The organism is Microcoleus sp. POL10_C6 (assembly GCF_036701585.1).
Lineage (GTDB): Bacteria > Cyanobacteriota > Cyanobacteriia > Cyanobacteriales > Microcoleaceae > Microcoleus.
The window spans coordinates 1-47748 of record NZ_JAUBRB010000056.1; the positions used below are offsets into that span (position 1 = coordinate 1).

Sequence of the window (47748 nt, forward strand, 5' to 3'; positions counted from 1 at the left end):
TAAGTTAGGAGTTGGGATTCAATTAAATCTCAGCAAAACTTTTCATTATATCATAAAATTATTTTGCAAGAGATCTAATGCCTACCTAAATAGTGACGCTTGTTTTTTTATAATAGCAAGCGATTGCTTTTAGCTGTCATTTTCTGCAAGCAGTTCGGTGGCTTTTTGCTGCTTAAATATAAGCGAATAATGGCAAAAATAAATCATAAAAAGCTTGCCAAAATACTTGACAGCAAGAAATTAGCAAAGTAAGTTAGTTATCAATAAACTAAAAATTGTTGCGACAGAAAGTCAAAGACATGAGTGATGGCTTTGAACTTTCTCGATTCAGCTATTTTGCAGTAATTTAGTAGAGCAATATTCATTAATCTGACTAGACTGATTGCAGGTTAACAAGCTTATTTTATCTCCCAGGTGGATTACTAAATTACCACACATGAAAACCCACAAGTAAATCACAGGAAAACCACAAATGGCAACCTATTCAACTATTTTTAATCAGCAATTTGGCTCGTCAAATGAGCCGATTAATGCACTTTTTGAATTCGATCAGGACTTCACGGGCGATGGCTCTAACGATATTCAAGTCACGCTCAGCTTAAACCCAGGCGCTAATTCTGGCACTGAGGATATGCTCGGTGTTGCCTTCCATGTTGCAAACAATGCCGTCAGTGGCTTGCAGATTGGGGATATCGTTCGGTCTGAGCAAAGTAATACTCAAACCCTGAGCACTTTCAACCCCACAGTTGTTATTGGTGCCAATCAGGTAAGCGATAGTGGACCCCTCAATCCTGGCTTTAATACCAGTGGGAGCGGTTCGGCTGAACCCTACGATCTGGGCATCAAATTCAGCGAGCAAGGATCGGGAGAAGGGATCGTCCAGACAGCGACCTTTGTGATCAGCAAACCAGGTGCACCTCTTGACAAGTCGCTGGTCGAGAACACCAACTGGTGGGTGCGCTTGCAGTCCACTAATGGCGGTGGGGACAGTGCCAAAACGGGCGGCGTTATCGGCACGATTACTGGTGGACCAACTCCAAATCCAAGCATCTTCATCGACAAAGTAACCAACGGCGCGGACGGCGTTAACATTCTCGTAAATCAGCCGATTACCTGGACTTACACAGTCAGCAACACCGGCAACGTCCCACTCTCAGGCGTCAGCCTCACCGATGACAAAGAGGGAATCATCACCAACTTCAGTGGCGACGCGAACACCAACACCCTGCTGGATACAAACGAAGTTTGGACTTACACGAAAACCGGCACTGCCCAGGCTGGCAACTACAGCAACACTGGTAACGTTACCGGGACCTACAACGGCACACCTGTAACCGCTTCTGACCCCAGCAGCTACTTCGGTGCGGCTCCTGCGTTCACCATCGAAAAGCTGACTAACGGCTACGATGGCAAGGATATTTTGACAGGTCAGCCGATTACCTGGACTTACAAAGTCACCAACACCGGCAACATTGACCTGACCAACCTGCAGGTCAAAGATGACAACGGCACCCCCGCTAACACCAGTGACGACTTTGTAGTTGGCAGTATTGCCAGCCTGCCCGTGGGTAGCAACCAAACCTTGCAGAAAGCAAGTACCGCCATCACAGGCGCCTATGCTAACATCGGCACGGCAAGCAATACCTACACCGATGGTTCGGGCAATAGCACCCCCCTCAGCGCCACCGACCCCAGCAACTACTTCGGTGCCAATCCTGCCTTGACAATTAACAAACTGACCAACGGCTTCGATGGCAAGGCAATTTTGGCAGGTCAGCCAATAACCTGGACTTACGAAGTCACCAACACCGGCAACGTTAACCTGACCAACGTCGAAGTCAAAGATGACAACGGCACCCCGCTTAACACCAGTGACGACTTTGTAGTTGGCACCATTGCCAGCCTCGCCTCCGGTCAGAGCACCACTGTCCAGAAAACAAGTACCGCCGTTGCCGGCCCCTACGCTAACATCGGGACGGCAAGCAATACCTACACTGATGGTGTGGGCAATCACACAAACGTCAGCGCCACCGACCCCAGCAACTACTTCGGCGCTCGCCCCAGCATTAACATCGAGAAAGTAACGGACAACTCTTCTGTGCAAGGGGATGCCCTGTTAATTCAGCAAGGTAGTCCAGTGACGTGGATTTATACTGTCACCAACACCGGCAACGTCCCTCTCTCTAATGTCCAGGTGACAGATGACAAAGGTGTGGTTCCTATTTACAGCAGTGGTGACACCAACCAAGACGGCAAGCTCGACCTCACAGAAAGCTGGGTTTACAATGCTAGCGGCACTGCCATCTTGGGCGGCTATCAAAATATCGGTACGACCACAGGTTCCTACACCGACGGCTTGAACAACCCCGCAACCCCGACAGCATCCGATCCTAGCTCCTACACAGGCGTGCGGTCTCTGGGAGCGCGGACACCAGGCTTCTGGCAGCGTTGGACTGATGTGTGGGATGGCAATGCCAGCAACGATTCCTCCTTTGCCGGCAAGTCAGATTTCCCAACCAGCGACATCCTGCTCTCACCTTACTCCGCGGCTACAGTAGATCCAGTCACAGGACAGACTGCCTTGGGCATTCTGGTTGGTGACTATAACCGGAATGGAAAGACGGATGCAGGTGAAAATACCGTGTTCTACACCCTTCAGGAAGCTCAGACCATTGTTAACGCTAACCAGAAAGTCCAGCAGGACGTTCGCTACACGATCGATCGCTCCTTGGTTGCCTCTTGGCTGAATTTCCTCGCCGTCAACCCCGCGCCGACTGGAGATATGAACCAAGCGATTACTTGGTTGCAAACATACACTCCCGACGAAAACGGCGATGGCAAGGGAGATGGGAATCTCTCCTTGCAGGCATCAACCTTCCGAGTCCCTGCGAGTTCCCCAGCTTGGGCAAACGCAACTAACACCTACAACGGATTGCCTACTGGCGAAGCGATCAACGGCAAGCTCGATTACTACAACAACACCGGAAAGTTCGGGACTCAGCCTATCTAGTGTTGGCATAACCTAAGTTGCTAGTTAACGCTAGTTGCTAGTTATCACCGCTACTGGCTCTTAAAGGGAAAGGGAAAGGGAAATAGCTTTTCCCTTTTTCTCTTTTTCCCATTTCAACTTTCAAACGCATCTGGCCAGCGAACAATTAAGCTTGGCGGCCCACATTTTACCCACTGCGATTTTTAGGAAAGGAAAATACCGTTCATGCCTATGGTGCAATTCAGAAAACTTGCGTGTGTTTAGCTAGAGAAAATCAGGAACTAGCAGCGGCAATACTTGATAATTTTGCCCTTGCTGGCAATATTGAAGATGTGCCAACAAATGCTCGAAGAACTGTGCAGCGTGTTAGGACACAGATTGATACCCTCTCTCACATTTTAGGAAGCGAAATGATGCACGCTGCACAAGCTATTGACTTAAGATGGCAAAAAAATCCTAAGTTGAAATTATAGATAGTCACTAAAAAATCTTTTAACAGTACAGACAGGTTGTTCCTTTCATGAAAAGCGATCGGGTGTTAACCTATGATACTTAAAAGTCATATTCATTTTTGAAAATCTATCAAAAACAGGTAGAATTATGTTTTTACAATTGTCGAAAACTTACTCGCTTTTGGCTAGCTTAAGAACCATCTTTTATTGGCGTATAAGATTATGAATGCGGTAGCAAAATAGAACTGGCTAGTCCCTAATTATTTCAACTTATATTCCTCCTCATCTGGAGCAGATAACTTCCTCGGAGAGACGCATGCAACAGGTTAAGTGTGCACCACCAAGATTAATAAAAAAGATATTAAATCCCCTAAATCGCTGGCGTAAGTTCCGTAATGGCTCACTAGGTAATCTCAAAGGGGGCCACTGGACAATTCAATCCAAGCTGCAAGGGTTGCTCCTAGGAGTTAGCCTCGGTTCTGTAGTGGTAGTTAGTGGGATTGGCTGGGGGGGTGACAACCCGCCTGAAACTCTGATGGAGTAAAGATTTAGTCAACTTATGCTAAAAAAAGATAGGTAGAAAGCGGGTTTCTCGCCACCGATGCGTCAGCCCTGAAACTGTCGGAAACGTTGATCTAAGCTAAATTATAAAAAATCCACCACTCTTCAATCCTAAAACCCGATGTCCCTCACCGAACAAATCCTCTCCCAACTGCCAGGAGACGCCCTCGGAGGCCTGCGAAAGGTCGATCGACTCTGGGAAAACCTCAAACAAAACACCGCACCAGCACCCCAAGCAGTAAAACACAGCCAACAACCCCTCGAAACCCTCGACTTCGACATAGTTATCGGCGGCGGAACCCTAGGAATATTAATCGGTACAGCCCTAGCCGTGCGGGGTTGGCGAGTAGCCTTGCTCGAACGCGGCACCCTGCGAGGCCGCGAGCAAGAATGGAACATTTCTCGCAAAGAATTAGACGCATTCTTAGAACTAAATTTGCTCTCTGTTGAAGAGATAGAAAAGGCCATAGCCACCGAATACAACCCAGCCCGCATCAGCTTTGCCAACACCCCAGACATTTGGGTGCGCGACGTACTCAACATCGGGATCGACCCAGTTTACCTCCTAGAAACCTTGAAACAGCGATTTCTCCAAGCCGGAGGCAAGCTATTTGAAAATACACCATTTAAAACAGCCACCATTCACCCCAATGGAGTCCTTGTAGAATCGGCAAATACCGATACACAACCTGCTACACATTTATTTAAAACCCGATTATTATTAGACGCAATGGGACATTTTTCCCCCATTGTCCGCCAAGCAAGACAAGGCAAAAAACCCGACGCCGTATGTTTAGTAGTCGGCAGTTGCGCTCAAGGATACCCCAAAAACGACACGGGCGATATATTTGCATCCTTCACGCCAATGCAAAATCAGTGCCAATATTTTTGGGAAGCATTTCCAGCGAGAGACGGCCGCACCACCTACTTATTTACCTACATAGACGCCGACACAGAAAGATTCAGTTTAGAAACATTATTTGAAGAGTATTTGCGCTTGCTTCCCCAGTATCAAAACGTCGAACTCGAACAGTTAAAATTCCAAAGAGCACTTTACGGATTCTTCCCCTGCTATCGTCAAAGTCCTCTAAAAACGCCTTGGGATCGCATACTCCCAGTCGGAGACAGCAGCGGTAGCCAATCTCCCCTCAGCTTCGGCGGTTTCGGCTCAATGGTGCGCCACCTCAAACGCTTGACTCTAGGAATTGACGAAGCTTTGACAAGCGACAGTCTCAGCAAAAATGCCCTGGCACTTTTGCAACCCTACCAGCCGAATCTATCAGTTACCTGGTTGTTTCAGCGTTCGATGAGTGCTGCGATGAATCAAAAAATAGACCCTAATCAAATCAATCAACTTTTGGCTGCCGTATTTCAGGTAATGGAAGAGTTGGGAGAACCGGTACTCAAACCGTTTCTTCAGGATATCGTGCTGTTTCCGGCTTTGTCACAAACCCTGTTTAAAACAGCAATTAGCCATCCCGGATTAGTTCTGAAAATTATCCCGCAGGTAGGAATAGCTAATTTGCTTGATTGGATGGTTCATTATGTAAATTTAGGAATTTATACGGGATTGCAGCCTTTGGGGAAAGCCGTAGAACCCCAGGTGAAAAATTTAGCGCCGGAGCAGCAATACTATTTTCACCGATTAGTTGAAGCCTGGCAATATGGCGCTGGAGGCGATTATTAATCGAACAGGCTCTCTGGCTTGTTCCACAAGAAAATTACTCGTTACCAGGCTGGAGCCTAGGAACCAGTTAACTGATATATTAGTTGTGAGTTATGAAGGAGCTATAACTGCTAAAGCTTCGGGAATCACTCGGAATTTTGCAGGGGTGTGAGTTGTGATTTCACCATCAGTATTAATCGGACGGGGTTTGCTAGTATTAACCTCAAATTCTTGAGCGTGCAAGGCGCGAACGTTAGGCCAACTGGTATGATTTCCTTGCCTCATAGCTGGCAGCAAAGCAATGATTTCCCACCAGTTTTTTGTTTCCAAACTGTACAAATCCAGTCGCTTGTCGTCGATTGTGGCATCCTCGGCAACTGTCATGCCACCGCCGTAGTAGCGGCCGTTGCCAATGGCAATTTGAATAGTTTTAACATTAAAAGATTGGTTTTTGATCTTAATTTGTGCTCGGAACGGTCGCGCTGAAAAAATTGTCTGCAAAGCAGTAAAAGCATAAGCTAACACTCCCCAACGCTGCTTTACGTCTTTAGTCAGCCGCTGGGTAATTTCCACGCTTAGTCCCAAACTGGCAACATTAAAAAAATATTGGCTGTTAACCCAACCCAAGTCTATTAGCCGAACTTTACCGCTGGCAATTACTTGACAAGCTGCTGATAAATCTGTAGGAATCCCCAGAGTGCGGGCTAGGTCGTTAGCTGTTCCCATCGGCAAAATACCCAGGGGTAACTTGGTGTCTATCAAACCTTCTATGGCGGCGTTGAGAGTGCCGTCGCCACCGCCAATTATTACTAATTCGACTCGATTTTGGTAGTGGCGAATAGTGTCGGAAAGTTCGTGGGCGTGGTCGGTAGATTCTACCATTAACTCAAAACCCAGTGTTTCTAATTCTACAGTGGCTTGAGATAATAGCTTTTGCCCTTTTCGGGAGTGCTGGTTTACTAAAAGTAGAGCTTTCTTCATTTGTTAATTTTTAATTAGGAATATTGCGTATTTTAAATTACAAAAAGTATAGCTTGATGCCTTAACTACATCAAATTAATGCTTTACTTCCATTTTACCAGTTATGATGGATTGACAAAAATGTTAAAAAATGGATAATTGTAGCAAAAGATTCGTACAAAGTAGTTCCCTCCCGCTCTGACCTAGCAGCAAAAAACCTCGCTTCTCGATCGAACTTAATTTAAAATCATGTATAATATTTTACAAAAAGCGCAAGTCGCTGCCGATCGCCAAAACTGGCCGGGGTTAGTCGAATGCTTGCAGCAAGTGACAGCCAAAGCCGGCAAGCCGCAGGAACAACACATTTTAGAGCAAGCTGTCAGTTTAGCAATAGAAGCCTTAGAATGGGGCGATTTTCAAGACCGCTGGGAAATTGCTAAAGTATTGCCCAATCTGGGAAATGGCGCGATCGCACCTTTAATTGCCGTACTCGAAGACGAAGACGCAGACACAGAGCCCCGATGGTTCGCCGCCCGCATTCTCGGAAAGTTTGATCGCCCGGAAGTGATTCAAGCTTTAGTAGAATTGGTCAAAAATTCCGACGAAGAATTGAGCCAAATCGCCGCCGAAACCCTAGGAAATTTCGGCCCGACAGCCATAGAATCCCTCGCAACTCTTTTACTCCAAGAAGACTCGCGACAGTTTGCCACAGCAGCACTCGCCCAAATTCGGCGCACCGAAACCATCCCACCGCTGTTGAGCGTAGTCGGAGACTCTCAAGTTGCGGTGCGGGCGCACGCAATCGAGGCCCTGAGCAGCTTTCACGATTCCCGCATTCCGCCGGTACTGGTAGCAGCACTCAAAGATCCGGCGACAGCAGTCAGAAAAGAAGCCGTGCGAGCTCTCGGTGTGCGCGCCTATTTAGATGCAGAATTCGATTTAGTTAACTTGCTCAAACCTTTGCTTTCGGACATCCGATTAGAAGTTTGTCAGCAAGCGGCGATCGCGATCGGGCGAGTAAAAACCGATGCTGCAGCGGCTGCTTTATTTGAATTGTTGCGATCGCCAATAACTCCGGTTGAATTGCAAATCGAAACAGTGCGCGCCCTAAGCTGGATGGAAACTGCAACCGCTTTAGCATATTTGCATCAGACATTAAGGGCGCAATTTACTAACATAAATTCTACTGTTTATCAAGAGATAGTCACTGTCTTAGGGCGCGGAGAAAAGCCGGAATTAAAAGCTGCTGCTGCTGAAATTCTGATTGATTTGCTGAAAACAGGTCATCCGGCCGTGCAGGAGGCCGTCAGCAAAAAATCTTTAGCTTTAGGTTTAGGAAAATTAGGAGACATGAGAGGGCTAGATGCTCTGATTCCAATGTTGGGCGACGCAGACAACAGCGTCAGGCTGCACTGCACGGCTGCGCTCAAACAGCTAAATGCGATCGAGGCCAGGCAGAAATTAGAAAGCTTAGTTAAGCAAGACAATCTCGAACCGAGATTGAAACAAGGAATTGCGATCGCCCTGCAAGAATGGCAAGAAAATTAATCAAAAGATAGAATACCCAAATCCCCAACTTTTTGAAAAAGTCGGGGATCTCATAGCGATCGCATCTTTCTTGTTCCTGACCTCCGTTACATCCGTTAGAGAATCTGTTGCCGAACTTCCTTCGGCTAGATCAGCGATTTTCTTTGTGAATTTGGGCGATCGCACTTGTCACCCGCTCTAAATCTTCATCAGTTAAATTAGATCCAGAAGGCAAACAAAGCCCGTACTCAAATAACTCTTCAGCCACGGCACCGCCAAAACATTCGCAATCAGCAAATACTGGCTGTAAATGTAAAGGTTTCCAAACCGGACGCGCTTCTATTTTCTCTTGAGCAAGTGCTAGGCGAACTTGTTCTCTATCTGCACCGAAAGCGGCTGGATCTATCGTCAAACAAGTCAGCCAGCGAGTAGCTTTTCCAAAAGCAGCTTCCGGCATAAATTCAATTCCAGGCAAGTTTCCTAAAGCTTGTTTGTAAAAATCAAAATTGCGTCGTCTAGCTTCAACTCGCTCATCCAGAACCCGTAATTGACCGCGACCAATTCCCGCCAAAACATTGCTGAGACGATAATTGTAGCCAATTTCTGAATGTTGGTAATGAGGAGCAGGGTCACGGGCTTGTGTCGCCAAGAAACGAGCTTTTTCTACAAGTTTTTGGTCGTCGGAAACTAACATTCCGCCGCCGGAAGTGGTGATAATTTTATTGCCGTTGAATGAGAAAATGCCGATTTTACCAAAGCTTCCAGGCGATCTATTTTTATAGGTAGCCCCTAGAGATTCGGCCGCATCTTCTATTAGCGGAATTTCATAAGCATTGCAAGCTTCTAGAATTGGGTCGATATCGCAACTTTGACCGTAGAGGTGTACGATTACAACAGCTTTGGGTAATTTACCAATTTTTGCTCGTTTGTCAAGTGCTTCTCGGAACAAATCGGGGTTGAGATTCCAAGAAGTGCGATCGCTATCGATAAAAACTGGTTTTGCGCCAAGATAAGTAATCGGGCTAGCAGTTGCAATAAAAGTCAGAGTCGAGCAAAAAACCTCATCTCCCGAACCAACACCAATTAATTGTAAAGCCAAATGCAAAGCCGCGGTTCCGGAACTAACAGCCGCTGCGTGTTTAGCGCCAACTACCTCGCAGAATTCTTGCTCGAAAGCGTCTACATGGGGGCCAACGGGGGCGATCCAGTTGGTGTCAAAGGCTTCTTTGACGAACTCTTGTTCGAGGGAACCCATGTGAGGTGTTGAAAGGAGAATTTGTTTTATCATTACTTTTCCTATTGCTGAACAGTAACAAGCCGATCGCACTTTGAACTTTTTATATTTCCTTCAACCCTGAGCCAACTTTCATTAGGCTTCTCTCCGTTGGCCCAAGCTATTAACGCTGCCGGAATATTTGCCCCTGCCATCTGGGAAAATGGGTATCCACCACCAAAACGCGGGTTTAATTCTAACACGCACAAACCTTTTTGTCCCACCATTACATCGCAGTCCAGGTTACCGATATGACCCAATGTTTGGCCAATTTTCGCACCCAACTGTTTAATTTCTTCATTCTCGACCGTCACAGCCCGATCGGTTTCTCCGGCTCGCATGGTCAGCTTGCGCTTGACAAAAGTCGTAATATATGATCCTTCTAAGTTATTGATAATATCCAGACCGTGTTCTTGTCCGATTACTCGCTCTTGAATTAAGATACACCGATCGGGATCGGACGAACTTACTTCTGCTAAGAAGGATCTCATCAGCGATTTTTTAACAAAGCGATAAGCTAATTCTAATTCTTCATCATCTTCAGGATATTCAATCCCAATTGATGCACTACCCCAGCGGGGTTTAACTACTAAAGGAAAAGATATTTTTCCTTGCTGAATTGCTTCGCGTGCTTCCGGGAGGGAAAGATAGGTTTGTGGGGCAGCAATGCCTAGTTTTTGTAAGAATTGAAAGGTCGCAAACTTGTCAAAACAAATATCGATAGCTTCTGGAGAAGAAACAACTGGAATCGTTCCTATTGCGAGAAAGCGATCGCGTTGTTTTGCTAGGTAAGGTAATTCTAGATCGTTCAGCGGTATCAGCAAGCGCACCTGCTTTTCCTGACAGATATCCAGCAACTTCTCGAAGTATTCGCTATGATTTATCGGCGGCAACAAAAAACTTTCATCAGCTTCTTGTAATGTCGGTGCTTCCAAAGTAGCATCACCAGCAAATACTTTTCCTCCATTACCTAGTGCTTCTTGGAAGAATTTCAACAGATAGTTGCGGCGTCCCGCACAAGTCAAGATTACATTCATATTTTTGATGGTTGGTGAACAGCCGATTCAATATTGAACTTGCAGTGTCCCGTACAAGTCAATAGTACATTTATGTTTTTGCTTCTTATATCACATAAGTAGAGAACACATCCTGAGAAGTTTCTCGCCGTCTGATTAGTGTATACTCGTTCTGGATAGAGTCATAGCTAATTATGGGCGGATTCGGGCGAATAAATGGTGGTTTGAAGACTACAGTATAAGCACCCATATTCTCAAAAACTGCATAATCTCCAATACCTATTTCGCCGGAATAGTCCTTGTATAAACAATCATGTTCCATACAAGTATATCCAACTATATCTACTTGTCCTGCAAGTTTTCTTTGCTCGGCATTTTCATCGTTTCCGTAAACTCGCAAGGACAGATTTTTATCAGTCCCCGTTGGTTTCACGTTGTGGACACTACCAACCACTAGGGCAATTTGACGCGACCGCACAGTTTTTATTCCCACAACTTTTGCGACAAAATTCAATACATCGGAGACAATAGCTACACCCGGTTCAATAATCAATTCCGGCCCAGAGTTATCGCGATATTTGCTTTTTAATTGGGGCGCAACTGCTTCGGCATATTCGTGATATTTGGGAATATAGCCATCAAATTGACTCTTTAAATCCTCAGTCATTTTGCCGTAGAAACCGCCACCTATATCGATAAAATTCGGTTGTTTATTCTTGAAATAATAATCGGTTAATTCTAGAATTCTCTGAGTACGACGCCCGTAGGATTCAGTGCTTCTTGCCGCAGTGGAAATGTGGCAGTGCAATCCATCGACAGAACAATTATTTAATGCTGTCAATCTTTTGAAAGCACGATCGAGTTCGCCTCCTGCTACATCAAACCCAAATCGAGATATGCGAGTGGTGTCAATCTCGAAATTACATCTCAATCCGACCGCTATTTTTTGTTCTGGTAATCTTTCGGCCAAAGCTTCGACCATTTCTACTTCTTCTAAGCAGTCCAAATTGACTATGGAACCAGCCAAAATAGCTTTTTCCAGGTCTTCTTGTTGCTTCAGTGGGCCATTGAAAATGATTCTAGTTGGCGGTACGCCGATCGCGATCGCTAAATCATACTCCATTTGGGAAACAACTTCGGCATATCCTCCCATAGAATGCACGGTTTGGCATAGCTTGGGAATGTAATTAGTTTTGTAAGAATAACCTAGGTTGGTATTGGGATAAATTGAGCTAAAACCCTGAAGAAATTCTTTATAGTTATTTTCAAAGTGTCTAATATCCAAAATGAAAAAAGAATCGCCATATTCTTTTTCTAACTTATGAAGTGTTTGCCAAGAGAGTGCCATTTTTCCATCCTTATACTGCTAAACATTGAGCGGACAACGACGCGCTTTTACTTTTGTCGGAGGCGTCAGATGCACTTCAAATTCTCCCACCAGTTTATATTGTATAACGCACCCTACTAATTATTGTCAATTATTTCCCGTGAAATCTTCAACTGTGGCATGATTAGCTTGGCTGATACCTTCTTTTTTAACTACTTTCCATACCGTCAGGAAAAGTATTTTCAGGTCAAGCCACAAACTCCAATTATCCACATACCAAACATCAAGTTTGAATTTTTGTTGCCAAGAAATGGTATTGCGCCCGTTAATTTGTGCCCACCCTGTAATTCCCGGCATCACGTCATGCCGGCGTGCTTGTTCGGGACTGTAGCGCTCTAGGTATTCTACCATTAAAGGACGCGGCCCCACAAAACTCATATCACCCTTAAGAACGTTCCAAAGTTGGGGTAGTTCATCTAAACTGGTTTTCCGCAGAAATTGACCGATCGCTGTCAGGCGTTCTTCATCACTTAAAAGATTGCCATTCGAGTCGCGATCGCTCGTCATCGTGCGAAACTTGTAGAATTGAAAAACTTCGCCGTTTTGGCCCGGCCGCGGTTGCGTAAAGACAATTGGGCTACCCATGCGAATGTAAATGGCGATCGCCACTATTAGTATCGCGGGAGAGAAAACCAAAAGGGCGATCCCGGCTACTAATCTATCTAATATTGATTTCAATAACCTACTAATCTTTTTGAGGTTATTTTCTTGCTTAAAAGAGGAATTCATCCACAACGCTCCTGGCTAAAATGACCTTTTCCTGCTAGTTAAATCAATTCAACGATTTTTTTGATTCTACCGATGTCGTTCAATATCTCCTGAGTATTATTGTATCTTTTTTTGGGATCGTGTTCTATTGCTTTCTCGATTATATTGGCAAACTCGTCTGAAACTCCCTTCGCATATTTACGCCAGTTTATTTTTTCTGTCTTCTCATTGTACATCGCCTTATCTCTTGGAAACTTACCCGTTAATAGAAATACAAAGCTTTTCCCCAAGGCAAAAATATCTGTCTGGGGCGTGCAATAATGTCTATTTTGTTCTGGGGCCGTATATCCATCTGTTTCATCGCCCTTACCCAATAAAAGCATAGCGCTATAAATCGTAATAGCATAAGTCTTATAGAACAAATTTATGCGGATAGCTGCGCCAAAATCAATCAACACGAACTGTCCGTTATCCTTCCGCATAATATTGTGTGGCTTGATATCCCGATGCAAATATTTTTGCTCGTGAACCACTTTTAAAATACTTGTAATTTTTTCCAACCATTCTAAACCCTGTTCGGCCGAAATTGGTTGATTTTTTTCCACCCACTCTTCTAAATTACAACCATCTATCTTTTCCATTACTATGCAGTGCAATCGTTCTCCTTCATTCAGTTCATATTGAAAATAGCTGTCACATTTAGGAATACCCGGATGATCGAAATGACTTAATACCTTTACTTCTTGCCGGAACAATTGGATAGCTCTCCTATCTTTACCATGAATCTGATTGAGAACTTTTAAAATTTTTGTTTTTCCTCGGTCTTCTACTTCGTAAACGTTACCAAATCCCCGATTGATTCGGATTATGCTTGTGACCCTATAGCGATTTTGTAACATTAAGTCACTGCCACAATTAGGACATTTTCGCCCTGCGTATTCCACTGGTTGATGTGAAGCAATGCAATTTGGATTGATACAAATAATCATTGTTAGTTGGCTAATGTCCTGATAGTTTTCACTTTGAGTTTCCTCAAACCTCCTGATATAAAGCTTCGTATTGCTTGAGGATTTCTGGGACGCTATAAGCTATCATCTTTTCCCGCGCCTGCTTACCCATCTGTTTGGCATCTTCTGGATTATCCAAAATCCATTCCATTGCTTTGGCCATTCCCTTGACATCTCCTAATTTAACTAACAAGCCATTTCCCTCTACTAATAAATCGCGGGTGCCGCGAATCTCTGTACCAATAACAGGAACTTCCATGCACAAAGATTCCATCACACAATTAGGAAGACCTTCTTGGTCGGAAGCAATCAGAGTAGCTACAGAGGCACGCATCAAAACGGGAATATCTCGTCGCAATCCCAAAAAATGCACTTGCTTTTGAATTCCCAACTCGGATGCGAGTTGCTGCATTTCCTGTAAAATTCGGCCATGGCCGGCAAAAGCTAAGTGAACTTGAGGCCGTTCTAGTTGAGCTAATGCCTTTAAAATATCCCAAGGACGCTTGCGAGGAATAAATTCAGCCACTGATAAAAACACAGAGTTTTCCGGTGCCAATCCCAACTCTTGACGTACTCGCATTATCTCAGCTTCAGAAATAGCATGGGGATTAAAGCGATCAATATTTAATCCAGTTCCGGGAATGTAATGGACTCGTTCGGCAGCAATCAAACCATAACGTTTTGCCGCTGCTTCATCTTGCCGATTAACCACTACTAGATAGTCCGTCCAAGGCCCTGCAATCTTTTCCAGTCCCAAGAATATCGCATTTTTATGCGGTGCCCCTCCTTCGTAGAAGTGAAAACCTTGGGCTGTGTAGATTACTTTTACTTTTCCCTGCTTTCTCCAATTATTGAGAGCGTAGCGGGTAACAAAAGCAGCTACAGGCGTAGAAACATTTACTAAGTCGTATTGCTCTTGCAAAAATGCCTGCCGAACTTGTGCGGGAGCAGTAATCAAATTTTTGGGCTCCAGGGGATTGCGCGACCATTCAACATCCCAAACGCGATCGAACAATTGTGAGTATTCTTTGCTAGTGGAAAGTTCTTTCGCCATTGCATCTACCTGCCAGCCTTGCCCGCGCAAATGCTTGGTCAAAGGCAGAAAAAAGTCAAGGGTTTCCGGGATAGTAGTAACAATTAAAAGTTTCTTCATATTTTTTGTTTCTCTTTCAACCATCCTTCTGTTTGCTCTCGCACGTAGCGATAAAATATGAGCCGCTGCTGGCGGAGAACTTCATCGGTATACTCTTTGGCTTTCTCCAAGTTACGGGCAGACATCCGCGCCATGCGATCGGGATCTGTTACTACCTCCCGAATTTTACTCGCTAAGGCTGCTACATCACCGGGCGACACCATATCTTCATCAGGCAGTAATTCGGGAATGCCACCGACGGTAGAGCCAATACAAGGCAAAGCTCTTGCCATTGCTTCTACCATTGCTCTGGGCAAGCCTTCTTGGTATGAGGGGAGAATGAAAAGGTGGGCGCGATCAAGCTGGGCGCGTACTGCATCCCCAGATGGCAACTGACCGAGGAAAGAAACTCGCTTTCCCAAGCCCAATGCTTTGGCTTCTTCTTCCAGTTCTGCTCTGTATTGGCCATCGCCAACCATAATTAATTCAATATTGAGCCCCTCCTGCATACAGATTGCCACAGCTTCAATCAAAATATTGGGAGCTTTATATAGTTGGGCTAAGGAACCTACAAACAGGAGCGTAAAAATTCCTGTTTCCCCGCGCAGGGGACGGGGTGCAGCCACGAGCGAATCTTCTAAAATTTCTACATCCGATACACCAATCGATAAATTGGGGCAAGGATATCGTTTTTGTAAAGCTTCTTTGGTCACATAGGCAGCAGCACAGGCTTCTTGACATTCCCGCCGCAAACCTCTGGGAAACCACCAACGAAAAATAGGGCGCAAGGGATGCTTGATAGAACCGGGCGCAAACACATCATAAGGGTCTGCCACAATTTCCACACCGTAAGGATGTCTTTCTTTACACAACATCGGTTGGATGCAGGAAGCAATTTGGGAACTCAGCCTTAAAATCACCGCATCATCTGGGCTAACAGCATTTCTGGCCGCCTGTTTGACTTCTCGCGCCTTGCGGAGATACTGCCAAGGGCCGATGTAGTATGGAATGGGGGCAAAGGAAACTCCCTCGCCGTCTGCGCGTTGCCAATCTGAAGGCACGCTGGGTACATCGCGGGTACGGGCTACTACGCTGACGCGATCGAATACTTCTAAGTAGCGCGTCCAGAAGCTATAGGGAAAGGTTGTTTGCGTCCACACTTTTCCATCGGGCGTGCGATCGAACCGATATTCAAGACTTACAACAACTTTCATCAATCGACAGCCCCGAAACTTAAATTACTAGAAACCTACCAGTCCTAGTCGCTCGACCAGAACCACAAAATTTATTTATATATATAAAAATTTAATTTTGTATTGTCAATTTCTTTTTCCTTATCCCAAATTTTTGGCAAAGCCATTTATAATTTAATTTATAACCTGACATCTCTCTTTGGGGATATATTTATAATTTCTTAACAGTTTTTCAACAAAGCTTCATGTTATCTTCATTTTTGTTTACGTATCGCACTTGCGATCGCTCCTACTGGAAACAAAGGCTATGGGATATAGAATCTCAAAAATCGTCCTAATTAAAACCTTGTTGCTTACGCTAGGATTAGGATTTATAGTAATTTTATCCTTTAGCATTTTAAATAAAGTTAACACTCAACGAAAACCGGATGTAACTGCGGAAAATTGGCAGCAGTCTATCCCAACTGGCAGTGAGATAGCGCGGGCTGCATCTGCAGGAGCGTCCCAATTAACAAGTAATCCTGATTTACAGCAATCGTCTCTCAATGTTAGAGTTACTCCCCCGATTCAATCTACCAGGTTGGCAAAACCTGTTACTGTTTCTGTAAAAGACTTTGGAGCTATTGGCAACGGCATTGCAGATGACACCCGCGCTATTCAAAAAGCAATTGATGCCGTGAATGAGTCAGGAGGAGGAGTGGTATTTTTCCCCAGCGGTACTTATAAAGTTACCATTAATCCGGGCGCATCACAAGCTATTAAGATTCGGCCTAAGTTGACTCTTAGAGGAGCAGGATATAAAAACACTACGCTCGTGTTAGGCGAGCACCAAGGTAATTATAACTCAATTTTAGCGGGAGAAAAACCACAGACCGACATTTCTGATTTTGAGATGTACGATCTGACAATTGATGCTAATTCAACCAACAATCCAATACGGACTCAATCTGATATTCCAGCAGAGGGAAAACCTAGATACGCTCTCCAAATATTTGCCGGAAGAAGGATTCGTATAGAACGCTGTAGATTTACAAATCAAAACAACCTCAATACTATTACCCTTAACAGTAATGAAGAATTGGTATCAGATGCAATCATTAATAACAACATATTTGAAAGGATTGGTGGAGGTAACATAGATTACGATCATTCAACCATCTACACTTATGGTAAACGAATTGAGATATCCAATAACTATTTTTCTAGCCGAAATGGAGCGGGTACTAATGGCGCAAGAACAGCAATAGAAATACATGGAGATGACCATCTTCTAAAAGCCAATGTAATTGATGGATTCACCAACGGAATTAATATTACAGGTTATGCCCGCAGTTCCAATAATCAGATAGTAGCTGATAATGTCATTAAAGAAGCGTACACTGGCATTACAATTTGGTCATACTTTCACAGGGGTAATACGGTGAATCCCGGTCTTGCTAATTGCATAATTGCCAACAACCAAATTACCTTGAATATCAAAGATTGGCGTAAATTATGGGGCGATACTAGCAGTGCGGGTATTTGGTTAGAGCCAAAATCCGATGCGCCGATAGAAAATTTTAACATCCTTAATAACGAAATAACATTTACAAATTACGCCGATAGAGGTACAGTTAAAGATAATCTCGCTAATGGCATAAATCTATGGAGATATTCATCTCCCAATGTTGCAACTAAAAATATTCGGATTTTAGGGAACAAAATTAAAAATTCTATGGCTGCTGGCATTTATATATCGATGCCAATCGAAAAAGGTGAAATATCGCAAAACACGATTCTCAATCCCGGACAAAGCAAGGGTTCTTTTCACGATGACTACAGAGCGGCTATGATTGTGGACGGAAAATTCAATGATGTTAAGATTAATGAAAATTTGCTGGTTGATAATCAGCGAATAAACACCATGAAAGGCGGCATTATTTGGTTTGGTGATTGTGAAGCAAAATGTGAAGTACGAGGCAATTCTTTAAATATAGCTAGTGGTGCTGTGCTGGAAATTTTTCGATCTAAATCTCCCAGATCGCGTATTTTAGATCGAGTTTCAGGAACGCTACACGATCGAGTGAAAAGTATTCCTTTATACTAATTGTTTAGTAAGATTTAAGCAGGAGTAGTAATGACCGAGATATCTGTATTAAAAAAAATAACACTAAGAAAGGTGACAGGCATTCTTCGTGGCTCTCTCCTGAAGTTGTTTGCTCGCTCCTGCGGTTTTCCAGTCACTATAGAGCATGAAGTGCGATTTCTCGATTCAAGAAGTATAGATATTGGCAAGCGGGTAATGATTCGTTGGCATACTCAAATTCATGAAAATGTTAAGATTGGAAACAACGTTTTTATTGGAAAATACTGCGATATAGGAAAGAACGTAGTCATAGAAGATGCTGTTACTTTAGCAGATCATGTAACTATTCTTGGTAATACACATCATTATAATGACCCCGAGAACAGAGCAGGAGAAATTTACTCTCCAGGTACAAAGATTATTGGTAAAGGTGCTTGGATAGGACAGAGCGCAATTGTTCTCCCCCAGGTTAGATATATAGGACGGGGATCGGTAATAGGAGCGGGTGCTATTGTAACCAAAGATGTTCAGGATCATACTATAGTAGGCGGAAATCCTGCAAAAGTAATTAGAGTCCTATCCGCTTCGCCAGAAAAGGGATAGTGAAGGTGGCTGTTCGGATGAAAATATCTTATATTCTGATGCTAAAACTGGTTCCTTAAATTTCGAGCAATTCTTCGGAGAGCTTATTTTATAAGTTTTTTGGAGCGTGACGAGCTTAACAAATAAACCGCCATGTAAGGAAATAACGAATACCATACCAAAGAGCGGACTTGAAGAGCAGATTCACAACGGGCATAGAATAGGAAAGAGGAAGTAAAGCTGGCAACCATTGCCATTTTACCTGGATCACCAGTTCTAGTGGCCCATAAAACAAGCTTTGTGAAAAGAAAACCAATTATTGCCAAGGTGATTGGCGCTCCAAACCAACCAAAATTAAGATAAGCTTCAGCAATAAAAGAGTACCCCAAACCACCGCCACGGGCGGCAAATTCTGGGTTGACTGCCCAGGTCAACCAACGACCGGGATAACCTCTAGCTACGCTAGGATGGAGTTTCCAAAACAAATTGGGTACTAAGGTGAGCAAGGCATAAAAGTATTCTGCTCCCATTTGAAATGCCCTGACCTTCGGAACTAATTCGATGGTATATGCAACTGTATTCATGGAACCACCCATTTCCGATAAAATTGCTACAACAGGGTTATTAATAGACGAAAATGTCTCTACTAGTGCATCAACAGATAACCGATCTGCACCCGAAGAATTTCTACTAGCTCCAACCAAAGGCAAAACAATAAATACTAGGAAACCACTTAAACTAAATAAAAGGGTTTTAGGTAGGGGTCTAATACATTGATGCCAGAGCCATGCAAAGGCAAGCAGTGGCATCATTGCTGTATTTCTTTGACCTAAGAAAAAATACATCATGGCGTACATCATTATTACCAAGCCAGCTACTATTTTGCCCTTAGTGTTATCCTTACTTCCCGCTAGTATAAACAAAGCTGCTGGCACTAAAAAACCAGCTACAATCGCAGGCGCAGCATCAACGCTTGTAGCCTCCTCTTTTTGATATAGGGCAAAATAACCACCCGATAAAACAGTAGTAAGAGATTCTTTTAGTATTAAAAGAGAAGGCAGGAAAGATATGGAAAGCAAAGCCCATCCCACTTGATAAACTTCTTTTATTTCTGAAAAATTTGTGTTTTTCTGAGAGTCAGGAGTTTGAGAGATTACTTTTGCTTTGGCTGCGCCAATTAAAGCACCTAAGTGGAAGAATGCTAACCCAAGATCAACAAGAAATATCGTTTCTAATAAAGTATCTGAGGTAAAGTCGCCGTCCAAAAGTTGATTTGAATTGCAATTAAATATTTCTAAAAGTATTTGTCCCCCATTAAATATTAAAGCGGAGGTGAAAAATAAAATATAAGGACTGAATAAACTTTTTGTAACAGCAGACCAAGACCAAAAACACCAAATGGTTAGGAAAAGTAAAAAACAGCATAAAGGATAAATCATCGGCTCGGATTCATAATTTAGCTGTATATATAAAAGGCCGGAAGTAACCAAAGCCGTACACACCAAAATATGTGCAACAAGAATGAGTAGGCTATTTTCATCTACTCTTATAGGTTTTCTCGTATTCATAGGTGTAGATTTTGGTAAGTGAATTGACATTAAAAGTAATATTAAATTCGCTGTTTTCTAAGATAGCTAAACTATCAGCTTGGCTAATCCTTAAGACAGCATTTCTCACCGATAAAATTGTCTTAGCCCAAACTGAGGCTGGTTGGGATAGGCTGATTCTTTGTATTAACGGCTTAACCCGATCGACCTCCTCTGTAATCACATCCGACAAAATAAAGGGCAGTCCAGCAGCTTGAGCTTCTATGCCAACCACTGGTAATCCTTCATGTAGTGATGGCAAAAGGAATACATTCATCGCGCCTAACATCAATCGGGGTACGTTAGACTGAACACCTGCAAAAATAACCCGCTCGGCTAAACCCATCTGCTTGACTTTCTGCTCTACTGCCGATCGCAAAGGCCCTTCTCCCACGAGCAAGAGGCGCATCTTGGGTTCTTCCTTAGCCACCTCGGCAGCAATCTCCACCAGAAACTCATGGTTTTTTTGTTCGTCAAATCTGCCCACATGACCGATCGTGAAGGTATCCGCAGGGATACCGAATTCTGCGCGAACAGCCGCCCGATCCACAACATGGTTAAATGTTGTCAAGTCGATGCCACAGTAAAAAATCCGCCAACGCGGGTCCCGCTCCCAAGCAGGGCCAAATAGGTTGGCGCTTGCCTTGCCACTGCATCCCAGACCTGCTGTGGCATAACGGGCAATCCACCATTTCGTTAAACCTACATACAGACGCCGATACAATCCTGCCTTCGCTTCCAGCGCCGAGGTATCGTTATGGCTGTGGGCAATGCAGATAAGTACACCCGCCTGCCTTGCCGTGCGGAGAACTAAGCCAGTGAAGTGATGAACGTGGCTGTGGACAATATCATAAGGTCCATACTGGCGTAATATCTTTTTCAAGTCAGCGCCATATATCCAAGGTTTGGAAGTATGGGGACAGGGAATAATGCGACTGCCAAGGGCCCGAATTTCGTCATCGTAAGCACCCGGTTCTGTTGTATGGACTAGAAAGTCCATTTGAAAGCGAGCGCGATCGATGTTTCGCAAAACGTGCATCAGCCAAGTTTCAATCCCCCCTCGGTTCATGCCACCTACAACATGGAGTATTCGGATGGAAGGCTTATCAAATAACATCTTCTGCTGATTTTTTCCTAATGTTTTGTGATTTTGTTGATTGCATGAATAAGCACTGCCAAGCAACTGACAATTTGGATAACAGATCCCAAGATCAGCGATATCGCTGCCCCCCGCAGTCCCTGAGTGGGAATTAACCACAGACAAATTAGGGCTGAACTAGCTGTCACCACCATAAACAAAGGCATTTGGACACGGAAGTACCGCGCTGCGGTTATACCGTAGCCCAGAAAGTATGATACGTAATTAATCCCCGCTGCTACCATCAGCAACACGAACACATCCACTTGCTGAGCATACTCAGGATCATAGAGAAGGGTGAGGATCGGTCGCCCAGCTACCACCGCCACCACCACACCTGCACTACCCAGCCCGAGCGCAATTCCCACTAACTTGAGGAGCAACGTGCGGAAACTTTTACTATTGCCTGCTGCGTAGTATTTCGCAAGTCGGGGACTGACTGACTGTGCCAGGGCACTAATCACCATTTGACCTGCCACTATTAGATAGGACAAGGCGCTGAAAATGCCCAGTTGATGTGCGCCTAAATAATGCTCGATAAAATAGCGAGGAATATTAATGTTTAGGGAGATCAGCATCATTACGAAACCTAGCGGCACAGATAGCCATAGCAACTTGGTTAAGGTTTTGAGATGCCAGCGCCGTAGCAACTTATTTTTTGGTTGGGATATGGGGTTTTCATCTGTATTTGGCAACTGTTGAGGGGAATTCGAGAGTTTGTCCTCCTCCCCTTGTCTTTCCGTCTCGATTTCATCCGCAGGCGGGGCATTGAGCAAAAATATACCGCTGGGGATGTCGTAGCTGACCAAAACGAAAGCCCAGGCAATCGCCAATCCCACCGAGCCTACGAAGACGCTGCCTGTCAGGTATACTCCGGCACCTAACATTAACAGGGACAGGGTGCCTCTGAGCATCAAGGACAGGGAAATGCGATCCATTCGTTCGTGGTGTTGGAGCAGTCCGTAAAATATATCGCTGATCGACTCGAATGCTTTGGCGAAAGCGAGCGCGACGACAACCAGCAATATATCCCAGCTATATCCAGAACTGATGGTAATTACGAAGATGATTAGAAATGCAAGCGCAGTGCCGATCAGCCGCAGACTCAGATAATCGCTAAACAAATACTCTTTTCTGGCATCGGTTGCCTGGATCGATCGCAGTTGCAGATTTGTCAGCATGAATACAGGTGCTGTCACGGCAAGACCCAAGGTAAATTTACCCACCATTTCAGGACTGCCCAATTTAGCAAGCACCACCAACATCCCCCACTGGGAAGCCGCATAAACGAGATTGCCAGTGAAAGTCCAGGAAAAATTCCGGCGTAATGTTAGTGGTTTCAACTGTTGCATTAGTAACTAATTACCTGCTTGCTAATTGGTGAATTCCCAATCGTGTATTTTCCATTTCAAAGTTATTCACAAATGCCCCATTAACTTTTAACAGCCATAGCCCCCATCAATTTTTCTACCTTATAGCCTTCTACAGGCTTAGAGAAAAAGTATCCCTGTCCGTAGACGCACTTCATAGATTTTAGCTGAGCTATTTGCCAGCTTGTTTCTACTCCTGTGGCAATCATGCCCATACCTAACTCTTGAGTTATGGCAATAATTTTGTTAAAAATTTCTAAGTTGGGGTTGCTAGCATCAAGCCCGCTGACTAGAGAGCAATCTAGCTTCAAACTGTCAAATTTCCCATACTTCAGCCGCGTCAATTGGTAGAGCTGAGTTAATGATACATCACTAAGACCACAGTGGTCGATTTGTACTTGCACACCTAAAGTTTTAAGTTTGAGAAAAACAGACCCAGCCAACTCGGAATTTTCCGTCACAACATATTCAGGAATTTCTAACCTCAAACTCGGAGCATCAAGATTTGTTTCTTTCAACATTTTGGCAATCGTCTCTATTAAGTCAGCTTGGAAAAACTGTTTGCTAGTCAGATTCACGCTAACTGTTAAAGGAGCGTTAAGACGAAATTGCGACTGCCAAATCCGCATCTGGCTGCAAGCTTGCCGCAGTACCCACTCCCCAATAGGAACAATCAAGCCGGTTTCTTCTGCCGCTGGTAGGAATTCGTCTGGCCAAAGCAAACCTCGATTCGGGTGCTGCCAGCGCAACAGCGCTTCAAAACTACTAATCTTATTAGTTTCCAGGCAGACGATCGGCTGATAGTAAATCCGAAACTCCTCATTGGCAAGAGCCACCCGCAAATCATTCTCTAACTGCACAGATGCTGCACTGCTAATCTTTGCTGGAGCGGTTGTTTCTGTGGCTGTATTTGCGGGCAAATTGGCTGTTGAATATCCGGGTACGTACTCAGGCACTAACTGCTGTAACATTGAGACTATTAAATTGGTATCATTGCGATCGCCCGCTTGACAAAGGGCTTCTACTTCCTGGTCAATATTTTCTTTCACTAGGCGGCAGGCATTGCCAAGACTGAGAATTTTTTCGTGTTTAGTGCGGTTGTATTTCTCGCCCGGAATAAACAGTTCTTCAAACAATTTTTCTCCCGGTCGCAGCCCTGTAAACGCGATTTCTATGTCTTTGCCCACTTCATATCCTGAGAGCCGAATCAAATCCTTTGCCAAATCAACAATTCTGACTGGTTCTCCCATCTCCAGCATGAAAACTTCCCCGCCATTGCCGATCACTGCTGCCTGCAAAACCAGTTGAACTGCTTCGGGAATTGTCATGAAATAGCGAGTGATATCTGGATGGGTAATTGTGATCGGCCCGCCCTCAGCAATTTGTCGTTTGAAAGTAGGTACGACGCTACCGCGGCTGCCAAGAACATTACCGAAACGAACCACTACAAAGGGGTTTTGGCTTTTTTGGGCTGCTTGCAGCACCAGCATTTCGGCAACTCTTTTGCTAGCTCCCATAATGCTAGTTGGATTCACCGCTTTGTCGGTGGAAATCATCACAAATTGTTCCACATTGTATTTCAATGCCAGATCCAGCAGATTTTTCGTCCCCCGAACATTGTTAGTAATCGCTTCCGGCGGGTTTAATTCCATCATGGGTACGTGTTTGTGAGCTGCCGCATGAAAAATGATGTCTGGTCTCACTGTTAGAAAAACGTACTCTAAGCGATCACGAAAGCGAATATCGGCCATAAAGGCTGTCACGCGAGTAATATCTGTTTGGGTTTTGCTTGTCTTTTTGAGTTCTGACAGGACTTTTCCTAATTCTTGTTGAATGTTGAATACAGAATTTTCTCCGTGTCCGACGATGATAATTTCCGCAGGCTCGCACTTTAATATTTGGCGACAAAGTTCGCTGCCGATGGAGCCGCCCGCACCGGTAATTAGAACTTTCTTGCCTCCAATCAATCCCAAGACTTTCTGGGTATCGGTTTGGATGGGGGCGCGGCGGAGCAAGTCCTCAATCTGTACTTCTCTGAGGCTACCTAAACTGACGCGACCTGTGATGATTTCATTGAGGCCGGGGAGGGTGCTGGTTGGAATTCCAATTGACTGGCAAATTTCTACGATTTCCCTAATCTCTTTTCCCGGAGCTGAGGGGATGGCAATCATGACTTTGCCGATATTTAGCGATCGAACTACTTCCGGAATGTTACAGCGATTGCCGACTACAGTCAGTCTGCCAATCTGCTTGGAGATTTTTTTGGGGTCGTCGTCAATGAAAGCGATTGGATCGAGCCCTACCTCTGGGCTCCTCTGCATCGTTTGCATTAGAGATGTGCCTGCACTGCCCGCACCGACTATCAGGACCCGATCGCGTTGCTGAACTTTCCACGGTTTTTGGTACCATCTTTCGAGGGATGGAATGCTGAAACGAAGGGCTGCAACTAACAAAAAGCTGATGATAGCGTCTAGTAGCGGCAGCGATCGTGGCAGATTTGCGATCGGCGAATTATTTAGCTGGTAAAGTTGTTGGAACAAGATAATTTCCACTGCTAGGGATATACCTATCAGCATCGTTATTTGTGCCATTTCTTCCAGACCCGCATACTGCCAGTAACGCTTGTACAAGCCCCCCGCATAAAATACTGTAAGCTTGACTGCTAAAAATAATACTGTAACTACCGCTAGGCTCTGTAAGTAGGGAGCCAGATTCAATATACCATCTAAACGAATTGCCAAGGCCAGTAACGGTGCGATCACCAAACAAATTGCATCGATTACCAAAAAATGACGGGTTCTTAATCCCACCAACACTTTGCTAATTTTTTTTATGATCATATTCCTCCGACGCTATGCAGACAACAACTTTACCGTAACTAGATCGAGTACCTCATTCTGAGGTATTTTTTTATACCACCCTGTCCCCTGAAATTAATCAACCTTTTAATCGTAGGGCCTCACTCAAGTGACATTATTAAGGATTGATTATCAAGAATCTTTCCCTTCTCTTAATTTCCTTTTTAAGAGTATTTTTTTGAGATGAAATTATTAGATGCCGCGTTATTACTGCGTTTATCTTCTCCTACTACTGGTTCCATAGCCCATAAGTTTACAATTATTTACTTATTTATAACCAAAATATATTTCTTTAGGGGGATGGCTAACAACATTTGTGTTAAAACCATAACAGTAATTGACTTAAGTGATACAGTGGATATCCTCAATAATGAGTTTAAAAGCCTAGGGCGTGTTTTCTTGCCTCGTTGGATCCTCGAAAATAGGCGAGCTCCGGCAAGGAGTCTTGACGAACCCTTGGAGACTTAAGTACCGAACAGTGGGAGAAGTTAAAACCGCTACCTCCACCGCTCCAACCCAAAACGGGTAAGCCTGCGTCATAACCACTGACAGGTTGTGAATGGCATCGTCTGGATACTTAGAACCCGGTCTGCGTGCCAAGACCTGCCAGAAGGTTATAGCAAGTGGGTGCATCGTGGGAACACGGTTTTATCGGTGGCACAAAGCCGATATTTGGAAACAAGTCTTAGAATGCCTACAAGCCCATGCTGACAAACTCCGAAAGCTAGACTGTCCGGTTCATTACGTCGATTGAACCGTGATTCGTGCCCGCCAACCCTCGGCTATGGTGGAAAAAAGAAGGCGAATCACAGGAAAAACTAGGCCGTTCTCGTGGTGGTTTTAGTACCAAAATACAGATACGTTAAAGTGAGGGTAAAGGTAAACCTATAACTTTTCTTCTGAGTCGCTTGTCAACGTAACGAGTCAATTTTTTTAGAACAATTGATGGAACAATGAGCAGTAAGCGCATTCTGGTGCAGGTCGGCCGCGTCAATCCCCTGAAAGAGTCGTAGGAGACAAAGGCGCTCGCAGGTCGTCGCATCCGTAGTTATCTAAGTCGCGCCCGGTATCCGTTTTACCATCCCAGGACCTTCAAATGAACTACGTCGCCGTATTTTTAGCCGTGAAATCTACCGTCAACGCAAAATAGTTCAATGTGCTATCAACCGACTCAAGCAATGGAGACGTATTGCTATCGGATATGAGAAATTGGCTGCAAATTATACAGCCATGATTACGATCGCCTGCATGATGTTGTGGTTATAGTTTGAAAACACGCCCTAGGGTGTTAGAGTTTACAAAAAATCATTTTTCGGGAGTAACTGATGGAATCAACTGAAAGTGGTATTGGATTTCAGGAATACTGGCAGATTCTGAAGCGCAGGTGGCTGCCAGCCTTAGCTGTATTCGCCTCGGTTGTTGCACTCACCACCTACGCCACGCTGAAGCAAAAAGCAGTTTATGAAGCAGAAGGAAAGCTGTTATTTAAGAAAACGACTCCTGGCTCTGCTTTAACAGAATTGGGAAAAGAAATCGGACAGTTGACTCCTGCTGCAGAGCAAAGTAACCCTCTGACTACCGAGATCGAACTGATTCGTTCTCTAGAAAATGTCGAAAAAACTATAAATAGGCTTCAGTTAAAAGACGAAACAAGTAATCCTCTGAAAACAAAAGATTTTTTAAAAAAACTGACAGTAGCTACTATTCGGGGAGCTGATATCCTAACGGTTTCATACAAAGACCAAAACCCGAAAATAGCATCCGATGTCGTAAAAACCCTGATGAAGTTTTATATAGATAACAATCAAAAAGTGAATCGCCTAGAAGCTGTGTCTGTTCGACAGTTTATTGAAAAAAAACTGCCTAATTCAGACCAAGCTATGCGGAAAGCAGCGGCAGAACTGAGCAAATTTAAAGAAGATAATAAAGTTGTAAATCTTGAAGAAGAAGCTAAATCAGCAGTGGCAGTTATGGCAGGACTAGAAAGTCAAATCGACCAAGCTAAGTCTGATTTGCTCAAGACCAGTGCTAAGTCTAAAGCATTTGAAAATGAATTACAAATGAATCCCCAGCAAGCATTGACCGCCAGCAATCTCAGCCAATCTAGCACTGTGCAGGAAGCTCTCAAAGAATACAAACAAATAGAGCGGCAGTTAGCAATTGAGCAAAATCGCTACCTGGATAATTCGCCTATAATAACTAGGTTAGAAACTAAGCAAGCTACTCTGAAAGCTTTACTGGACCAACAAATACAACAAGTTTTAGGCGGGCAACAGCCGTTGCCAAATCAAAGTTTACAGATAGGAGAGGTGAAACCAAAACTGATCGAAGAATTTATCAAGGTAGATGTAGAACGCCAGGGTTTGGCGGAGCGAGTTACTATTCTCTCAAATGCTCTAGCTGGCTACAAGCAGCGGGTAAAACTTTTGCCGAAGCTAGAGAAGGAAGAGCGAGAACTAGAAAGAAAACTACAAGAAGCCGAAGCGGATTATCAGGAATTGCAAAAAAAACTCCAGCAAATTCGGATTACTGAAAATCAGCAAGTGGGGAATGCTCGGATTATCCAACAGCCGAGTGTTCCGGAAGAACCAGTGCGTTCTCGCAAGTCTTTATTGCTGGTATCGGGCAGCTTGTTGGGAACTCTGCTGGCTATAGCTTCGGCGCTGCTTTTAGAGTCTCAAGATAAGTCTGTAAAAAGTATTGAAGAAGCGAGAGAATTGTTTGGGTTTACTTTGTTGGGGGTGATTCCTTTTCATAAAAAGCCTGACAAAAATACTCGGCGCAATTCCAGACGGCTTAAATCTACTTCCCTGGATTTAGAGCCATCTCCCCGACAGATTGTTGTTAGGGATACTCCTAATACTTCGAGCAGTGCTGCTTACCGAATGCTTCAGGCAAATCTGAGATTCCTGAGTTCTGATAAAGAGCTGAAAGTTATTGTTGTCAGTAGTTCGCTACCGCAAGAAGGCAAGTCTACTGTATCGGCTAATTTGGCTGTAGCTATAGCTCAATTAGGACGGAAGGTTTTGCTGGTAGATGCGGATATGCACTGTCCTGTTCAGCATCGGATTTGGGAACTTCCGAATCAAGTAGGCTTGAGCAACGTGATAGTCGGACAAGCTGGGTTTGGGGATGCGATCGCCCAAGTCATGGATAATTTAGATGTGCTCACTTGCGGGGTGATTCCACCTAACCCAATGGCTCTGTTGGATTCGCAGCGAATCACTTTATTAATTAAGCAATTTTCGGCTAGTTATGATGCAGTGATCGTGGATTCTCCTTCTTTGAATGTTGCTGCTGATGCTCTGATTCTCGGAAATAAAGCAGATGGGATTTTATTGGTAGTGCGGCCTGGTGTTCTTAATTCTGGTACTGTGGCTTTTGCGAAGGAGCTGTTGAAGAAATCAAGCCAGCACGTTTTGGGCTTAGTGGTGAATGGAGTAAGTCCTAAAAACGAACCGCACAGCCATTACTATTTTACCAATGAATCTTACGCTCAAGAGCAGAGTCCTGGTATCAATAGAATAACGAATAACCAGTAACCAATAATCAATAACAACAGTTAACTGTTGTTATTGATTATTGGCAGCCGCACTCCGAAAGTCGAGCCGAGTCCTTCCCCAGGACTTTCGGCCCAGACACTGCCGCCGTGGAGTTCCACGAGATGGCGGACGATCGCCAATCCCAGTCCCAGACCGCCGTAATTGCGCGTAGAAGTGCTGTCAGCTTGGCGGAAGCGATCGAACACAAAGGGCAAAAACTCCTTGCTGATGCCAATTCCCGTATCGCTGACAACGATCGAAACAGAGTGAACCGGAGACGGCCCAGACAACATGCCGTCACCCGCTGCTCCCGGTTCCCCATCCTCCGAGAGCGTGATTTCCACGCGACCCGACGGCGGCGTAAACTTAATAGCATTCGAGAGCAAATTCCACACCACCTGCTGCAAACGAGTAGCATCGCCCCTCACCAAGCTCACCCCTTCGCCACAAAAACTCACCAATTCAATTCCCCTAGCTTCAGCATCAGGGCTCAGCGTCTTCAGCGCTGTTTCTACAATCCGCACCAAATCCACCGGGAACACCTTCAAACACACTTTGCCGCTGACAATCCGGGAAACGTCCAGCAAATCCTCAATCATCTGAGTCTGCAACCGCGCGTTTCGCTCAATAGTCTCCAAACCAACAGCCGTTTTTTCGGCACTCATCTGGCGCTGCCGCAGCATCTGCGCCCAGCCCAAAATCGCGTTCAGAGGCGTCCGCAACTCGTGAGAAAGCGTTCCCAAAAACTCGTCTTTAATCCGGTTGGCTTCCGCTGCTTCCCGGTAAAGCCGCGCATTGTCGATTGCCACCGCCGCATCTCGCGCCAAATCCTCCAGCAAAACCAAATCGCTCTCCCCGCAGCGACGGCCAGATTCCCCGCACAGCAACGAAATCGCTCCCAGCGTCCGCCCGCGAGCGATTAGCGGCACGCAGATTGCCGACAGTACCTGGGATTGGGATCGCAGCACCAACTGCAGTTCCCTGTCGGGCACAACCGCCTCGATCACCCATTGCGGTATTTCTGGGTAGAGCTTCGACTCACCAGTCCGTAGCACCTTTGCTACTCCGTGCCGTCCCTGGGGGTCTAGCGGCATACGCCGATCGATTTGCCAAAGCAGAGCGACTTTGCTCGGATCTGAGTGAGCAACTGCTTGCAAGCGGATCGAGCCGTCGGCATCGAGCAAATGCACACAGCACCAATCACCCAGCCCCGGTACTGTTAAATCTGCCAAACCTTGCAGCGCCTTCTCGTAATCCAGGGAAGCCGACGACAGCAAAGCCAAAGCTTGAGCGTTAAAATAGGCTGTTTGGGCCAATCGCTGGCGATCGTCAATATCGGTACAAGTCCCGAACCATTTGAGAATTTTCCCTTCAGCGTCCAGCACGGGCAATGCCCTACCCAGATGCCAGCGGTAAGCTCCATCAGATGCCCGTTTAAAGCGGTATTCCACCTCGTAAGTCTTCCCCGTCTGCACCGAGGTCTTCCAGCTTTCTACAGCATCTTCCACATCATCTGGATGCAGGGCTAGCTGCCACCCCCAGCCTTGAGTTTCCTCCAGCGTCAAGCCGGTATATTCAAACCAGCGCTGGTTGTAGTAGTCGAGCCAGCCGTCGGCTGTGGCAGTCCAAACTATTTGTGGGATGGCTTCAGCGAGGACGCGGTACAACTGTTCGCTGGCTTCGGCTTCGCGGCGGGCGGCCTGTTCCCGCGCCAATGCCCAATTCCGCTGTTCTTCGGCCTCTTTGCGAGCGGTGATGTCGCTAATTACGCCGATCCATTTGTAGGGATTGCCTTGTTTGTCAAGCACTGCTTTGCCCCGATCGATCCAGTGGAGCAAGCGACCCCGCTGGCACTGAACGCGGTATTCCTGAAAAAATGGGGCGGCAGAACTGTCTGGCGCACTCAAATACCGATCGACTGCGACCAAAACTCGCTCCCGGTCGATCGGGTGCAAGATACTGTTCCAAGCTGCTCTTGTCCTCGGAAATCCGCCTTTTGCGTACTCCAAATGTTCGTCTACGTGACCGAACCACAGCACGATGTCAGTCTCGATATCCCATTCATAAATCAAATCGCTGGCACTTTCTGCCGCAATCCGAAACCGCTCTTCAGACTGTCGCAGCACTTCCAGAAATTTAAAGCGTTCCGTCACGTCCAAAACCAGAGAAAGCACCGATATCAACTGTCCCGAATCGCTGTAAAAAGCCGAATTGTACCACTCGCAGTGTACCAACGAACCCGACTTATTATAATTGCTGTTGCGAACTACATTGCACCGATTTTCTGGTTTTTTTAAACTATAAATTACCGACTTTACCTCTTCTAAATCGCCCGTAGAAATAAAGTTCCATTCGCTAAAATGCTTGCCTAAAACTTCGGTTGATTCCCATCCAAAAATCTTTTGGGCTGCCGGCGACCACCCTCTGAGACGAAAGTTTTCATCCCACTCAATCACCGCTAGGGGGGTATTTTCAAAATGAGAAGTGAGTTTTTGCAACGCCTCACGCAGGGATGCTTCTACTTGCTTACGCTCAGTAATATCGCCAAAAGAAATAGCAATGCCGTCGCCCAATTTAACGGTCATAATCCGAAACCAGCCGATAATGCCTTCGCTTTCGCTGTTGTAATAAATCTCGGTATCGAGGGGAATTCCTGTTTCTAAAACTTGGACGTAACGGTCGAACAAACCGCTATCTTTATGGCCTGGCAGCACTTGCAGCAATCGCTTGCCGATTAATTCGCCCGGGGTACTCTGCTGAATTTTTGCCGCTGCGGGATTGACGTATTCCCATTCAAAATCCACAATTGTGGATTCGTCACGAATGCTGCGAAACACGTTAAATCCGTCTAGAGATAATTCCTGAAAAACGCGGAAGCGTTCTTCGCTTTCTTGCAGCTTGCCTACGGTGTCAAGCAGGAGATCCTCGACTCGCTCGCGCTGTGTTATTTCTGCAAGCAATTGCTGGTTAATTTGCTGGAGTTCGGTTGTGGGGGATGCGACGGAATTTGTAATATCAGAGTTGGCTTGCAGTCGATCGACCTTTTGGGTTTCCAGCGCCGTATTTGCTGGTAAAGAGGCCGCCCCAGCCAAAGCCAACACTTGAGAAATCGAGGGTATCAGGGACGCTACAGCCCACAAAGAGATGATAGCGGTTAAGGCGGCGATCGAACTTGACAGCCAGTAGCTGGGATGCACCAGCATCCAAACTTGCATCAAGTGAGTTGTCCCGCCGCAGAAAAACCAGGCTCCCAATAGGAGAAACCCCTTGCTCAAAGGCACGTCTCGCTGCTTCCGGGCATAGTATGTCAGAAGTGCTGGAATTGAATAATAAGCCAAGGCAATTAACACATCGCTGACCGCGTGCAGTCCCATCAACTGAGGTTGCCACTGGCAACAGCCATCTTGGGGAATAAAATTGTGGTTAAATGACATAATCTTAATAAATGGCAGCATTTCGGCTTTCCTGTGCGATCGATCCTAGTTGCACTTGTGTTGCTGACCCGCTAATTTCTAGTTTATACACAAAAAAACAGAAAACAAGAGTGACTTTAGTCCGGGGAGGAAAGTTCACAGCAGGCTTTAACCTGCCTGCAATATTAGTACATTAATTGAGAGGTAGAGGGAGAGTGAGGTACTATAATTCCCAAGGAGGTACGAAATTAAATGCTATCTTTTGAATTCACAACTTACGGAAAAACAGAACAATTAAACTCAGTTGATGAAAGGATTACTAGAGTGCCGTTCATTGAAACGGTTTAGCTAGAAACTGGCAATATTCGATAAATCCATCTTTATGGAATCTATTTTTTGATAATTTTGCAGATTCAGAAATCCCTTCAACATAGGAGAATCGACCTTTACTTGGAGGCTCAGAAATCCTGCCGCAGCAGATTGATGCTTAGATCGCAGCATCCCCGCCTCTGGCCTCGGAATCAAAACTAATCTGTACCTGTATCAAAGTCTACTAAATTCTGCTACTAAATCGGTTAATGTCACAGATTATCTTCCAGTAAAATTTCTGAAACCATCTCTCTCGAATTAAACCTCCATGCGCTTAGAGCAGCTTCAAGCATTTCTTTCAGTTGCTGAAACTGGTAGCTTTCAGCAAGCGGCCCGGAAGTGTGGCGTTACCCAATCGACTATTAGCCGCCAAGTGCAGGGATTAGAAGCGGAAGTGGGTTTGTCGCTGTTTCACCGCACGGCCCACGCGAAACTGACTGTGGGAGGGGAATGCCTGCTACCTCACGCTCGCAAAATCTGTCAGACTTGGCGAAATGCTGCTGAAGAATTGGGAGACTTACGGGCGGGAAAGCAGCCGGAACTTTGCGTGGCTGCGATTCATTCGGTTTGCGCTGCTTATTTGCCGCCTGTGCTGCAAAAGTTTTGCCGTGACTATCCAGACGTGCAATTGCGGGTGACTTCTCTGGGGAGCGATCGAGCCCTGAAAGTCCTCAAAGATGGTTTGGTGGACATAGCAGTGGTGATGAACAACCGCCATTTTACTCACGCCCCGGAAATGTTGGTTGAGGTGCTCTACAATGAGCCGATCGAGGTGTTGATGGCGGCGGGTCATCCCCTGGCCCAGTACGAACGAGTACCTTGGCCGGAATTGATTTGTTACCCGCAAGTGGTGTTTAAGGACGGGTACGGAATGCAGCGGATGGTGCAAGAACAATTTGGACGCATGGGTGCTAAACTTCATGCTGTTTTGGAACTCAACACTCTTGATGCTTTTCGGGGTGTGGTGCGACAGGGAGAGTTGATTGCTTTGCTGCCGCATTCAGCTTTGGTGGACGCGAAGGGCGATCGCACTTTAGCCGTTCGGTCGATCGCCCAAGAGCGCTCAAATTCCAAGGTTTCGACGATCGGTCAATTGGCCGCAGATCCTACTTGGACTCGCGAAGTGGTGTTGGTGACAACTCACGATCGAATGCAAATTCCGCCGATCGCCCATTTCTGGAATCTGGTACGCGAATTTGTGCCCCCATTTGATGTAATCAAGCTAGAAAAATCAGGGAGTTAATACCATTTTATATTTTATATTTTAGATTGGGAATGACTGATGAAATAAGGGTTTGGACATTTCCAACAATTGCCTTCTTTTTGGGAACTGGTATAATTCGATAATTTTAAATAGATAGTTCTGAAATTTAAATTTAAAACGGTTCAAATACTACCAATTACCCCTTACCAATTACCAACTTCAAATGTTATGAGTGACGCATTTAGAGAATTGCTGCGAAAAATTGGCAGCGGAGTACACACAGGAGAAAACTTAACTCGCTCGGAAGCATCAGCAGCAACGCGGATGATGCTGCTGGGGGAAGCAACACCGGCTCAAATCGGAGCTTTTATGATTTCCCACCGCATTAAACGGCCCACTGGGGAAGAATTAGCCGGAATGCTCGATGCTTATGAAGAATTGGGGCCTATGCTTGCCCCCCCAAACCGAGAAAAAGGGTTTTCCGTCTCTACCGTCGCCGTGTTTGGCGTTGCTTACGACGGGCGATCGCGCACGGCTCCAATTAGCCCTTTAACAGCCCTAATTTTAGCCGCCTCTGGCGTGCCAACCCTCATGCACGGGGGAGATACCATGCCAACCAAGGAAGGCATTCCCCTGATTGAAATTTGGCGAGGTTTGGGAGTTGACTGGAGAAAACTGAGTTTAGAAAAAGTCCAGCAAGTTTTTGACAATACGGGTTTAGGTTTTGTTTACCTTCCCAAGCATTTTCCTCAAGCCGCCGCTTTAGTTCCCTACCGCCGCGAAATTGGTAAACGGCCACCTTTTTCGACAATGGAGTTGATGTGGTGTCCCTGTGCCGGTGACGTTAACGTTATATCGGGCTACGTCCACCCGCCGACAGAAGGTATGTTTCAAAAAGCCTTTGAGCTGCGGGGAATCAAAAATTATACCACAGTCAAGGGATTGGAGGGAAGCTGCGATTTGCCGCGCGATCGTACTGCGATTATCGGCATTGCTAAGCCGGATGCTGAGTTTGAACGAGTGCTTTTAGCTCACGGAGATTACGGTTTTAGCAACACAAATCCTGCCTTTGAATCAGCCCCTGAGTTATTCAAACAAATGCAGGAAGTTTTGCTCGGAAAACCATCGGAATTGATGCAGTCCGCTATCTGGAACGGCGGATTTTATCTGTGGCGCAGCGGAGTTTGTTTGGATATAAACTCTGGTTTGATTGAGGCAGAAACTTTATTAAGTCGCGGTCAAGTCGTGCAAAAACTTGAGGAAGTTAGCCAAGCCGTTAGTATTTTGAGTTGACAGTTGACAGTTGACACTTGACAGTTGACCGTTAACTACTGACTACTTACTACTGACTACTATAGCAATCCTAAATCATTCAGATAAATTTGTAGGGGTAGTGCCCCCGTGCCTACCCCCTATCTATCGGGGCAACCACGGGGGGATTGCCCCTACAAAAATTACGCAAATCATTTAGGATTGCTATAGACATCTCCAATAATTATTGTGGAACAAGCCGGAAAGCCTGTTCAAAATAGGCAATTCTTGCGATAACTACAGACTATAGACTACAGACTACAGACTACAGACTAATGACTAATCATAAAATTGCTGTAATTGTGCTTGCAGGCGGTCAAAGTTCGCGGATGGGTAAGGATAAAGCTTTGCTGGAAATTGAGGGCAAATCCCTATTGCAGCGGGCGTTGGAAGTTGCCACAGTTGTAACCCCCGAAGTTTATGTTCTGACTGCTTGGCCCGATCGCTATCGATCGACCTTAACCGAAACATCCCAATTTCTGGTAGAGTACAATCCGGGCTCCGGCCCTTTGGTTGCATTGACTCAGGGATTGACAGAAATAGCCGCCGAGTGGATTTTACTGTTAGCTTGCGATTTGCCTTTGTTGGATGCTCAGATTATTCAGAATTGGGCAAGTCAGTTAACCGAGTTTCCCCCATCTACTTTAGCAGTTGTGCCTTATCAAAATTCGCGCTGGGAGCCTTTGTGCGGCTTCTACCGCCAACAATCTCTGCCCAGTTTGCAAAGTTTTATGGACAAAGGGGGACGTTCCTTTCAAGTTTGGTTAAATCAAATCTCCGCAATCCCTCTACCTGTAGGGGGACGAGAAGCAGTAATGTTATCGAATTGCAATACATTAGAAGAGTTTGAGCAATTAAAAGGTAAAATGAGTAACGGTTGACTGTTGACAGTTGACTAACTAATGACTAATGATTAATGACTAATTACTAATTACTAATGATTAACCAATATTGGTTGCTTGATCGCAATATAACTTTCCTCAATCACGGCTCTTTTGGGGCCTGTCCAATTCCCGTACTCGAAGCGCAAACCATTTTTCGAGAACAACTAGAAAGAGAACCATTGCGCTTTTTACTGCGGGAATTTGAACCTTTGTTGGATAATGCAAGAAATCAGTTAGCAGCATTTATTGGTGCGGCTGACGAGGACTTGGCGTTTGTGCCGAATGCGACGACGGGAGTAAATGCAGTTTTGCGATCGCTCTGTTTTTCTCCGGGCGACGAATTGCTAACTACAAATCAGGAATACAACGCTTGCCGCAACACACTTAATTTTGTAGCCGAGCGTACAGGCGCTAAAGTAGTAGTAGCAGAAGTCCCCTTTCCCATTGAGTCACCCGAACAAATTATTGAAGCAATAATTAAGTGCGTTTCACCGCAAACAAAGTTGGCATTATTAGACCACGTTGTGAGCCAAACAGGTTTAATTTTTCCCATCAAACAGTTAGTCGGTGAGTTAGCTAACCGTGGCGTGGATGTATTGGTAGACGGAGCTCACGCGCCGGGAATGGTAGCACTGAATTTAGATGAAATTGGCGCGGCTTACTATACGGGAAATTGCCACAAATGGCTGTGTGCGCCCAAAGGTGCGGGCTTTTTATACGTGCGGCGCGACAAGCAAAATGCCATTCGCCCAACTACTATCAGTCACGGTGCTAATTCGCCCCGCGCTGATAAATCGCGCTTTCAATTAGAATTTGACTGGATGGGAACTGTCGATCCCAGTCCCTATTTGTGCGTGCCTGTAGCTATTGATTTTATGGGTTCTTTGTTAAGCGGCGGCTGGCCAGAATTGAGGGCAAAAAATCATGCTTTAGCATTGGCGGGGAGAAAAATATTGGCTGACAAATTAGATTTGCCGCTGCCTTGTCCTGATGAAATGGTTGGTTCAATGGCTGTTGTGCCACTGGCAGACTCCCAGTCTGATGTGGTTGCAAAGGGAGGAATTCCACCTTTGCAAGAGGCGCTATGGGAGATTTTTAAAATTGAAGTTCCGGTGATTCCTTGGCCGGATGCTAGTAAGCAGTTGGTGAGGATTTCGGCTCAGTTATATAATACTTTGCCGCAGTATCAATATTTAGCTAATGCGCTAGTTGAGCTGACGAGAATTTGAGCTGGAGGTTCCCGGAAAGCAAGATCACACCCAGCTACAAACAGTTATAGGTTTGTAGTTAGGTTGTCGCTTCTTAGAGTTGATGAATACAGACTATTTGTCCTTACTATAAACGTAGTAAACGTTATACAAATAGGCACCCTAAGAGTAAAAATTATGCAAGGAATCACCTTTATTCCTTGCATAATTAGAATATTATTCACCTACCATAAAAACGACCACAAAAATATATCTAAAACCCCATAGCCCTAAACTTCGCCAATCCGCCCAAACCGAATAAAGTTTGTAAATAACCCGCTAAAATTCCTAATTTAAAACAGGGTTGTTAAATCGGATAGCGCACAACTTCGGCGCAACAGAATATAATGTATCCACACTTGCATTTTTGCAGACAAAAAAAGGAAATGAAAAGAGGCGAATACCATGTCCAATGCCATGATGGTAATCTACCCCTATCGCGAACAGTACACCTGGGTTTTTGACGACGAGCGAGTTGGACTTGTCCGAGAACCATTTGTTCAGGGCGTCCCCGAAATGATTAACACGCTTGTTGCAGACATTCCCAATGCCGCTCAAGGTTTCCGACTTTTATTTTCAGCCAATCCATTTCCCGGATATCAAGCAGGAATGCTGTGGTTGAAAGCAGAATACGGCGGTAACTGGTATCGGTGGGAATCGAAAAATCTCGAAGGCTGGCTGTGTCCGGCTATGTTCAAATACTTTCCAGAAGCACCGCCCAAGTTTTACTGCAAAGCTGAAAAACTGCAATAATCAACAGCAAGTCAATGAAAAACTTGTCAATTTTTAAAAGAGACTTTGTTAAACCAGTCGATCAAATCTCTCGAAAAAAGCCTAAATTCTTCCTGTATATAGTGGGGCTATTTTTCCTAGTTTTCACAGCCGCCATCTCGGCTACATTGGGGGCAATTACCGCCCTTTTAGCTCCCGTGGAACCCCCAATTATCAATAGAGTATTAGAGGCGACTGGCTTTGACTATCTATCCTCCAACCGCTCTGGATACCGCCTGTCGCGGTCAGTTAATATCTTGATATTGGGAATTGACGGCGTGCCGGAAGCTGTCGCCAATTCCCCTAAGATTTTCGAGGGTCGCAGCGATACCATACTCTTATTGCACCTCGATCCTAGAGATAAATCTATTAGTTTGCTTTCAGTTCCACGAGATACTCAAGTCGAAGAGCCCGGAATTAGCTTCAGCAAAATTAGCGAAGCCAATGCTAGAGGAGGAGCAGCTTTGGCGACGCGATTGGTTAGCAGTATGCTGAACAATACGAAAATTGAACGATACGTGCGAGTCAGCAGTAATGCGTTTCAGGAATTAGTCGATTTGTTGGGCGGAGTTGAGGTATTTGTACCTCGCGCGATGTCCTATACAGATACCGCTCAAAAGTTAAAAATAAACTTAGGGCAGGGATGGCAAACTCTCAACGGAGAACAAGCAGAACAATTTGCTCGATTTCGCAACGATGGTTTAGGAGATATCGGCCGCATTCAGCGGCAGCAATCTTTAATTCAAGCTATTCGGGACCGCCTCGCAAGTCCATCAGTATTGGTGCGCTTGCCACAAATTGTTCGATTGATGCAAAAATATGTGGATACAAACCTAAATTATGAGGAAATATTGACGCTGGCAAATTTCGGTTTGCAATTGGAGCGAGATAATTTTAAAATGGTAATGTTGCCTGGACGTTCTAGTTCAGAAACAGGGGATTTGAGGAGTTATTGGATTGTAGATGCGCTAGGGCGCGATCGCATTATGACACAATATTTGAACCTGGGTGTGCCGGATTTTGAACAAGGACGAATTCGCAATCCCAGCGAGTCCCTGTTGCCCAAAAACCTCAAAATATCTGTCCAAAACGCTTCTAGCAAACCGACAACCGCAAAAAACGTTGCTGAATTTCTCACAAAAAAGGGCTTTTTTAATGTATCTGTAGTGCAGGATGCGCCCCAGAAGCAGCGTCAAAGTCAAATTATTGTTCAGCAAGGCGATTTAGAGGCAGCCAATCTACTGCAAAAAGAGTTAGGTGGCGGCAAACTTGAAGCATCTTCTACGGGTGAAATTAATTCTGACTTGACACTTCGCGTTGGCGAAGATTGGGTAAAGCGATTTTAATTAGTCAACAGTCAACAGTCAACTAAGCTGTAGCGGCATTTAAATTGTCTGTCAAAAAAAATTAAAGTCTTGTGGGGTGGGCGTCCCGCCCGTCCTGAATCTACAATTTAAATGCGCGACAGCTTATGCCCAATTCCCCATTCCCATCATTATGAAAAGCGTTTTCCGAATATTCCTGAGCCTGTTTTTAAGTTTAGTGTTGGCTGTTGGGTGGGTGCTGCTGAGTGCTACTCCGGCATTTGCCCTGCCGAAAACAAATATTAATTACACAAACATTAATTTGTCCGATCGCGATTTTTCCAACTCGGATTTAGCAGGGGGAACATTTGTCGCAGCCGAAATGCGGGGAACCAATTTTCAAGGTGCTGATTTAACTAATGCGATTTTGACTAAGGGAGTTTTGCTGAATGCCAACTTGTCAGGTGCTAACCTCTCCGGTGCTTTGGTAGATAGAGTTACATTCGACGGCGCTAATTTGACGAATGCTAATTTTTCCGAGGCAATTATGACTCGAACTCGGTTTTTTGATGCTGCAATTTCCGGCGCTGATTTTACTGACGCGATTATCGACGCTTATCAAGTGACTATCCTGTGCGAGAAAGCAGATGGTGTCAATCCCGTGACGGGAGTTTCTACCCGCGAAAGTTTGGGATGTCCGTAGAAATTTACAAGTTAAAAAATTCCTGAGTAATTGTTTGATTAGATGCACCTGTAGCGAGGTAAAATACACACATTAAAACCCCTCTCCGGCAAGGCGAGGGGTTTGAGGAAATTTCCAAGTATCGGCTCTATCGAGCGCTACAAATGCCTGTGCTGGCAGTACCAACTACCAAATCGGAATTCAAAAGCAAATCTAAATCGGTGTCAGGATTAACAGCATACAAATCGACTTTATCTCTACCCAAAAATACCCCGATCAAAGTACCGATTCCCGCACCGCCGAGCACCTCTTCAGTTGCGATCGCCCGATCGCCCGTAACACCTGCGATCGCCGCCGCTGCTGCTGCACCCAACGCCGTATTCTTAACCAGATTACCAACATTAACGCCCTTGGTAACAGTTTCTTTCCTAGTAATCACTTGCGAAGTGGCATTGAGAGGCACTCTGCTGCCGTTGATTATACTTAATTCTTGAGCCACAAACTGAACGCCCGAAGCAGTCGATCGCAATTCGCCGCTAATTTTCGAGCCTTCGGGTATCAGCACTTGGCCATTATTACCCGTGATATCCGAAGCAACAGTCAGCGTAATCGGAGATTTGTCATTGGGGGCGAGCAAAATCTTGCCTTTTGCATACTCGATTGGGATAGTCACCCCCCTGGGAATTTGCACAGCAACAGATTCGCTAACATCAATCTTGGCAATGTAAGGAGAATTAATTGCTCTTGCTTGATTGGTACTCACTAATGTTTGATAGATAAAAGCAGCTACTTCAGCTCGCGTTGCTGACTTGTTTGGTTTGAGAGATTTAGGACTGGGATAGCTGACAACTAACTGTTTTTCAGTAGCAGCAGCAACGCTTTTGACAGCATAAGTTTGAATCTCACCCGCATCATTATAGTAGCTGAGAACATCTTGAAAATCGCACGTAGGCTCATAGCCCATTCCGTTATTTAAAGCGACTACAACTTGAACGCGAGGAATCTGCTGTGTGGGCCTGAAAACATTGCCGGGATAGCCAGACATCCATCCCATTTCGTAAGCTTCTGCGATCGCCCCGCTTGCCCAAAAATTAGAAGGAACATCGGCAAACCTTATAGCACCGCGGGTTTTTGCCTTTTTCACAGAACGCACCATTGCCGCGAATTCAGCCCGCGTTACTGGTGCATCCGGGCGAAAACTACCATCGGGAAATCCTTTGATAATGCCTCTTTCTGACAAATCTTGAATAAAATCTTTTGCCCAGTAGTTATTATTAACATCCGAAAAAGCTGTCTGAGCAAAAGCAGGCGCGGGAGTTAGCATCGGCGCTGCGGTTCCGGCAACTGTTCCCAAGGTTAATAAAACAGATGTACCAGATTTAATGCGATGTAATACAGACATTTTTGATTCTCCAATTGACACAAGTTTTTTATTGAGGATAACTAAGCTTTTGATAGGCTGATTGATTCTTCCCAACTTGCTTTTTCCCTCAGTTATGTAATCATTGTTGAATATTTTAATTTTTAGTGCGAGGAAGATACGGTCTTTTAAAATAAATATTTTTAGGGTGATTGGGTAATTTTAAAATGCTTAAATCCCTTAAAATCCTTATGTTGCTTATCTCCCTTATCTACCTGGTTTCTGCAATTAACAGGATTTACGGACAAAGCGGTTTGAGAAGAACTGCGAGTTCCCTTGACATTAGCTCGCCCACATGAGAATATTAGCTCTAGAGACAGATCGCATCCACTAGAAAACAAAAATATGAGTGCAGACGAACATATCTTGCAATTACCTCATATAAGTTTAAAGAGCAGAACACTACTGCCGGAAGAATCTGGAATATATTACGTTGTAGATGAAAACTCCATAATTTGGTACATCGGAAAAGCAAAGAATCTTCGTACCCGGTGGACAGGTGATAGTCACCACAGACTATATCAACTACAAAAGCAACGAAAACAACAGTTTACTATCTACTACGAATTATTGCCGGAATCGCTACTTGATATTATCGAACAGCAGCGGATTGAGCAGTACAGCCCGCAGTTGAATGGAACTAAAGTCAAGGCTAAGAAATTAGCTCCCACAGAGAGATTATTACGGGAAACGTTATTTAGCCTAGCCCCTTACAGTTTTGTATTAGGTGTAGAATCCGCCCGAAAAGAAGACCTTAAATTTATCGAAACTTCTATCTATTGGCAAGATAATTGGAGAGTAAAAAAGGCTGTTTTGCCTCTGACTGTAATACATATTTGCATAAATCTAAGTGAATTAGGCTACAACTTGAACTCAGAAATGCGTTTCCTGAGAAGGATTTTTAGAAAGCGAAGTAATTATTATACTAATTGGGAATTTGCTTATACTTATAAAGGTAAACCCATTTATGAATTAGCCGTGAGAAGATTGTTGGTTAATGGGTTAATTATAGAAGTATATGGAATCGAGCGAGAAGCATTACAATACATTCAAGGGTACGATTTGACTCAACTGGCAAATGTAGAGGTTAGGGCTGTTGATGAAGCTTCTTTAGCCATCCTAAAAAATAAGTGTTTGCTTGGGATTGGAGGGATATCTTTGGCTAAAGATAACCAAGATGACCTATATGAAAGACTTTCCCGCCAGGCTATAGAACGAATATATCCTTATAAACAAGATTTGGTTAAATTACTTTTTAATGAAGAGATAGATTTTAGTAAAAAGCAAGTATTACCAACCAACACAACAACTGTCCGGGATAGTAATACAGGTATGCTTGTAAGGTTAGCTAATCTTGCTAATAAGAAGCAATATCTCGTGGCATTGTTAACGGAACGTGGTAGTGACTTAAATCGTTATGAGGTAAATAAGTATTTAGAGTGCATACCAAAAGATGATAATTACATAGACAGTAGTAGAGATAAAAGAATGATGATATTTGTTAAGCCATTCTTTTGCGATTTAAAAGAACCAATAGGAAAGACAGATGTCAAGTCTGGAGTTTTTCCTATAAGCAACAGCATATACGGTGCAAAAGGGAGGACAACTCAAGGTTCTCAGCATAAAATTTACAAAGAAGTTTATTTGCAAACCACAGTAGATAAAGTGTTTTGGTTGCTGCTAGAAGCCTACTTGTCTGACTTTGCTAAAGTAAAGCTCAACGAAGAAGAAGGATATATAGAAAAAGTGTATGTATCGCCGAGAAGATTTATCACACCCGCTACAGTAACTGTCACTTTAAATGGAAAATGGAAAGCAGATATTCCGTTTGGTTCTAAAGATAATATGTCGTACAAGACAAGTGTAGAGACGATCGCAAGTTTATTACAGGCAAGCGGAATCCCTAAGCTGAAGTTCTCATTCACAGTAGAGTCTATACGCACATAGCTGCTTGCAAAAAAAGAGTAATATCAATTACACAGTTTTTTAGACAAGCTGCATTAAAGGCGCAACAGCCTAGCTGACTACTGACTAATGACTATTGACTAATGACTAATAGAGGCTAGTGGCTCCCAACTTGTCACATCTTCAAATAAAGATTGATAGCCCGCTGCATTGGGATGCAGCCCATCTGCAATCAAGCGCGATCGCCACCAATCACTGCCCCGATTTATCCATTTATCAAAAATATCTAAATAGGGAATTCCCCGCAACTCACAAGCTGATTTCGTTGCCTCTTTATACCGATATTGGTCAGCATGACTGTAATACAAACAATCTTGAAAAGGCATTTTACTTTCATCCACCGGCACCATCCCGACAAATATCACCGGACAAAGTTGTTGGGACAGGTTTAACAAATGATCCAAAACAGTTTTAAAATGTTCAAACTCAGTGTAGCTGCGCCCGGTAGGCGACTGCACTCTCGCCGAATCGTTGAGGCCGACAGAAAGAATAATCGCATCCGGGAAACGGTTTCTCAGTTCGCCACGGTGGCGAAACTCGTTTTCGAGCCGCTGGGAGACTTGATAGGTGCGATCGCCCCGAACGCCCAAATTGTATAAAACGTGTCCTGCACTCTCCGGTAACATCCACTGGCGCCGCAATCTTTCCACCCAACCCCCACCTAAACCGTCGCCGAAACCGTAGATTAAGCTGTCGCCGAAAGCAACCAATTTGAGGGGATGAGAATTTCCCCGATGCAAGTGACCAAAGGAATAGGCTGTTGCTACCTGCATAAGCAATGATACTCAGTTAATAAATTATGAATCTTGACATACTAGACTAGAATGTAACATTACATAAAGTAGGTAGTCTCATGGCTAATAAGCGTCCACCCTTCGATTCTACTCAGCTAACCCGTCGCGCGGAAGAGTTGATTAACGGTGCATCCAACCGCTATCGGATTACGGTGCAGGTGGCGAACCGCGCAAAACGCCGTCGCTATGAAGATTTTGACAATATGGACGACCATCAAATGAAACCTGTAATGCGGGCGATATTTGAGATGTCGGACGAACTGACTCAGCCGGAAATTATCGGAGACAAGTACTAGACTTCTGGAGTTTTGGGTTTTGAGTGGTGAATTGCCAGCAATTTTTGTCAACTCAAAACTCACAACTTTTTCAAACTAGACTTGGGCGCGCGGGAGGAGAAACCCGGTTTATTCCTAGTTCCCTCGTTAACAAAACTCTGATTTTTCTAATAAACCGGGTTGAGGAGTGTAAATCCTAAAATTAGAAACTAGGACATCTGCTTGGGGGTAAGTTTATGAAATTATTCTATTTTTGAAATTTTTGTCAAAACCGTGAATAGATTAAAGCAGGGCTTAAGTTTTCTGTTGGTTACTTTGAGTGTAGCGATTTTCACGCTTTTGAGTTGGGTATTGGAATCCGGGGAACTGAGTATGTCGGCTTTGGAACCTTCGCTGCTGCGGAGTTCTGAGTCTGCCTCAGTGCAGCGGGTGGCTCAACAATCTGCGCCGCCGCAAGTGAGGGTGCAAGATGCGTGGAAATTAGTGTACGAAAAATTGCCGGATTTGCCGATCGAAAATAACTACATTTCTAAGGAAACTGGAAAAGTCGATCCTACCAATACTTTAGTCGGGCGGTTGATTCGATATCACGTATTTGTCAAAGGACGGCCGCCCAATTACCGCTTTGATTGGAAGTTGAGTTTAGCTGACTATTTGGGCGCCACTCCCGATTATTTGGTGGAAAGCGTGTATCCGGGAAAAGACGTTTTGCGATCAAATCCAATGGAACAAGATCGTGCGGCTATTCAAAGGTTAAATAGAGCACAGCGGGATGCTTTGGTTCAAGCTTTGGTTGATGTTTTTACGGAGAATTCCGGGCGTGGGCGCACACCGGCGGCGGGGCAAACACAACAGCGATCGAATTCCCCGGAAATACCGCAGCCACAGCCAGGAGATGCGAAGTTGCTGGCACCTTAATACTCATGGATACAGAAACCGGGTTTTTTACGGAAATATTGCTGTTGACCCTTTAACACAGCTAAAAAACCCGTTTTCTTTCGTATTTATGGGTAAGTTCTACTAATCTAAAATCCAAAATCTAAAATCTAAAATCCCTTAATGGTGGAACGTGTAATTAAAACGGGTGTTGGGTGGCGTTTGGGATGGAACCCGGAGGCCCAGGAGTTTAAGGGTTTGGTGGCTGGCGACGGTTGGGCGATCGAACTCACTGAGGCTGAGTTAAACGATTTTTGCCGATTGTTGGGGCAATTAGCCGGCACAATGAGTCACATGGCCTCTGAGTTAATGGACGAGGAAAAAATAGCTATTGAAGCCGAAAGCGATTTGCTGTGGGTGCAGGTGGAAGGCTATCCCGAAGCTTACAACGTGCAGTTGATCTTGAATGCTGGCCGAAGGTGCGAGGGTTTTTGGCCGGCGGCTGCGGTTCCGACTTTGGTGCAGGCCGCAAAAGTTTTAAAAGTTTTTTGACTTTTTCGGGAATTCTATGCTAAGCTGTTAAAGCTGTCGGGGCGTAGCGCAGCTTGGTAGCGCACTACTTTGGGGTAGTAGGGGTCGTGGGTTCAAATCCCGCCGCTCCGATAGATGGAATCCTTATTTTATAAGGGTTCCATTATTTTTACTAGATAACTCGTTCCTTACCCATTCTCAATAAGGGGTGACAGAATATGACATACTCAGACAATCACTGCGATAAATCTGCGATAAATCTGGGATATGCCAAAAGGCTCAGTAAATATAGAAGTTTTCAAAGATCGGCTGCGACTTGCCTGGTCCTGGCAAGGTAAACGTTTCTGGCTATATCTCGGTTTGCCAGACTCGATCGTCAACCGTAAAGCGGCAAGCATCAAAGCGCGGACGATCGAACTCGATATGACCAGTGGCAATTTTGACCCGTCTCTGGCAAAATACAAACCCCAGAAACAAGAATCCATCTCTGTTTCTGACCTGTTTCACCAATTTATCGAGTACAAGCGCCGGAAAGTTGAGCCTTCTACTTTCGCTAAATATCTTGGACTTGAGAAACACGTTTCTGCGTTTTTCAAAAACAAAAGCACAATTTCTGTTTCTGAAACTGTTGCAGAAAAATTTAGAGATTGGCTGGCACAGAAACTTGAACCCGGTACCGTAAGGGAACGGATTATCATGCTTAATGCTTGCTGGGAGTGGGGCCAAAAAAAGAAGCTGGTTCTCGAAAATCCTTGGGAGGAAGTCAAGGTGAACGTAGCTCCCAAACAACGCCCAGAACCGTTCACGCTTACAGAAATAAGCGCGATCGTCCAAAAATTCCGCTCAAACGAGAATCTGAAACATTATGCGGACTATGTGGAATTCAAATTCGGCGTCGGCCTTCGCACCGGCGAAGCAGCAGCTCTCCTCTGGCGACATTGTTCCCACAACTGCGATCGCATCTGGATCGGAGAAAGTTTGAGTAACGGTGATCGGAAAGCAGCCAAGCGGAATAAAGACCGCACGGTGCCGCTAACTCCACGGCTGCAACAGTTATTACTGAGCCGGCGATCGACTGACTTCCAACCTGATGATTTAATTTTCACCAGCATCGAAGGTAGAGCGATCGATTCCAAAAATTTCTGCAACCGCTACTGGAAACCTGCGCTTGCATCCCTTGAAATTGATTATCGAAAACCTTACAATACCCGACATACGCTAATTTCGCATGGCTTGGAATCTGGCATGAATCCTGTTTCGATCGCAGCCCTCACCGGTCACGATGTGAGAACACTTTATGAAAATTATGCCGGACTGGTCAACCCGCCAAAACTACCAGATTTGTTCCCTGTTTTCGACCCGGTTTCTGATGTTGATTTTGAGGTAAATCAGTGAGATACCTCTCCATAAATTTCTGATGATCCGGATGATTGATATCCCCACCACAAGTTATCAATTGTTCAATCAGTTGTTGATTGTAGAGAACTTTTCCGCCAGGATTTCTACCCCAGTGAATCCCTTCTATAAGTTTGTTTTGGTTTCTGTATCGCAGAAGGGTTCGATCGCTACAATTGAGGATTTTACAAGCAGTTTTAGCATCGCAGAAATTATTCATTTTGATTTGAATTGAGTAAACTTTTGATTACGTTGTCTTTGATCATGTTTTGTCGCATTAGTTCAACTAAGAGGA

The 47748-nt window shown here is 44.8% G+C and carries 35 protein-coding genes and 1 tRNA gene; 20 read left to right on the forward strand and 16 right to left on the reverse strand.

Annotation, left to right across the window (positions count from 1 at the left end; all coding sequences use genetic code 11):
* Positions 1-472 precede the first annotated feature (472 nt).
* The 3 genes from QUA34_RS24205 to QUA34_RS24215 all read left to right on the forward strand — a co-directional run bounded on the left by QUA34_RS24205 (position 473) and on the right by QUA34_RS24215 (position 5689).
* A complete protein-coding gene (locus tag QUA34_RS24205; protein ID WP_333389599.1) occupies positions 473-3010 on the forward strand; it encodes a DUF7507 domain-containing protein in 2538 nt (845 codons plus the stop codon).
* A 173-nt stretch (positions 3011-3183) separates the two neighbouring features.
* The gene (locus QUA34_RS24210; RefSeq protein WP_333389653.1) at positions 3184-3462 is read left to right on the forward strand and encodes an aromatic amino acid lyase; all 279 of its coding nucleotides are present in this window, start codon (positions 3184-3186) and stop codon (positions 3460-3462) included.
* 661 nt (positions 3463-4123) lie between these two features.
* Entirely contained in the window at positions 4124-5689 is a 1566-nt protein-coding gene (locus QUA34_RS24215; protein ID WP_333389601.1) for an FAD-dependent oxidoreductase, read from the forward strand.
* Positions 5690-5779: 90 nt separating this feature from the next.
* Here the strand turns inward: QUA34_RS24215 and QUA34_RS24220 are convergent, their stop codons facing one another.
* Positions 5780-6649, reverse strand: a complete 870-nt coding sequence (locus tag QUA34_RS24220; RefSeq protein ID WP_333389603.1) for a lipid kinase — start codon at positions 6647-6649, stop codon at positions 5780-5782.
* A 228-nt stretch (positions 6650-6877) separates the two neighbouring features.
* On the opposite strand from QUA34_RS24220, the gene QUA34_RS24225 reads away from it, so the two are divergent.
* Positions 6878-8176: a HEAT repeat domain-containing protein gene (locus QUA34_RS24225; RefSeq protein ID WP_333389605.1), complete on the forward strand. Its 1299-nt coding sequence runs from the start codon at positions 6878-6880 to the stop codon at positions 8174-8176.
* A 130-nt stretch (positions 8177-8306) separates the two neighbouring features.
* Here the strand turns inward: QUA34_RS24225 and QUA34_RS24230 are convergent, their stop codons facing one another.
* The 7 genes from QUA34_RS24230 to QUA34_RS24260 all read right to left on the reverse strand — a co-directional run bounded on the left by QUA34_RS24230 (position 8307) and on the right by QUA34_RS24260 (position 15892).
* Complete coding sequence (locus QUA34_RS24230) at positions 8307-9443, reverse strand: DegT/DnrJ/EryC1/StrS family aminotransferase (RefSeq protein WP_333389607.1); 1137 nt, start codon at positions 9441-9443, stop codon at positions 8307-8309.
* Positions 9444-9451: 8 nt separating this feature from the next.
* On the reverse strand, positions 9452-10465 hold the full coding sequence (locus tag QUA34_RS24235) for an ATP-grasp domain-containing protein (RefSeq protein ID WP_333389609.1): 1014 nt from the start codon (positions 10463-10465) through the stop codon (positions 9452-9454).
* Between the two features lie 85 nt (positions 10466-10550).
* Positions 10551-11792, reverse strand: a complete 1242-nt coding sequence (locus QUA34_RS24240) for an alanine racemase (protein ID WP_333389611.1) — start codon at positions 11790-11792, stop codon at positions 10551-10553.
* Positions 11793-11918: 126 nt separating this feature from the next.
* A complete protein-coding gene (locus QUA34_RS24245; RefSeq protein WP_333389613.1) occupies positions 11919-12560 on the reverse strand; it encodes a sugar transferase in 642 nt (213 codons plus the stop codon).
* 38 nt (positions 12561-12598) lie between these two features.
* Positions 12599-13438 (reverse strand): serine/threonine-protein kinase, encoded by an 840-nt coding sequence (locus tag QUA34_RS24250; RefSeq protein WP_333389616.1) that lies wholly within the window; start codon positions 13436-13438, stop codon positions 12599-12601.
* A gap of 133 nt (positions 13439-13571) precedes the next feature.
* Positions 13572-14699: a glycosyltransferase family 4 protein gene (locus QUA34_RS24255; protein ID WP_333389618.1), complete on the reverse strand. Its 1128-nt coding sequence runs from the start codon at positions 14697-14699 to the stop codon at positions 13572-13574.
* A complete protein-coding gene (locus QUA34_RS24260; protein WP_333389620.1) occupies positions 14696-15892 on the reverse strand; it encodes a glycosyltransferase family 4 protein in 1197 nt (398 codons plus the stop codon). The genes QUA34_RS24255 and QUA34_RS24260 overlap by 4 nt, the downstream gene beginning before the upstream one ends.
* Positions 15893-16178: 286 nt before the next feature.
* Here QUA34_RS24260 and QUA34_RS24265 point away from each other — a divergent pair, with 286 nt between their 5' ends.
* Positions 16179-17957 (forward strand): glycosyl hydrolase family 28-related protein, encoded by a 1779-nt coding sequence (locus QUA34_RS24265; RefSeq protein WP_333389622.1) that lies wholly within the window; start codon positions 16179-16181, stop codon positions 17955-17957.
* A gap of 30 nt (positions 17958-17987) precedes the next feature.
* A complete protein-coding gene (locus tag QUA34_RS24270; RefSeq protein WP_333389624.1) occupies positions 17988-18539 on the forward strand; it encodes an acyltransferase in 552 nt (183 codons plus the stop codon).
* Positions 18540-18622: 83 nt separating this feature from the next.
* Here the strand turns inward: QUA34_RS24270 and QUA34_RS24275 are convergent, their stop codons facing one another.
* The 4 genes from QUA34_RS24275 to QUA34_RS24290 form a co-directional block, all read right to left on the reverse strand.
* On the reverse strand, positions 18623-20086 hold the full coding sequence (locus tag QUA34_RS24275; RefSeq protein WP_333389626.1) for an O-antigen polysaccharide polymerase Wzy family protein: 1464 nt from the start codon (positions 20084-20086) through the stop codon (positions 18623-18625).
* Positions 20055-21221: a glycosyltransferase family 1 protein gene (locus tag QUA34_RS24280; RefSeq protein ID WP_333389628.1), complete on the reverse strand. Its 1167-nt coding sequence runs from the start codon at positions 21219-21221 to the stop codon at positions 20055-20057. Before QUA34_RS24280 ends, QUA34_RS24275 begins: the two co-directional genes overlap by 32 nt.
* 17 nt (positions 21222-21238) lie before the next feature.
* Entirely contained in the window at positions 21239-22594 is a 1356-nt protein-coding gene (locus QUA34_RS24285; RefSeq protein WP_333389630.1) for an oligosaccharide flippase family protein, read from the reverse strand.
* 80 nt (positions 22595-22674) lie between these two features.
* Positions 22675-25452: a polysaccharide biosynthesis protein gene (locus QUA34_RS24290; RefSeq protein ID WP_333389632.1), complete on the reverse strand. Its 2778-nt coding sequence runs from the start codon at positions 25450-25452 to the stop codon at positions 22675-22677.
* 1343 nt (positions 25453-26795) lie between these two features.
* Between QUA34_RS24290 and QUA34_RS24300 the strand changes: the two genes are divergently transcribed.
* Positions 26796-29012 carry a polysaccharide biosynthesis tyrosine autokinase gene (locus tag QUA34_RS24300; RefSeq protein WP_333389633.1) on the forward strand — a complete coding sequence of 739 codons (2217 nt, stop codon included), beginning with the start codon at positions 26796-26798 and terminating at the stop codon, positions 29010-29012.
* A 20-nt stretch (positions 29013-29032) separates the two neighbouring features.
* On the opposite strand, the gene QUA34_RS24305 is transcribed toward QUA34_RS24300, so the two are convergent.
* On the reverse strand, positions 29033-32467 hold the full coding sequence (locus tag QUA34_RS24305) for a PAS domain S-box protein (protein WP_333389635.1): 3435 nt from the start codon (positions 32465-32467) through the stop codon (positions 29033-29035).
* Positions 32468-33062: 595 nt separating this feature from the next.
* Between QUA34_RS24305 and QUA34_RS24310 the strand changes: the two genes are divergently transcribed.
* The 7 genes from QUA34_RS24310 (at position 33063) to QUA34_RS24340 (ending at position 40218) form a co-directional block, all read left to right on the forward strand.
* Positions 33063-34037, forward strand: a complete 975-nt coding sequence (locus QUA34_RS24310; RefSeq protein ID WP_333325400.1) for a LysR family transcriptional regulator — start codon at positions 33063-33065, stop codon at positions 34035-34037.
* Positions 34038-34226: 189 nt separating this feature from the next.
* Positions 34227-35291: an anthranilate phosphoribosyltransferase family protein gene (locus QUA34_RS24315; protein ID WP_333389637.1), complete on the forward strand. Its 1065-nt coding sequence runs from the start codon at positions 34227-34229 to the stop codon at positions 35289-35291.
* A 293-nt stretch (positions 35292-35584) separates the two neighbouring features.
* On the forward strand, positions 35585-36190 hold the full coding sequence (locus QUA34_RS24320) for a molybdenum cofactor guanylyltransferase (protein WP_333325407.1): 606 nt from the start codon (positions 35585-35587) through the stop codon (positions 36188-36190).
* Positions 36191-36246: 56 nt separating this feature from the next.
* The gene (locus tag QUA34_RS24325) at positions 36247-37422 is read left to right on the forward strand and encodes an aminotransferase class V-fold PLP-dependent enzyme (RefSeq protein ID WP_333325410.1); all 1176 of its coding nucleotides are present in this window, start codon (positions 36247-36249) and stop codon (positions 37420-37422) included.
* A gap of 423 nt (positions 37423-37845) precedes the next feature.
* Complete coding sequence (locus QUA34_RS24330) at positions 37846-38193, forward strand: DUF6717 family protein (protein ID WP_333389640.1); 348 nt, start codon at positions 37846-37848, stop codon at positions 38191-38193.
* Positions 38194-38207: 14 nt separating this feature from the next.
* A complete protein-coding gene (locus QUA34_RS24335; RefSeq protein ID WP_333080103.1) occupies positions 38208-39557 on the forward strand; it encodes an LCP family protein in 1350 nt (449 codons plus the stop codon).
* Positions 39558-39708: 151 nt separating this feature from the next.
* Positions 39709-40218 carry a pentapeptide repeat-containing protein gene (locus tag QUA34_RS24340; RefSeq protein WP_333389642.1) on the forward strand — a complete coding sequence of 170 codons (510 nt, stop codon included), beginning with the start codon at positions 39709-39711 and terminating at the stop codon, positions 40216-40218.
* A gap of 127 nt (positions 40219-40345) precedes the next feature.
* Here the strand turns inward: QUA34_RS24340 and QUA34_RS24345 are convergent, their stop codons facing one another.
* A complete protein-coding gene (locus QUA34_RS24345; protein ID WP_333389644.1) occupies positions 40346-41599 on the reverse strand; it encodes an S-layer homology domain-containing protein in 1254 nt (417 codons plus the stop codon).
* A gap of 363 nt (positions 41600-41962) precedes the next feature.
* Here QUA34_RS24345 and QUA34_RS24350 point away from each other — a divergent pair, with 363 nt between their 5' ends.
* Positions 41963-43564: a hypothetical protein gene (locus QUA34_RS24350; protein WP_333389646.1), complete on the forward strand. Its 1602-nt coding sequence runs from the start codon at positions 41963-41965 to the stop codon at positions 43562-43564.
* 98 nt (positions 43565-43662) lie between these two features.
* Here QUA34_RS24350 and QUA34_RS24355 read toward each other — a convergent pair whose 3' ends face one another.
* Positions 43663-44355, reverse strand: a complete 693-nt coding sequence (locus QUA34_RS24355) for a GDSL-type esterase/lipase family protein (RefSeq protein WP_333389648.1) — start codon at positions 44353-44355, stop codon at positions 43663-43665.
* An 80-nt stretch (positions 44356-44435) separates the two neighbouring features.
* Between QUA34_RS24355 and QUA34_RS24360 the strand changes: the two genes are divergently transcribed.
* From QUA34_RS24360 to QUA34_RS24380, 5 genes are all read left to right on the forward strand, one after another.
* Positions 44436-44672, forward strand: coding sequence for a DNA-directed RNA polymerase subunit omega (locus tag QUA34_RS24360; RefSeq protein WP_333080095.1), 237 nt, complete (start codon positions 44436-44438; stop codon positions 44670-44672).
* A 252-nt stretch (positions 44673-44924) separates the two neighbouring features.
* On the forward strand, positions 44925-45569 hold the full coding sequence (locus QUA34_RS24365) for a hypothetical protein (protein ID WP_333389650.1): 645 nt from the start codon (positions 44925-44927) through the stop codon (positions 45567-45569).
* Between the two features lie 141 nt (positions 45570-45710).
* On the forward strand, positions 45711-46079 hold the full coding sequence (locus QUA34_RS24370) for a DUF1818 family protein (RefSeq protein ID WP_333325423.1): 369 nt from the start codon (positions 45711-45713) through the stop codon (positions 46077-46079).
* A 37-nt stretch (positions 46080-46116) separates the two neighbouring features.
* Positions 46117-46190 (forward strand) — tRNA-Pro (locus tag QUA34_RS24375).
* A gap of 135 nt (positions 46191-46325) precedes the next feature.
* The gene (locus QUA34_RS24380) at positions 46326-47453 is read left to right on the forward strand and encodes a tyrosine-type recombinase/integrase (RefSeq protein WP_333146759.1); all 1128 of its coding nucleotides are present in this window, start codon (positions 46326-46328) and stop codon (positions 47451-47453) included.
* 212 nt (positions 47454-47665) lie between these two features.
* Here QUA34_RS24380 and QUA34_RS30265 read toward each other — a convergent pair.
* Positions 47666-47748 (reverse strand): hypothetical protein (locus QUA34_RS30265; protein WP_445242842.1); only part of this gene is annotated, 83 nt, incomplete at its 5' end.

Coding starts and splice junctions, on each gene's coding strand:
- QUA34_RS24220 (WP_333389603.1), bottom strand. CDS start 6,649: ATGAAGAAAGCTCTACTTTTAGTAAACCAGCACTCCCGAAAAGGGCAA.
- QUA34_RS24320 (WP_333325407.1), top strand. CDS start 35,585: ATGACTAATCATAAAATTGCTGTAATTGTGCTTGCAGGCGGTCAAAGT.
- QUA34_RS24205 (WP_333389599.1), top strand. CDS start 473: ATGGCAACCTATTCAACTATTTTTAATCAGCAATTTGGCTCGTCAAAT.
- QUA34_RS24345 (WP_333389644.1), bottom strand. CDS start 41,599: ATGTCTGTATTACATCGCATTAAATCTGGTACATCTGTTTTATTAACC.
- QUA34_RS24330 (WP_333389640.1), top strand. CDS start 37,846: ATGTCCAATGCCATGATGGTAATCTACCCCTATCGCGAACAGTACACC.
- QUA34_RS24225 (WP_333389605.1), top strand. CDS start 6,878: ATGTATAATATTTTACAAAAAGCGCAAGTCGCTGCCGATCGCCAAAAC.
- QUA34_RS24315 (WP_333389637.1), top strand. CDS start 34,227: ATGAGTGACGCATTTAGAGAATTGCTGCGAAAAATTGGCAGCGGAGTA.
- QUA34_RS24280 (WP_333389628.1), bottom strand. CDS start 21,221: ATGTTATTTGATAAGCCTTCCATCCGAATACTCCATGTTGTAGGTGGC.
- QUA34_RS24235 (WP_333389609.1), bottom strand. CDS start 10,465: ATGAATGTAATCTTGACTTGTGCGGGACGCCGCAACTATCTGTTGAAA.
- QUA34_RS24270 (WP_333389624.1), top strand. CDS start 17,988: ATGACCGAGATATCTGTATTAAAAAAAATAACACTAAGAAAGGTGACA.
- QUA34_RS24300 (WP_333389633.1), top strand. CDS start 26,796: ATGGAATCAACTGAAAGTGGTATTGGATTTCAGGAATACTGGCAGATT.
- QUA34_RS24355 (WP_333389648.1), bottom strand. CDS start 44,355: ATGCAGGTAGCAACAGCCTATTCCTTTGGTCACTTGCATCGGGGAAAT.
- QUA34_RS24245 (WP_333389613.1), bottom strand. CDS start 12,560: ATGAATTCCTCTTTTAAGCAAGAAAATAACCTCAAAAAGATTAGTAGG.
- QUA34_RS24250 (WP_333389616.1), bottom strand. CDS start 13,438: ATGTTACAAAATCGCTATAGGGTCACAAGCATAATCCGAATCAATCGG.
- QUA34_RS24370 (WP_333325423.1), top strand. CDS start 45,711: ATGGTGGAACGTGTAATTAAAACGGGTGTTGGGTGGCGTTTGGGATGG.
- QUA34_RS24335 (WP_333080103.1), top strand. CDS start 38,208: ATGAAAAACTTGTCAATTTTTAAAAGAGACTTTGTTAAACCAGTCGAT.
- QUA34_RS24275 (WP_333389626.1), bottom strand. CDS start 20,086: ATGAATACGAGAAAACCTATAAGAGTAGATGAAAATAGCCTACTCATT.
- QUA34_RS24360 (WP_333080095.1), top strand. CDS start 44,436: ATGGCTAATAAGCGTCCACCCTTCGATTCTACTCAGCTAACCCGTCGC.
- QUA34_RS24325 (WP_333325410.1), top strand. CDS start 36,247: ATGATTAACCAATATTGGTTGCTTGATCGCAATATAACTTTCCTCAAT.
- QUA34_RS24305 (WP_333389635.1), bottom strand. CDS start 32,467: ATGCTGCCATTTATTAAGATTATGTCATTTAACCACAATTTTATTCCC.
- QUA34_RS24255 (WP_333389618.1), bottom strand. CDS start 14,699: ATGAAGAAACTTTTAATTGTTACTACTATCCCGGAAACCCTTGACTTT.
- QUA34_RS24260 (WP_333389620.1), bottom strand. CDS start 15,892: ATGAAAGTTGTTGTAAGTCTTGAATATCGGTTCGATCGCACGCCCGAT.
- QUA34_RS24290 (WP_333389632.1), bottom strand. CDS start 25,452: ATGATCATAAAAAAAATTAGCAAAGTGTTGGTGGGATTAAGAACCCGT.
- QUA34_RS24265 (WP_333389622.1), top strand. CDS start 16,179: ATGGGATATAGAATCTCAAAAATCGTCCTAATTAAAACCTTGTTGCTT.
- QUA34_RS24340 (WP_333389642.1), top strand. CDS start 39,709: ATGAAAAGCGTTTTCCGAATATTCCTGAGCCTGTTTTTAAGTTTAGTG.
- QUA34_RS24380 (WP_333146759.1), top strand. CDS start 46,326: ATGCCAAAAGGCTCAGTAAATATAGAAGTTTTCAAAGATCGGCTGCGA.
- QUA34_RS24310 (WP_333325400.1), top strand. CDS start 33,063: ATGCGCTTAGAGCAGCTTCAAGCATTTCTTTCAGTTGCTGAAACTGGT.
- QUA34_RS24285 (WP_333389630.1), bottom strand. CDS start 22,594: ATGCAACAGTTGAAACCACTAACATTACGCCGGAATTTTTCCTGGACT.
- QUA34_RS24215 (WP_333389601.1), top strand. CDS start 4,124: ATGTCCCTCACCGAACAAATCCTCTCCCAACTGCCAGGAGACGCCCTC.
- QUA34_RS24230 (WP_333389607.1), bottom strand. CDS start 9,443: ATGATAAAACAAATTCTCCTTTCAACACCTCACATGGGTTCCCTCGAA.
- QUA34_RS24350 (WP_333389646.1), top strand. CDS start 41,963: ATGAGTGCAGACGAACATATCTTGCAATTACCTCATATAAGTTTAAAG.
- QUA34_RS24240 (WP_333389611.1), bottom strand. CDS start 11,792: ATGGCACTCTCTTGGCAAACACTTCATAAGTTAGAAAAAGAATATGGC.